Annotated in this window: 49 protein-coding genes, 1 tRNA gene and 8 pseudogenes; 25 read left to right on the top strand and 33 right to left on the bottom strand. The window is 68.1% G+C overall.

The window, feature by feature from the left end; all coding sequences use genetic code 11:
• The 5 genes and pseudogenes from MFF30_RS01865 to MFF30_RS01845 all read left to right on the top strand — a co-directional run.
• Nucleotides 1-134: pseudogene (locus tag MFF30_RS01865) on the top strand (dTDP-glucose 4,6-dehydratase); the annotation flags it as partial.
• Between the two features lie 19 nt (nt 135-153).
• The gene (gene rfbD / locus MFF30_RS01860; protein WP_238275831.1) at nt 154-1062 is read left to right on the top strand and encodes a dTDP-4-dehydrorhamnose reductase; all 909 of its coding nucleotides are present in this window, start codon (nt 154-156) and stop codon (nt 1060-1062) included.
• Nucleotides 1059-1949 (top strand): glucose-1-phosphate thymidylyltransferase RfbA, encoded by an 891-nt coding sequence (gene rfbA / locus MFF30_RS01855; protein WP_238275829.1) that lies wholly within the window; start codon nt 1059-1061, stop codon nt 1947-1949. The genes rfbD and rfbA overlap by 4 nt, the downstream gene beginning before the upstream one ends.
• 125 nt (nt 1950-2074) lie before the next feature.
• A complete protein-coding gene (locus MFF30_RS01850; RefSeq protein ID WP_238275828.1) occupies nt 2075-2392 on the top strand; it encodes a hypothetical protein in 318 nt (105 codons plus the stop codon).
• 172 nt (nt 2393-2564) lie between these two features.
• A tRNA-Gln gene (locus MFF30_RS01845) sits at nt 2565-2638 on the top strand.
• A 726-nt stretch (nt 2639-3364) separates the two neighbouring features.
• On the opposite strand, the gene MFF30_RS01840 is transcribed toward MFF30_RS01845, so the two are convergent.
• The 17 genes from MFF30_RS01840 to MFF30_RS01760 all read right to left on the bottom strand — a co-directional run bounded on the left by MFF30_RS01840 (nt 3365) and on the right by MFF30_RS01760 (nt 19272).
• Nucleotides 3365-4480: a substrate-binding domain-containing protein gene (locus tag MFF30_RS01840; RefSeq protein ID WP_238275826.1), complete on the bottom strand. Its 1116-nt coding sequence runs from the start codon at nt 4478-4480 to the stop codon at nt 3365-3367.
• Nucleotides 4471-5175 carry a 5-bromo-4-chloroindolyl phosphate hydrolysis family protein gene (locus MFF30_RS01835; RefSeq protein WP_238275824.1) on the bottom strand — a complete coding sequence of 235 codons (705 nt, stop codon included), beginning with the start codon at nt 5173-5175 and terminating at the stop codon, nt 4471-4473. The genes MFF30_RS01840 and MFF30_RS01835 overlap by 10 nt, the downstream gene beginning before the upstream one ends.
• Before the next feature lie 2 nt (nt 5176-5177).
• Nucleotides 5178-6743 (bottom strand): vWA domain-containing protein, encoded by a 1566-nt coding sequence (locus tag MFF30_RS01830; RefSeq protein ID WP_238275818.1) that lies wholly within the window; start codon nt 6741-6743, stop codon nt 5178-5180.
• On the bottom strand, nt 6740-7834 hold the full coding sequence (locus tag MFF30_RS01825) for a toxic anion resistance protein (RefSeq protein WP_238275817.1): 1095 nt from the start codon (nt 7832-7834) through the stop codon (nt 6740-6742). Before MFF30_RS01825 ends, MFF30_RS01830 begins: the two co-directional genes overlap by 4 nt.
• Before the next feature lie 878 nt (nt 7835-8712).
• On the bottom strand, nt 8713-9450 hold the full coding sequence (locus MFF30_RS01820; RefSeq protein ID WP_238275815.1) for a hypothetical protein: 738 nt from the start codon (nt 9448-9450) through the stop codon (nt 8713-8715).
• Nucleotides 9451-9674: 224 nt separating this feature from the next.
• The gene (locus MFF30_RS01815) at nt 9675-10199 is read right to left on the bottom strand and encodes an HAD domain-containing protein (protein WP_238275813.1); all 525 of its coding nucleotides are present in this window, start codon (nt 10197-10199) and stop codon (nt 9675-9677) included.
• 326 nt (nt 10200-10525) lie between these two features.
• Nucleotides 10526-11200, bottom strand: coding sequence for a glutathione S-transferase family protein (locus MFF30_RS01810; protein WP_238275811.1), 675 nt, complete (start codon nt 11198-11200; stop codon nt 10526-10528).
• A gap of 64 nt (nt 11201-11264) precedes the next feature.
• Nucleotides 11265-12035 carry a molybdopterin-dependent oxidoreductase gene (locus tag MFF30_RS01805; protein ID WP_238275809.1) on the bottom strand — a complete coding sequence of 257 codons (771 nt, stop codon included), beginning with the start codon at nt 12033-12035 and terminating at the stop codon, nt 11265-11267.
• Nucleotides 12032-12676 carry a cytochrome b/b6 domain-containing protein gene (locus MFF30_RS01800; protein WP_238275808.1) on the bottom strand — a complete coding sequence of 215 codons (645 nt, stop codon included), beginning with the start codon at nt 12674-12676 and terminating at the stop codon, nt 12032-12034. Before MFF30_RS01800 ends, MFF30_RS01805 begins: the two co-directional genes overlap by 4 nt.
• 58 nt (nt 12677-12734) lie before the next feature.
• Nucleotides 12735-13478, bottom strand: a complete 744-nt coding sequence (msrA, locus tag MFF30_RS01795) for a peptide-methionine (S)-S-oxide reductase MsrA (RefSeq protein ID WP_238275806.1) — start codon at nt 13476-13478, stop codon at nt 12735-12737.
• A gap of 37 nt (nt 13479-13515) precedes the next feature.
• Nucleotides 13516-14010 carry a peptide-methionine (R)-S-oxide reductase MsrB gene (msrB, locus tag MFF30_RS01790; protein WP_238275854.1) on the bottom strand — a complete coding sequence of 165 codons (495 nt, stop codon included), beginning with the start codon at nt 14008-14010 and terminating at the stop codon, nt 13516-13518.
• Between the two features lie 58 nt (nt 14011-14068).
• Nucleotides 14069-14782: an NrsF family protein gene (locus tag MFF30_RS01785; RefSeq protein WP_238275805.1), complete on the bottom strand. Its 714-nt coding sequence runs from the start codon at nt 14780-14782 to the stop codon at nt 14069-14071.
• Nucleotides 14775-15365: a sigma-70 family RNA polymerase sigma factor gene (locus tag MFF30_RS01780; protein ID WP_238275794.1), complete on the bottom strand. Its 591-nt coding sequence runs from the start codon at nt 15363-15365 to the stop codon at nt 14775-14777. The genes MFF30_RS01785 and MFF30_RS01780 overlap by 8 nt, the downstream gene beginning before the upstream one ends.
• 103 nt (nt 15366-15468) lie before the next feature.
• The gene (locus MFF30_RS01775) at nt 15469-15726 is read right to left on the bottom strand and encodes a pentapeptide MXKDX repeat protein (protein WP_238275792.1); all 258 of its coding nucleotides are present in this window, start codon (nt 15724-15726) and stop codon (nt 15469-15471) included.
• A gap of 82 nt (nt 15727-15808) precedes the next feature.
• Nucleotides 15809-17785 carry a protein-disulfide reductase DsbD family protein gene (locus tag MFF30_RS01770; RefSeq protein WP_238275790.1) on the bottom strand — a complete coding sequence of 659 codons (1977 nt, stop codon included), beginning with the start codon at nt 17783-17785 and terminating at the stop codon, nt 15809-15811.
• 119 nt (nt 17786-17904) lie between these two features.
• Nucleotides 17905-18510, bottom strand: a complete 606-nt coding sequence (locus MFF30_RS01765; RefSeq protein ID WP_238275788.1) for an NrsF family protein — start codon at nt 18508-18510, stop codon at nt 17905-17907.
• Between the two features lie 66 nt (nt 18511-18576).
• On the bottom strand, nt 18577-19272 hold the full coding sequence (locus tag MFF30_RS01760; RefSeq protein ID WP_238275778.1) for a DUF1223 domain-containing protein: 696 nt from the start codon (nt 19270-19272) through the stop codon (nt 18577-18579).
• 330 nt (nt 19273-19602) lie between these two features.
• Between MFF30_RS01760 and MFF30_RS01755 the strand changes: the two genes are divergently transcribed.
• The 10 genes from MFF30_RS01755 to MFF30_RS01710 all read left to right on the top strand — a co-directional run bounded on the left by MFF30_RS01755 (nt 19603) and on the right by MFF30_RS01710 (nt 29589).
• Nucleotides 19603-20169: a fasciclin domain-containing protein gene (locus MFF30_RS01755; protein WP_373320823.1), complete on the top strand. Its 567-nt coding sequence runs from the start codon at nt 19603-19605 to the stop codon at nt 20167-20169.
• 312 nt (nt 20170-20481) lie between these two features.
• Nucleotides 20482-21699: a DUF3095 domain-containing protein gene (locus MFF30_RS01750; protein ID WP_238275774.1), complete on the top strand. Its 1218-nt coding sequence runs from the start codon at nt 20482-20484 to the stop codon at nt 21697-21699.
• Entirely contained in the window at nt 21696-23441 is a 1746-nt protein-coding gene (locus tag MFF30_RS01745) for a patatin-like phospholipase family protein (protein WP_238275772.1), read from the top strand. Before MFF30_RS01750 ends, MFF30_RS01745 begins: the two co-directional genes overlap by 4 nt.
• Nucleotides 23442-23557: 116 nt before the next feature.
• On the top strand, nt 23558-24847 hold the full coding sequence (locus MFF30_RS01740) for a glycosyltransferase (RefSeq protein ID WP_238275770.1): 1290 nt from the start codon (nt 23558-23560) through the stop codon (nt 24845-24847).
• Complete coding sequence (locus MFF30_RS01735) at nt 24844-25053, top strand: hypothetical protein (protein ID WP_238275768.1); 210 nt, start codon at nt 24844-24846, stop codon at nt 25051-25053. Before MFF30_RS01740 ends, MFF30_RS01735 begins: the two co-directional genes overlap by 4 nt.
• A 19-nt stretch (nt 25054-25072) precedes the next feature.
• Nucleotides 25073-25321 carry a ferredoxin gene (locus MFF30_RS01730; protein ID WP_238275766.1) on the top strand — a complete coding sequence of 83 codons (249 nt, stop codon included), beginning with the start codon at nt 25073-25075 and terminating at the stop codon, nt 25319-25321.
• 2 nt (nt 25322-25323) lie between these two features.
• A complete protein-coding gene (locus MFF30_RS01725) occupies nt 25324-26637 on the top strand; it encodes an NAD(P)/FAD-dependent oxidoreductase (protein WP_238275835.1) in 1314 nt (437 codons plus the stop codon).
• Nucleotides 26630-27883, top strand: coding sequence for a cytochrome P450 (locus MFF30_RS01720; protein WP_238275764.1), 1254 nt, complete (start codon nt 26630-26632; stop codon nt 27881-27883). The genes MFF30_RS01725 and MFF30_RS01720 overlap by 8 nt, the downstream gene beginning before the upstream one ends.
• Before the next feature lie 284 nt (nt 27884-28167).
• Nucleotides 28168-29151 carry a DUF2254 family protein gene (locus tag MFF30_RS01715; protein WP_238275762.1) on the top strand — a complete coding sequence of 328 codons (984 nt, stop codon included), beginning with the start codon at nt 28168-28170 and terminating at the stop codon, nt 29149-29151.
• Between the two features lie 12 nt (nt 29152-29163).
• Nucleotides 29164-29589, top strand: coding sequence for a hypothetical protein (locus MFF30_RS01710; RefSeq protein WP_238275760.1), 426 nt, complete (start codon nt 29164-29166; stop codon nt 29587-29589).
• Between the two features lie 90 nt (nt 29590-29679).
• On the opposite strand, the gene MFF30_RS01705 is transcribed toward MFF30_RS01710, so the two are convergent.
• Together MFF30_RS01705 and MFF30_RS01700 are read right to left on the bottom strand one after the other, a co-directional pair.
• Nucleotides 29680-29985, bottom strand: coding sequence for a DUF3862 domain-containing protein (locus MFF30_RS01705; RefSeq protein WP_238275758.1), 306 nt, complete (start codon nt 29983-29985; stop codon nt 29680-29682).
• Between the two features lie 63 nt (nt 29986-30048).
• Nucleotides 30049-30405 carry an efflux RND transporter periplasmic adaptor subunit gene (locus tag MFF30_RS01700; protein ID WP_306424553.1) on the bottom strand — a complete coding sequence of 119 codons (357 nt, stop codon included), beginning with the start codon at nt 30403-30405 and terminating at the stop codon, nt 30049-30051.
• Nucleotides 30406-30441: 36 nt separating this feature from the next.
• Between MFF30_RS01700 and MFF30_RS01695 the strand changes: the two are divergent.
• Nucleotides 30442-30924, top strand: a pseudogene (locus MFF30_RS01695) (efflux RND transporter permease subunit); the annotation flags it as partial.
• A 438-nt stretch (nt 30925-31362) separates the two neighbouring features.
• On the opposite strand, the pseudogene MFF30_RS26125 reads toward MFF30_RS01695, so the two are convergent.
• From MFF30_RS26125 to MFF30_RS01670, 6 genes and pseudogenes are all read right to left on the bottom strand, one after another.
• A pseudogene (locus tag MFF30_RS26125) lies at nt 31363-31483 on the bottom strand (IS3 family transposase); the annotation flags it as partial.
• Between the two features lie 13 nt (nt 31484-31496).
• A pseudogene (locus tag MFF30_RS01690) lies at nt 31497-31734 on the bottom strand (IS701 family transposase); the annotation flags it as partial.
• A 353-nt stretch (nt 31735-32087) separates the two neighbouring features.
• On the bottom strand, nt 32088-32654 hold the full coding sequence (locus MFF30_RS01685; protein ID WP_238275756.1) for a c-type cytochrome: 567 nt from the start codon (nt 32652-32654) through the stop codon (nt 32088-32090).
• Nucleotides 32647-33921 carry a sulfite dehydrogenase gene (soxC, locus tag MFF30_RS01680; protein ID WP_238275754.1) on the bottom strand — a complete coding sequence of 425 codons (1275 nt, stop codon included), beginning with the start codon at nt 33919-33921 and terminating at the stop codon, nt 32647-32649. The genes MFF30_RS01685 and soxC overlap by 8 nt, the downstream gene beginning before the upstream one ends.
• 315 nt (nt 33922-34236) lie before the next feature.
• Nucleotides 34237-34535: pseudogene (locus MFF30_RS01675) on the bottom strand (transposase); the annotation flags it as partial.
• Nucleotides 34536-34798: 263 nt separating this feature from the next.
• A complete protein-coding gene (locus tag MFF30_RS01670) occupies nt 34799-35146 on the bottom strand; it encodes a winged helix-turn-helix transcriptional regulator (RefSeq protein ID WP_238275752.1) in 348 nt (115 codons plus the stop codon).
• 117 nt (nt 35147-35263) lie between these two features.
• On the opposite strand from MFF30_RS01670, the gene MFF30_RS01665 reads away from it, so the two are divergent.
• On the top strand, nt 35264-36142 hold the full coding sequence (locus MFF30_RS01665; protein WP_238275750.1) for an SDR family oxidoreductase: 879 nt from the start codon (nt 35264-35266) through the stop codon (nt 36140-36142).
• On the opposite strand, the gene MFF30_RS01660 is transcribed toward MFF30_RS01665, so the two are convergent.
• The 3 genes and pseudogenes from MFF30_RS01660 to MFF30_RS25890 all read right to left on the bottom strand — a co-directional run.
• Nucleotides 36052-36537, bottom strand: coding sequence for an amidase family protein (locus MFF30_RS01660; protein WP_238275749.1), 486 nt, complete (start codon nt 36535-36537; stop codon nt 36052-36054). The genes MFF30_RS01665 and MFF30_RS01660 overlap by 91 nt on opposite strands.
• A gap of 58 nt (nt 36538-36595) precedes the next feature.
• Nucleotides 36596-36754: pseudogene (locus MFF30_RS25895) on the bottom strand (amidase family protein); the annotation flags it as partial.
• A 127-nt stretch (nt 36755-36881) separates the two neighbouring features.
• Nucleotides 36882-36983: pseudogene (locus MFF30_RS25890) on the bottom strand (hypothetical protein); the annotation flags it as partial.
• Between the two features lie 317 nt (nt 36984-37300).
• Here MFF30_RS25890 and solA point away from each other — a divergent pair.
• The 6 genes and pseudogenes from solA to MFF30_RS26120 form a co-directional block, all read left to right on the top strand.
• Nucleotides 37301-38470: an N-methyl-L-tryptophan oxidase gene (gene solA, locus MFF30_RS01655; protein WP_238275748.1), complete on the top strand. Its 1170-nt coding sequence runs from the start codon at nt 37301-37303 to the stop codon at nt 38468-38470.
• Between the two features lie 131 nt (nt 38471-38601).
• Complete coding sequence (locus MFF30_RS01650) at nt 38602-39432, top strand: transporter substrate-binding domain-containing protein (RefSeq protein WP_238275746.1); 831 nt, start codon at nt 38602-38604, stop codon at nt 39430-39432.
• Nucleotides 39433-39471: 39 nt separating this feature from the next.
• Nucleotides 39472-40218 carry an amino acid ABC transporter permease gene (locus MFF30_RS01645; RefSeq protein ID WP_238275833.1) on the top strand — a complete coding sequence of 249 codons (747 nt, stop codon included), beginning with the start codon at nt 39472-39474 and terminating at the stop codon, nt 40216-40218.
• Nucleotides 40215-41066, top strand: a complete 852-nt coding sequence (locus MFF30_RS01640) for an amino acid ABC transporter permease (RefSeq protein WP_238275737.1) — start codon at nt 40215-40217, stop codon at nt 41064-41066. The genes MFF30_RS01645 and MFF30_RS01640 overlap by 4 nt, the downstream gene beginning before the upstream one ends.
• Nucleotides 41067-41094: 28 nt before the next feature.
• Nucleotides 41095-41847, top strand: a complete 753-nt coding sequence (locus MFF30_RS01635; protein WP_238275735.1) for an amino acid ABC transporter ATP-binding protein — start codon at nt 41095-41097, stop codon at nt 41845-41847.
• A gap of 42 nt (nt 41848-41889) precedes the next feature.
• Nucleotides 41890-42044 (top strand): annotated as a pseudogene (locus MFF30_RS26120) (IS3 family transposase); the annotation flags it as partial.
• A 200-nt stretch (nt 42045-42244) separates the two neighbouring features.
• On the opposite strand, the gene MFF30_RS01630 reads toward MFF30_RS26120, so the two are convergent.
• The 5 genes from MFF30_RS01630 to MFF30_RS01610 form a co-directional block, all read right to left on the bottom strand.
• On the bottom strand, nt 42245-43621 hold the full coding sequence (locus MFF30_RS01630) for an NTP/NDP exchange transporter (protein WP_238275727.1): 1377 nt from the start codon (nt 43619-43621) through the stop codon (nt 42245-42247).
• Entirely contained in the window at nt 43618-44400 is a 783-nt protein-coding gene (locus tag MFF30_RS01625) for an NADPH-dependent F420 reductase (protein WP_238275725.1), read from the bottom strand. The genes MFF30_RS01630 and MFF30_RS01625 overlap by 4 nt, the downstream gene beginning before the upstream one ends.
• Nucleotides 44390-45319: an aldo/keto reductase gene (locus MFF30_RS01620; RefSeq protein WP_238275723.1), complete on the bottom strand. Its 930-nt coding sequence runs from the start codon at nt 45317-45319 to the stop codon at nt 44390-44392. Before MFF30_RS01620 ends, MFF30_RS01625 begins: the two co-directional genes overlap by 11 nt.
• A gap of 154 nt (nt 45320-45473) precedes the next feature.
• Nucleotides 45474-46454, bottom strand: a complete 981-nt coding sequence (locus MFF30_RS01615) for a quinone oxidoreductase family protein (RefSeq protein WP_238275721.1) — start codon at nt 46452-46454, stop codon at nt 45474-45476.
• Nucleotides 46455-46813: 359 nt separating this feature from the next.
• The gene (locus MFF30_RS01610; RefSeq protein WP_238275719.1) at nt 46814-47521 is read right to left on the bottom strand and encodes a TetR/AcrR family transcriptional regulator; all 708 of its coding nucleotides are present in this window, start codon (nt 47519-47521) and stop codon (nt 46814-46816) included.
• A 116-nt stretch (nt 47522-47637) separates the two neighbouring features.
• On the opposite strand from MFF30_RS01610, the gene MFF30_RS01605 reads away from it, so the two are divergent.
• Together MFF30_RS01605 and MFF30_RS01600 are read left to right on the top strand one after the other, a co-directional pair.
• A complete protein-coding gene (locus tag MFF30_RS01605; RefSeq protein WP_238275709.1) occupies nt 47638-48516 on the top strand; it encodes an FAD binding domain-containing protein in 879 nt (292 codons plus the stop codon).
• Nucleotides 48513-49037 carry a (2Fe-2S)-binding protein gene (locus MFF30_RS01600; protein ID WP_238275707.1) on the top strand — a complete coding sequence of 175 codons (525 nt, stop codon included), beginning with the start codon at nt 48513-48515 and terminating at the stop codon, nt 49035-49037. Before MFF30_RS01605 ends, MFF30_RS01600 begins: the two co-directional genes overlap by 4 nt.
• Nucleotides 49038-49108 lie beyond the last annotated feature (71 nt).

Genomic DNA, 49108 nt, shown 5'->3' with positions numbered 1-49108 from the left:
CCAAGGACTTCGAGCGGGCGCTCGAGGAGACGGTGCGCTGGTACCTCGACAACGAGGCCTGGTGGCGTCCGATCCGCGAGGGTCGCTACACCGGCGAGCGCCTCGGCCTCGGCCTGGCCCCCAAGGAGGCCTGAACCGCGGATGTCGGATCCCATGGACATCCTCATCCTCGGCGGGGCCGGCCAGGTCGGCACCGAGCTGCAGGCCCCCGGCCTCTGGGGGGCGAACGTGCGCCTCCACGCCCCGACCCGCGGCGAGCTCGACATCACGGACGGGGCGGCACTCGCGGCGGCCCTCGGCCAGCGCGCCTACGCGGCGGTGGTCAACACGGCCGCCTACACCGCTGTCGACAAGGCCGAGAGCGACATCGCCGCCGCCTGGAGCCTGAACGCGGTGGCGCCGGCGCTGCTGGCCGCCGCCACGGCCCGGGCCGGCATCCCCCTCGTCCACGTCTCCACCGACTACGTCTTCGACGGGGCGGGCACGGGCGCCTGCACCCCCGAGACGCCGGTGAACCCGAGGAGCGTCTACGGCGCCAGCAAGGCGGCCGGCGAGATGGCGGTGCGCAGTGCCAACCCGCGCCACGCCATCATCCGCACCGCCTGGGTGGTGAGCCCGCACCGGGGCAACTTCGTCAAGACGATGCTGCGGCTCTCGGCCGAGCGCGACCGTCTCAGCGTGGTCGACGACCAGCACGGCAACCCGACCAGCGCGGGCGACCTCGCCGCGGGCCTGGCGGTCATCGCCCAGAGGCTCGCCACCGACCCGGGCGCGCCCACGGGCACGCACCACTTCGTCAATGCGGGCGCCACCACCTGGTGCGGCTTCGCCCGCGGTATCGTCGCGGCCGCCGCCCGGCGCGGGGGGCGGGACATTCCCGTCGACCCGATCCCCACTAGCGCCTTCCCGACCCCGGCCCGGCGCCCGGCCAACTCGCAGCTCTCGACCCAGAGCCTGGCGCAAGCCTACGGCCTGACCCCCCGGCCCTGGACCGAGGCGCTGGAGGACATCCTCGACCGGCTGATCGGACCCGGGCAGCAGCCCAAGGAGACACAGGCATGAAGGGCATCGTACTAGCCGGCGGCACGGGCACGCGCCTGCACCCGGCGACCCTGTCGATCAACAAGCAGCTTCTGCCGGTCTACGACAAGCCGATGATCTACTACCCGGTCTCGGTGCTGATGCTGGCGGGCATCCGCGAGATCCTGATCATTTCCTCGCCCGAGCACCTGGACAACTACAAGCGCCTGTTCGGCACGGGCGAGCAGTTCGGGCTGTCATTCACCTACGCGGTGCAGCCCCGCCCCGAGGGTCTCGCGCAGGCCTTCATCATCGGCGCCGAGTTCGTCGGCGACGACAGCGTCGCTCTTGTGCTCGGCGACAACCTGTTCTTCGGCAACGGCATGAGCGCGTTGCTCAAGCGCGCTCGCGAACGCACGACCGGCGCCACGGTGTTCGCCTACCACGTCGACAATCCGGCGGCCTACGGCGTCGTGACCCTGGACAAGGAGGGCCGTCCCCTGCGGCTCGTCGAGAAGCCGCCGGAGCCCGAGAGCCCCTGGGCGGTGACGGGGCTGTACTTCTACGACAACCAGGTGGTGGACATCGCCGCGGCCGTGAAGCCCTCGGCGCGGGGCGAACTCGAGATCACCAGCATCAACGAGGCCTACCTGGAGCGGGGCCAGCTGCACGTGGAGCGGATGAGCCGCGGCTATGCCTGGCTCGATACGGGCACGCACGACAGCCTGCTGGAGGCCTCCGAGTTCGTGCGCACCCTGCAGCACCGGCAGGGCCTGCAGGTGGCCTGCCTGGAGGAGATCGCCTACCTGCAGGGCTTCATCGGCCAGGAGCAACTCATCGCCCGCGGCAAGCTCTTCGCCAAGACCGCTTACGGCCAGAACCTCCTCAAGCTCGCCAAGGAAGATCCCGAAACCCTCCTGTCGCGCTGACACGACACACCCCGGGCTCGATCGCCTTCGGCACCGGACGGACGGCCCTCACGGGGCACCTTGGTTCCGCACGGCCGCAGGAGGGGGTCTCCCCGACGCGCGGCCGTTCGGCTATAGGAACGACCATGGACAATATCATCCGCCCGACCTTCGGCGCCCCGCGCCGACCGGAACAGCCCGATGCCCGGCGCGTCCAGGTTTTCACGCAGCGCGTCTACGGGGAGGCGAATGGCTGCCGGGTCTGTCTCGTCCACGACGCGGACGCCCCCGAGGGCGATGTCTACAAGGTCGTGGTGGGCTTCCTGTCCGACGACGAGGTCAGCACCGTGGCGATCCTGCCGGCGACGCCGGAAGGGGATACCGATTCCGAGATCGTAGCCTTGGCGATCCTGCGCACCCTTGCCATGCTCGAGACCGGCACGACACCACCCGGTACCGCCTGACTCGCTCCGCGGATCGCCGGTCCCCGCGATTACCCGGCGAACCACACTTGCGTCCTGCGGGAAAGCCATGCTATCGCCCCTCCACCGGAACGGACCGGGGCCGATCCAGGCCGGTGCGACGCACCGATCAGACGGAAACAACCGGATCCATCCTCGAGCCACGCGAGGATTTTGGGGGATAGTTTAACGGTAGAACAGTGGACTCTGACTCCTCTAGTCCAGGTTCGAATCCTGGTCCCCCAGCCACTGATTTAACTACTGCCAGCAACATCTAAGAGTGATTCGTTTCACACTTAAAGCTGGCGCGGCATCACAAAAAATTTGAGACAAGCTTTCCGGAGCCTTGGCTTAGCCATCTACGTAAATATACTTCGTGCAATATCTATTTGCACGCTTTGCTGTCAAATTTTATATTTCACAATTTAGTTCGACGCGGCGGGTGACTGTCCGGTCCCACGTATCGTCGGCCCCGCCGAATTGCAGATGCCGCCCCGACGGCGGTTCAGGTTCGGTCAGGCGGAGACCGCGATCCGACGTTCGATCCCGCGGTGTATCGATAAGATCGCGTGCTATGCTGCGGCACAGGCGCCATCGGCTCGGTTCTTTGATGAGTTCGGCGAACGATGGGGCGGACGCTGGCGAATTGCGCCGAAGGCCAGTTCGCGTCGCGATCTGCACGCAGGCTGCGGTCCGCTTCCGAGGCAGCCCTCGTAAATGTTTGTAAGAGCGGGCTGGGTCGGTGGGAGGCCGTCCGCTCTTCCACCAGGTCTATGTATCGTCGCCAAGGCGATCGACACAGCGAAGCCATGAAACTCGACGTTCGCACGGATTGCCGCGCCCGACCGCTTCGCTCTCGAGACAGTCCGATGCGCGGCAAGCCTTCTTCCTCAGAGGCGGACACCGGTTCGAGATCATGCTTTTGGCAGGAGCCTCTTCGACAACAGACAGACTTGACCACGCTGCCGCACTCAATCAGCTCGGTGCTCGGAGCCGTTGCATCAGCGCCAGCATCGTTGCCGCATCCGGCATCGGTACCAGGCTCGACACGGTTTGGCTCAAGCCCTCGACCGACGGGCCGCCGCGCCCCACGCTGCCGAGCTTGCCCCGGAAGCCGTGCTCGCTCCAGGCGAGTTCCTGCAAGTCCGGATCGGTGAGGGCCGCGACGAGGGGATCCGCCGCCGCGGCGAGGCTGATGATCGGGTGCGAGGAGGTCACGGTCGGCGCGGGGTAGAGCATGACTGGGCGGATCCTGGCACTCTTCAGTGCGCTCCAGCGCTCCGGGTTCGCGAGGATGAACTCGACGAGCTGGCTCTCGTAGGCGGCGATCAGTGGCTTCCCGCCCATTCCCTCCGTCAGGTAGCTGTTCCAGTGCGTGCCGCTGGACGCCTCCTTGTAGCCCATGCGTTCGAAGATCGTCGCGATCTTGTCGCCATCGCGGACTACAGATTCCGGACTGGCGACATCGCCCGAGAAGAGGTTGGCAAGAAGGGCGGCGAAGCTGAAGCCGGAGTTCGACTTCAGCGGATCGGTCGTCGTGACGATCACGCGGCCGTAGAGGTCCGGTACGCCGAGGTCCTTCCAGGACAGGCGCTTGACGATGGCCTCCATCAGCTCAGCCATCTTGACGATGTAGAAAGCGTTCTCGCGCCGCTCGACGTAGCCGGCTTTCTCCAACGCCTCGGCCACGGGGGACCAGCTGTAGATCACCAGCGGCGAGTTGAAGACGACGTCGTCGCGGCGCACCGGCAGGGCGTTGCGCCGGGCAAGCTGTGCCATCACCGAGCTTGCCGGCCAAAGCCATTGCGGCTCCTGCCGGGTGAGGGCAGCGTCGCTCACCATCTCGACCGAGCCGGCCCGGCGCGCGTCGAGGGTCAGGCCGTAGCGGCGCGAGAGCAGATCGCGCACCTTCGGATTCTTGACGAAGTCGAGCTTCTCGCCGCCGATGAAGCCCCACAGGGCGACCTGATCGGGGTTCGTACCGGTGATCAGCCCCTCGATCCTCCTGGGACCGACCAGGGCGACGCCGGTGGTGCCCGCGATGCCGCTGGCAAGCAGGCCGATGCCGAGGTTGCGGCGGTTCAGCGCCATGGCGAGGGCTCCGGCGCAGGACGGGATTTCGTGGACAGGTCCGGAGAACCGCGCTCCTCCGCGCGGATCGCATCGGCGAGCAGCTTCAATTCGACATCGAGGCCTTCGATCTCAGGCGCGCTGAGGCGGTCGGCGTGGCGGGCGAAGACAGTGTCGAGGCGTCCGATCAGCACCCCGGCGGCATCGAGCCGGGCGTGGTCGGGCCGGTTGGCCCCCTCCAGCACCCCGTAGCCCTCGCCGAGCCGCACCGCCGCTGGCAGGTAGTAGGTGAGAAGGCGCCGCACGCTCGACAGGCGCCTCGGCGTCCGCTCGACCTCGCCGATCACCCGCGCGGCGACGGTGTGGAGATGATCGAGGTCGCGGCGGGCGGACGGTTCGCGCACGGCGTGCGCAGCGGCGCGCAGGCGTGCGAGATCGACTTGTGCCGCCGTGAGGACTTCGCGGGCGAGGTCGAGCCCGGCCGTGTCGAGCGCCTTCCCATCGAGCGTCTTGCCATCGAGCGTCTTGCGGTCGAGCCCTTCGAAGAGCCCGCGCGGAGCGAAGGCGAGGCGCGTGCCGACGAAGATCAGGACCGCACCCGGCAGCGAGGCCCAGAGCGGCAGGCCGAACCCGAAGCTCGCCACCGGGGCAAAAATGCCGCCGGCGAGGCCGGCCCAGAGGTCGACCGATGAGCTCGGTGCGGAACGCCGGGGCACGCTCAATTGTAGCCCCGCACGGCACGGAACGCCTCTTGCAGCGAGGTGCGCCCATCGAAGACCCGTGCACGCGTGGCGTCGGCGAGGGTATCGAGCTGCGTCTTGTCGGCGTCGCCGAAGGTCACGCCGAAGACCGGGATGTCGGCTCCGGCATTGCGCCACGCGTCGAGAAAGTCCTGCTGGTAGTTCTCGCTACGCCCGTCCGTCATCAGGACGATCGCCGGGAGATAGCGGCCCGTGTCGGGTGTGTCGCGGATCTCCTGGAGGCCGGCCTTGGCACAGGCATAGATATTGGTTCCGCCGGTCGCATCGTTGCTCTCCACGGCACGGATCAGGGCCGGCGCGTCGGCCGTCGAGCCGCTGCCGCGGGTCACGCCGCGCACCCGGCTGTCGAACGGGATCACCGCGATCCGGTCGGCCGGTCCGTTCTGGACGAGGACGCGCGAGGCCTCCTCATGCGAGAGCACGAAGCGCATGGCCTTCTTCAGTTCGTCCTCGCCCGGGCCTCCCATGCTTCCCGAGAAGTCGAGGCAGTAAACCGTGAGCGAGGGCCGGCGCAGTGCCTCCTGGTAGAGGTCGAGCGCCGCGCGGACCACGGTGGGCTCCGGCATCCGGATCAGCGCGACCAGACGCGACGGGTCGTAGTTCCAGCTCGGATCGGGTACGGCGCCGCGCGCCTCGCCGACGGCGGGGCGCCGGCCGAGAGCGACGAGCCTTGTCTGGATCTCTGCCGAGAGCAGGTGCTTCTGCAGGGCGTCGAAGAAATTGCGCGCCGGCACGCCCTTGCCGCGGTCGACGAAGCCGAGGGGGGAATTCGCTGCCGCGACGCCGTCGCTCGGATAGATCGCGTAGAGCGGCTCCGCCCCGCGCCGCTTGAGCTCGGCATTGGTCTCGGCGAGCACGGCCTCGTAGTTCCACATCCCGTCATAGGCCGTGCCGCCCTCCAGGCTCTTGAAGTAGAGATCGGCGAGCCAGGCGCTCGAACCGGCCGTGCGAGCCGTGCCAGACAGCAACGTCTTGACCGTGTCCTGCATCCCCGGCGTCCTCAGATCCGCCAACGTGATCGCGTCCGGCGACCCGAGCGCCGCCGAGAGCATGGCGAGATAGGCGCCGGCGCCGGAATTCGACTGCGTGGCCGAGCTCGCCAGATAGCTCACATTCTTATCCCTGACTGCCTCGACGATGTCGCTCGTCGCCACCGGCCGGCCGATCCAGCCGAGCGCCTCGGCCTTGCTCCTGCGCAGGCCGAGAATCACCGGTGAACGCGCAATCGGCGTCAGGTCGCGGACGCGCTTGTCGCGGTCGAACAGCTCAATCCAGATCGCGTTGGCCGGCCAGACGGCGTCGAAGGCCGGAGGCTCGTTCGACAACGCGAGGCCGATATCGAGGGAGCCCTGATAGTCGAAGCGGCAGATCACACGCCGGGCCCGGCAGAAATCCTGGACGATCGGCTCCAGCGTTCGGTTCTCGGAGCCGGAAGCGATCACGAAGTCCAGTTGTGGGCCTGCGCAGGCGCCGAACGCCGACAGCAGGACGGCAGCGAAACCCTGGCGGAGGAGGCGCCTCACGCCGGGCGACCCAGCAGCGTGCGTTTCAATTCGCCTTCAATCCGCACGAGTTCGGTCTCGGCCGCCTGCCGCTTGGCGCGGCCGTCCCGCTGGATCGCCAGGACTTCGTCGATGGTGTCGATGAACTGCCGGTTCACGTGGGTCAGCGTCTCGATGTCGACGATGCCGCGCTGGACCTCGCGCTCGATGCCGGCCGTGCCCTGTCGCAGCTTCTCCGCGTTGGCGCGCAGCAGGGCGTTGGTGGTGTCCGAGACCTCGCGCTGCAGCTTCAGCGCCTCGTCCTGGCGGTGGAGCGCCAGCGCGATGGTCATGCCGTTCTTCCAGGTCGGGATCGTCGTGGCGATCGAGGATTGCAGCTTCTCAACCAGGGCAGCGTCCCCGTTCTGCACCAATCGAATCTGCGGCATGGTCTGCATCGCGATCATCCGGCTGAGCTTGAGGTCGTGGACCTTGCGCTCAAGCCGCTCGACGCTCTGGGCGAGGTCGGAGGCCTTCTGGGCGACGAGTTGCCCCTCGATGCCGTCCCCGGCCGCCCTCGCCTCCGCTTCGAGGGCGGGAATCTGGTCCCGGCGCGCCTCCTCCACGATCTCGGTGCCGGCGACGATGTAGGCTTCGAGCTCGCGCATCTGTGCGAGGTTGCGGTCGAACAGCCCGTCGAGCATCGCGATGTCCCGGCGCAGGTCGTCGCTGCGGCGTTCGAGCTCCAGGGAGATCCGGTCGACCTGCGCGGCCAGCGACGAGAATTTTTCCTTGAAGCGCAGCACCTTGGCTTTTGCCCCGCCCCAGAGCCTGTCGAGGAGGCCCGCCTTGCCGAGGGAACCCGGGTCGAGGCTGTTCACCTTCACGATCATGTCGGAGAGGAGCTCGCCGACAGCCCCCGAATCCTTGTTCATGGTGTCGCGCAGGATCGCGTCGGCGAAGGCGGCGACGCCGCGCTGGGCCTGGTCGCCATAGGTCGTCAACGCAGAGCGGTCGTCGAGCTTGATCTCCCGGCGAATCCTCTGGACGAGGGCCGGATCGGTTTCCACCGCGCGGGGCGCGTTCGCCACGCCCTCACGATCGTGGGATCGAAGCTGCACTTGGTCGATCACTCATATCTCCCAGCTTGGCCGCGATGCTCGCAAACGCTGCATCTCGTGCCGGAGGAGCGCGGCGCACAGCCTCTGGCGGTGAACCCGGATTGCGGCGCACGGTCGTGTGTCGAACTCGATCGCCTCTCGATCTGATGAATGTTTGATGACAGCGATATGACACGAAGGATGCGCGCTCGAAATCGAACTCAACCAGACGGATCATCCTCACTGCTGGACACCCGGACAACCACCTCATCAGGCAGCGCGACCGAAGCCGCGCGTTTATGGCGGCGGATGGTCGACGGCGTCCGGTTCCCTGCACGTTCGAGGTGGTCGGTTTCCACCCGTCGACCTCCAAGAGCGGTCCCCGCTACATCCGATCGTCGATCTCGGCTGAGCGCTCCACCACCCGCCCTTGGGGTGTCCTTCATCCCGACGCCGGACGGTGGCAGGTACCGTCCATTCGCATCCGGACTGGGATTGCCCCGGTTTGGTGGACAACCGAGACCGCTTTCGCGTGAGGTGTATGTCCAGTGCCTAAGAGCCGTCCCCCATACCCCGCCGAGTTCCGCCGACCGATGATCGAGTTGGTCCGCACCGGCCGTGATCCGAACGATCTGGCGCGCGAGTTCGAGCCCTCGGCGCAGGCCATCCGCAACTAGGTGGCCGAGGCCGACCGCAGCGAAGGACGGCGTGATGCGAAGCCACCGCCCGCCGACCCCGGCCTGACAACGGTCGAGCGCGATGAGCTCGTCCGGCTGCGTCGGGAGAACCGACAACTGAAGCTGGAGCGCGAACCGAAGGTCAGCGAAGCAAATATCCTCTCGCGCGCGACGCATGGCGGACGCAGCCCTGCTCAAGCGAATCCGCGCCGCCCCCTTGGGTCGCCCCTGCGATCAAGCGTGCGCGGGAGCTCTGCCGATGGCGTCACCGATCAGTCGACGCGGGAGATCCGCGCAGCGAGCCAGGATCCGCGAGAGCGGTGAGCGCCACAGGCCGTATCCGTCGTCGCACAGCGGATCGTTCACCACGGGGCTGCCGTCACCGCCGACGAGAACGTTGCCGATATTCGGGTCGAGCCCCTGCGGCGACACGGCCCGCAAGTCGGCGACATAGGCTTCGTATCCGGGCCACGCCGCCCTGAACGCTTCGCGGATGCCGTCGAAGCTCGGATGATCGACCCGGGGCTCATGCGCCGGCCATTCCACCTTGAACCGGTCGCGCACGCCTTCATCCATCGCAACGCCCGGATGGTCCGCGATGACGGCGTGCGCATAGGCCAGCCACCACGCGTCGCGCGCAGGATCGGTGAGACGCGAGCCGACGGTCATCAGCGCGCCGCAGCGGCTGACATGCATGTCGTGGACACGCGGCGCATGTGGTCCATCGGAGCCCGGAAAACCTTTGCGAAGCAGCGCCGCATAATCGCCGAACCCGTCCGCCTTGCGGGCAAAGCGCACGACGACGTCCGGATGGTTCGGATGCGCATGGACGGTACCATGGTACCCGAAACCGATTTCGGACCAGCCAGTGGCGATGAGTCCGGCATAGGCCTTCGTGGATGACCGTTCGACGATGCCCAGGGCGGAAAGCGAGGGACTGGACGTCGTGTCCTGATTCTTGAACCTGAACATCGCAGCCACTCCTTCCTGCCACGCGACGACCCGACGCGACGCGTCCACAGCAGCCGCACGGATGCGGTGTGGAGGACGGACCGGACGGGCTGGTCCGGCGAAGGTCGAGATGACCCAGTCGATGTCGGGGGGCAGCGTGATGCGTGTGTCACGCCGCTGTCATGGAATGACCCGAGCCTTCGGAAAGTTCAATCCCTACGGAAGCGTAAATCGACCGTCGTGGATCATGAGCCGTTCCGGTCCATGGCCCGGCGGAGGTCGACCATCCCGGCCAGCAGCGTCCGAGCCAGGCCCCGATCCGCTTCGCTCAGGCCGAAATCCGCGCGCGGCCGGACGTGACGACCCCGGTGGACGGGGCCAACCTCGACGTCGTCGAGGACGAGGTAGTCCGTGATGCGATTCCGGGTCGCGTGCTCGGCGATCTCGTCGCCGCGCCCGGCGCGCTCGGCGGAGAGCATACCGCCCGTCGTGGCATCTTTGCTCGTCGGCAGGATGGCTGTGCGCCAGTCGGGGTGAAAGCAGGTCTCGGGAAGGCCGGCCTCGACCAGGGTCGGGCGGCAATCGTCGACGCGCCAGGTCGAAGAGACGACCACCTTGGCGTCGAACTCCCTCACCAAGCCGGCGACGATGGCGACCTGGGCCGGGTTGAGCTTGTCCTTTCCGGCCTGCCGCTGATAGCCGACCGTCGTCACAACGCCGTCCACGTCGAGGTAGACCGTCAGCGGTGCGGTGCCTCGATGCTCATTCAAAAGGCCAACCTCGTTTGGTGCGGCAACCCTGCCTCCGCCGCGGACGCCTACAATGCGTCGCTGCAACCGTCCAGCATGCGGATGAAGGGCCCCCCCGAGCGCGGGCGCTGGAGCGCTCAGCCGAGATCGACGATCGGCCGTGGCAGGGTCAGCTCTCGAAAATCGACGGGCCAAATCCGGCCCAAGAGCGTCGAACAGGCCACTTTGCAGCGTTCCCGGAAGCGGCCATTCGCTGATGAAACGTTCCGAAGCTTCTCACGCAGCGCCGAGACGACAGTGCCGGCGCACCAACCAGCAACGGCGGCGTTCCAGGGCGATGGCGATCGTCAGGACTTGAGGTGCCGGAACATGTTGGCGCGGGCCTCGTCGTCCATTTCTGGCTTGAAGGCGAAGCGGTCCTTGAGACCGACCGCACGCGCGGCAGCCGGACGGGCGGCGATCTCATCGTGATGCCGCTTGAGATGGGGCAAGGCCGCCCAGGCCGTCTCACCGAGGACGAAGGGGATCATGCGGGCCCATCCCCAGGCACTCATATCCGCGATGGAATACGCATCGCTCACCAGATAGCGGCGCTGCGCGAGGTGTGCGTTCAGCACGTCGTAGTGACGGCGCGCCTCGAAGCTGTAGCGCGCCTGAGCATAGGGGACCTGTTCCGGTGCGAAGTGCCGGAAATGGACCGCCTGGCCGGAGAACGGCCCGACGCCCGTCGCGACGAACATCAGCCAGGACAGGAGTTGCGCCCGGTCGCCGCCCGAGGACGGCAGGAATCGTCCGGTCTTCTCGGCGAGGTAGAGCAGGATGGCATTGCTGTCGAAGATCACGTCCGCGTCGTCCACGAGAACCGGCACCTTCCCGTTCGGATTGAGGGCCAGGAAATCCGGCGCGAACTGATCCCCCTTGCGGGTGTCGATCGGGATGGGCTCGTAGGGCAATCCGAGTTCCTCCAGCAGCAGCGCGACCTTCGTTGGATTCGGAGAGCCGTTGAAGAAGAACTTCAGCATTGTACAAACCCTTGATGGATATTCCTTGGATCTGTCGACATCCGGCGATCCAAGCGTGATCTCGTTATAGCCCGGAAAACCAGTTGTAGCCCTGGTCTTCCCAGTAGCCGCCCGGATAATCGTTCGTCACCGTGATGGCCATGATGTGCTTCGGGTTCTTGAACCCGAGCTTCGTCGGAATACGCAACTTGACGGGGAAGCCATACTTCGGTGGCAGAGGCGCGCCGGCGTAATCCAAGGCCAGGATCGTCTGGGGATGAAGGGCGCTCGGCATGTCGATGCTCGTCCAATAGTCGTCGCCGCAGGCGAAGCGGACGTAGCGTGCCGTCGTGTCGGCCCCGATCCGTTCGAGGAAGGTCCGCAACGGGACGCCCGACCATTGCCCGATGGCGCTCCAGCCCTCCACGCAGACGTGGCGGGTGATCTGCGCTTCCTGCGGCAGGGTCCTCAGGCGACGAAGTGTCCACGGCGCCTTGTCGGAGATGAGACCGGCGAGTTCGAGTTTCCAGGTGGCGCCGTCGATCACCCGAATCTTGCTTGCCGGATAATAGGCATTGAAGGGGAAGTCTGGAGTGATGTCCGCGACATCGAAGGTCGGGGCCAGACGCGTGCCCCCGAAGAGGGCGCCCTGGACGCGATCGTTCAGCCGCGAGATTCCACCGAGGACGCTTTCCACCTGCGGATTGTCGGAGATGTCGCAGCCGCCGAGGGCGAGGCTCCCGGCCGCGATGAGGCCGCCGCGCAGGAACAGGCGGCGATCGGCCCGGATCGGCTGCGTCTCGGGCATCGCGAGATCGGGCCGTGGACGGCGGAGAAGGCGATCGAGGGGCTTCATGGCTTCACCACGCGGTTGCGGCCGAAATGGATCTCACGGCCGATGATCATCGTCGGCAGCGTCCTTGGGACCAGGAGCACGAGGGCGAGGTGCACCACGACGAAGCCGGCGATGCCCGCCATGGCGAGGAAATGGACGATCCGCGCCGTATCGTAGCCGCCCATCAGGGCCGTCAGAGGCGCGAACTGGACCGGCTTCCAGATCGCGAGGCCGGAGAGAACGATGACGATCCCGATGAGCAGGACCGCCACGTAGAGTAGGCGCTGCACGGCGTTGTAGACGCCCGGGTCGTGGGGGAGCCGGAACCTCAGGGCCGCGACGAAATCATGTGCGATCTCGCGCGGTCGCAGGGGTGTGAGGCGCCGGCGCAGGTGCCCCGAAACCAGACCGTAGGTCAGGTAGACGAGACCGTTGGCGACGAGGAGCCACATCCCCGCGAAATGCCATTGGAGAGCCCCGCCGAGCCAGCCGCCGAGGGTGATGCCCTTCGGGAAGGCCCAGTCGCCGAAGATCGGCGAGGCGTTGTAGATGCGCCATCCGCTGGTGATCATGATCAGCATGGCCAGGGCGTTCACCCAATGGGTGATCCGCACGACGAGGGGGTGGATCGGGCGCTCGGCCCGCGACGGAGGGGCGTGCATCGGAGCCTTCCTGGGGTTGCTGACGTGACGAACGGCCCGCCCGAGGACCCTGTCGGCCTCAGGCGGGATCGCGCCCGACGAGGACGGGCGCCGGGGCGGTGAATTCGGGGAAGAAGCGTTTGAGGTCGCGCACCTTCGCGGCATCGTTGGCGACGATGTAGGGGTGGGCGGGATGCAGGGCCATGAAGTCCTGGTGGTAGGCTTCGGCCGGGTAGAACGCCGCGCCCGGCTCGATCCGGGTGGCGACCGGGGCGCCGTAGACCTTGGCGGCGTCGAGTTGCGCGATGTAGGCGCCGGCCACGCTGCCCTGCTCGGCATTCGCGGGGAAGAGCGCAGAGCGGTATTGCGGGCCGTGATCCGGTCCCTGCCGATCGACCTGCGTCGGATCGAGGGCGACGGAGAAGAAGACCCGGAGCAAGGTATCGTAGGAGACCACGCGCGGGTCGTAGGTCACCCGAACCGCCTCGGCGTGCCGCGTGCGTCCACTGGACACGGCCTGGTAGTTCGCGCTCGCGTCGTCCCCGCCGGCATAGCCCGACACGGCCTGGGTGACCCCGCGAACGTTCTGGAACACCCCCTGCACGCCCCAGAAGCATCCCCCGGCGAACACCGCGCTCTGAAGCCGGGCGGGTTCACGCGCAGGTGTCGCGGCGGCCGGCAGACGCCGACTCGCTTCCTCGGCACCGGCCCCGACCGTCATGGCGAGGCCGAAGCCGAGCAGGGTCAGGGCTCCGCCGACGAGCGCCGCGTTGAGGCGCGTGCGATGGAGGGGAACGGTCGCGGGCTTGGTAATCGTGGACATGGAGAGGGTCCTTTTCGGGACGGGGAGGCGTGATCGGTCAGGCGGGCTCGAAGCGCAGCGCGACGCCGTTCATGCAGTAGCGAAGCCCCGTGGGGGCGGGTCCGTCGGCGAAGACGTGGCCGAGATGCCCGCCGCAGCGGCGGCAATGCACCTCCGTCCGGCTCATTCCCAGGCTGGAATCCACCGTCGTTCCCACGGCCTCCGCAAGAGGGGCAGTGAAGCTCGGCCAGCCGGTTCCGCTCTCGAACTTCGCGCTGGAGGCGAAGAGCGGCTGATCGCAACCGGCGCAGACGAAGCGACCGGCGCGCTTCTCGGCGTCGAGTGGGCTCGAGCCGGCGCGTTCGGTGCCGTGTCGACGCAGGACCGCGTAGGCGGCGGACCCGAGCTGCGCCCGCCAGGCGGCCTCGCTCTTCACGACGGCGAAGGTCGCGGCCGCGGCACGGTCGCCGGCCAGGGTCCCTCCGGCAGCGCGAAGGAACGTCAGGATGCCGAGCGCCGAGACGCCGGCCGTGAGGATCTGTCTGCGGTCCATGATGCCGAGTTCCTTGCCGAGTTCCTTGAACTGTCGTTCGCCGTCCGGGCCGAGCCGGTTACAGGCCGGGCTTGCGATGCGACCCTTGCGGCCCGGCATTTCTATCGAGAAGGCGCCCACCGAGGAGACCGTTCAGGCCGACGACGATGAGGACGGCCACGAGGTGAACCAGCAGGTCCGTCGCGGTGGCGTCGTGCGGATGAAATGGCACCAGCAAGGCCGCGGCCGCCGCGGCTGCGGCGAGTCCCCCGAGGGCCGCCGTGAGATTGGGGCGGAGCGGACAGGCCCGCCGCAGCATCAGCACCAGCAGGACGGACAGCGGCAGAGAGACCCCCATCAGGAACACGAAGCACCCCCGCATCTCCTCCGGCTCAGCGAGGTTGGCGGCTGGCGCAAGCCAACCGCGAAGGCAGCCGAGCCCACTGGCGCCGAGCCAGAGGACGAGCGGGGGAAGCGGCAGCCAGGACCAAGCCGCGCTTCGGCCGGGCACGCTGCTCTGGAAGGCGGCAAGGGCGGCCGCGATGGCCGTGAGAAATGCGCCCAGGGCCGCCCAGTGCAGGTCCGGCACGGCGAGGCGCGCCCGCAATCCCGAAAGATCGGACATCGGCACGAGGAGCAGTCCCACCGTGAGCACCGCTCCGGACCAGATCAGGGTCCGGCGTCCTGGGCTCGGAAGCCGGCGGACCGGGGTGAGCGATTGGGCCAGATCCTCGACGAGGTCGTGGGTGGACGGGACGTGAGTGGATCGGTCGTGAGTGGCCGGATCAGGCATCCGTACCCTCCTTACGGGATGTGAGAGAGATGCGCAGGGCCTTGAGACCGCGATGGAAATTGACCTTGAGCGCACCCTTGGTCCGCCCGGTGAGCGTCGATGTCTCGTCGAGGGACAATTCGCGCAGGGCGATGTGCTCGATCGCCTCCCGCTGTCCTTCGGGGAGATGCGCGATGGCAGCGGCAAGACTCGTTGCGCGCTCGCGACGCTCCAGGTCGTCACCCGGCATGGGACCGTCGTCGGCACGCGCCTCATAGGCGAGCGGCTCGTGGACTTCCTGCGGACGACGCCCCCTGCGGCGCAGCGCGTCGATGGCCCGCCGCTGTGTGATGGCGCGCAACCAGGGCAGGAACGGCCGGGCCGGATCGTAGGTCGCCCGCGCCCGATGGAGGGTGAGCAGGGTGTCCTGCACCACGTCGTCGAGGGCTGCTCCCTGAACTCCCTTGGCCCGTGCCATCGCGGAGATCACCGGCACGCAATCCCGCAGGAGCGCCCGGTAAGCCGCGGCATCGCCGACCTGCGCCGCCTGCATCGCAGCGGACAGGGACGCCTCGCCGGACAATGCCGCTGATTGAACAGGCATGGGAGCAGGGTTTCCGGACGCAGCGGGGAGAGCCGGCGAGAAACCCGGCCTGAAGAACGGGCGGCCCGGAAGGCCGACCCGCACCGTCCGCATGAGGCCGAACTTACTTCTTCATGGAGTCCTTGGCCATCGAGTCCTTAGCCATGGAATCCTTGGCCATAGAATCCTTGCTCATCCCGTCCTTCTTCATGCTGTCCTTGGCCATGGAGTCCTTCGCCATGCTGTCCTTAGCCATCGAGTCCTTCGCCATGCTATCCTTGGCCATGCTATCCTTGGCCATGGAATCGACGGCATAAGCCGGAGCCCCGGAGACGGCGGTGGCGAGGACGAGCGCAGCGGCGACGCGGAAGAGAGTGCTCATGTGAGGTTATCCTTCTGGGCTGTACCGAACATCTTGGCGGTACTGGACTGTGTTTCGGTAGGACATCGACGACGGTTACAGGTCAGGGCGAAAATTCCGTCGTGATCTTGTTTGCATTCTCGCGCTCCGCCCGCACGATGGCAGCCCGCATCGTTGCCGGCGTCAGCAATTCCGGCAGGGCTTCTCCGCGGGGCAGACCGGGCCCGTAGACGGCCACGAGCGGAATCCCGAAACGTCCGAAGCGGCGCAGGAACGCGAGGATGGCCGGGTCGGCCTGGGTCCAGTCCGCCCGCATCGCGACCGTGTCGGGCGCCGACAGGCGCGCACGGTTTTCCGCGCGATCGAGGGTGGTGACATCGTTGAGCCGGCAGGTCAGGCACCAGGATGCCGTCACGTCCACGACGACGACCTTGCCCTCCGCCACCAGGGCCGGGATCGCCTCGGGGGCGAAGGCGCGCCAGGGTCCGCCCTCCGTCCGAGCAACCGGGGAGGGTCCGAAGCCGGACGGCCACATCGTGACGGGGACGAGCGCGAGGACGAGGGCCGCCGTGACGAGGCCTCGGCGACGATCGGGAACGCGCGTCCGTCGACCCAGGGCGAGCCAGCCGAGGAGCAGGGCCAGGATGCCCGCCAACCCCATCGCCCGAGAGATGCCGGCCACCTCGGCAAAGACCGTCATCAGCCATATGGCCGTTCCGAGGAGCAGAAGGCCGAACCCGACACGAAGCCGAATCATCCAGCGCCCCGGTCGCGGCAGCAGGCGCGTCCATCCCGGCTTCAGCGCGAGGAGCGCGAAGGGGAGCGCCATTCCGAGGCCGAGCGTCGTGACGACCAGCAGGATGTCGGCATGCCCCCGGGTCAACGCGAAGCCCACTGCGCTTCCGACGAACGGGGCCGAGCAGGGCGTGGCCAGCAGGGTGGCGAAGGCGCCGGTGAGGAAGGCCTCCGACAGGCGGCCGGACCCGCGCAGTGATCCGAGTGCGGCGATCGGACGGGGCAGCCCGATGGTAACCCACTCGAACAGGCTCGCGGCCAACAGCGCCGTGAGCAGGGCCATGCCGGCGAGAAACCAAGGCGCCTGGAACTGGATGCCCCAGCCGATACTGGCGCCCGAGGCCTTCAGGACGATCAGAACCAGGGCGATGGCAAGGAAGGACGCGACAATGCCCGCCGCCGTGGCGAGGAGTTCGGCCCGAACGCCGCGACCATCCGCTCCGGCTGCCCGCGTCAACGCGAAGGCCTTCAGGGACAGGACCGGCAGGACGCATGGCATCGCATTGAGGACGAGACCTCCGAGCAGGGCTGTCGCCAGGATGGCGAGCCAGGCACCCCAGCCGATGTCATCCATGGGCGGAATCGTGAATTCGGCGCTGCGCAGGCCGTCGACAAAGGTGACGCGGAGATCGGTATCCGCGATGTCCGACGGCAGCCTCAGGGCGAGCCGGGCCCTGTGGCCGCCGTCGGACAGGACAACCGCCGGAGGGGCGCTGACGGCCCCCTTCGGCCCCTCGACGAACACGTCCGGCGCCATGAAGGCGCGGCGTTCGCTGGTCACCCGCAGGACCAGGCGCCGATCGTCCGGTGGTCCCTCGCGGGCCTGCCCGACGACGGCGAGACCCGCAGCCTCCGGGGAGCCAGGGATGCGTGCGCGCGCGGCATCGATCAGTTCCGCTTCCGCCGAGGGGCGATCCGGTCCCGCCGGCAGCGCGAGGTCGAGGGTCGCGCGGTAGGGCACGCAGACCTCGCCGCAGACCGCGTGCACGAGGCGCAGATGAAGGTGCGCGGCTCCGTCGCCGCGCCGCGCGAACCGCAGGGGCAGGACGGTGCCGGATTCGTACACGAACGTCTGAAGGTCGCCGACGGCGAGGCGTCGCGGCGCGGGCCAGGCGATGGAGTCGAGCACGCCCCCCTCCGACCCGCTCCCGTCGAAGGTCGGGGCGAGGCCGGCATCGCCCGGGCTGCGCCACGCCCCGTGCCAGCCATCACCGAACCGAAACTCGAGGGCTGCCTCGACGAACGATCCCGGGCTCGCGGTGTCCGTGGCCGTCACGAGCCGCACCGCCGCCCTGTCGTCCCCGATCCACGCGGTGGATGCCGCACGCGCCGGAAAAGCTCCGAAAAGGAAAAGGACAAAGCACGCGAGCAGGCTTCGCCGAACGGGATCGGGCAGGACCATCGTCAGGCGCTCGCGCGGAGCAGGCGCCGGCCGGACCCGGCTCCGGCCCCCGACAGCAGCGCCACTGCGAGCGCGTGCAGGGCGAGGTCGTTCAGCGCCATCGCGAAAGGGTGGAAAAGACCCAGGATCGAAGCCGCGGCGGAGGCCGCCGCGAGACCCGCGAGGCCGCCGCTCAGGGATGGATGAAGGGCGTAGCCGCCCTTCAGGATCGCGGCGAGGAGCAGCGCGAACGGAACCCCGAGCCCCAGGATGAACCCGACGCAGGCGCAGGCGTCCGACAGGGAGATCGGCACCTCGTGCTCCGCGCCCGCTCCGGAGACACTCGCCCCGATCCAGAGCGCGAGGCTCGGCGCGGGCAGAAGGGCCCAGCGCGGGTCACGGTCGGGCAGCGTCGCCAGGATCGCGGCGGCCGCCGCCGTAATGGCTGTGGCGATCGATCCGACGGCCGCCAGAACGAGGGCCGGGTCTGCGGCGTGGCGGGAAAGCGCCCCCCGCAGGTCGGCGACCGCCGCGAGGCCGGCGCCGGGGAGGGCGACGACGAGGACCCAGCCGAGCACGCGCCGGAGCGGTGAGCCCAGAGGCCGTACCGGGACGAGCCCTCGGGCCATCCTGTCGATCAATCGCGTATGCGGCGAGCCGGCGGGCATCGGCGCCTTGTCCCGGAAGGCCATCGCTTAAGCGCCCGGCGCAAGGCGTGCGGCACCGAGGATACGGCCGTCCGATTGCTGCACGATCACGGCGGCATCCTGGCCGGCCGGCACTGCCTCGCTGAACTGCATGGGCTCGCCCGACCAAGTGCCGAGGATGCGCAGCGAGCGCACGACATTGGCCTGTGCGAGGGTGCGTCCGCTGTTCTCGCCCCGTGCCACCGGGGAGCGCAGAGACCGGTCGAAGCCGACGAGGATGACCCGGGCGCTGCCCTTGCCGGACCCGACCGTCACGGCGATGCGGCCGTTGCGGCGTGCGACGGCGATCTCGGTTCCGGTCTCCATCTCGGCCCGGGCTGCCGCGATGGCAGAGGCGGCCTCCGCACGGCGCGATCCCACCACACTCCTGCGGCCCTCGATCACGAGCTGCGGTGTGAAACTCCCCTCGCCGAGATGTCCCGCGTAGGTCGCCTGCCTCTCGGTCGCACCCGCGAAGGACGCCGTATCCTTCCAACCGAGATCGTCCCAATAGGTGACGTGGAATCCCAGCGCCAGGAGGTCGTCCCGACCGGCCAGTTCGCCGAGGAGCGCCTCCGCCGGCGGGCAGGACGAACATCCCTGCGACGTGAAGAGCTCGACCACCACGGGCCGGGCCAGCGCGGGGCCGGACACGAGCATGACCGGCGCCAGGGCGAGGAGAAATGACGTGAGGCGGGACGACATGGCGTGCTCCGGAACGATGCGGGATATCCGTCATTCGTCGGAGCCGAGGCCTGGTTACAGGCCTTCTATGATGCGGGAAATCTTGGCGTGCCTCACAAAACTCCTGCCGCGCGGCATGTTCTCGCCCTCGACACGCCTGCGCAACGAGATCTGTGACCGGTTCGCGGCAGGGACCTGACTTCGACGAGTAAGAAATTCTCCCTCTTCACGGAGGCCGGGAAGAAATCATTCGCCCCGGCGATGCCTGACTGAAACTTCTCCGTACCGCGGCCCGTAACGATCGATGACCTCGCATGACGGGGCCGACAATCGGAGTTACGCATGACACGCATGTTCAAGGTCGCAAGCCTCACCGTCGCCATGGCACTCACCGGCGCCGGCGCGTTCGGCACGGCGGCCCAGGCGGCGCAGGAGAAGACGGTGATGGTCGGCGGCGCGCCGATGTACCCGTCGAAGACCATCGTCGAGAACGCGGTCAACTCGAAGGACCACACCACCCTCGTCGCCGCGGTCAAGGCCGCCGGTCTCGTCGAGACGCTCTCGGGCAAGGGTCCGTTCACGGTGTTCGCGCCCACGAACGCCGCCTTCGCCAAGCTGCCGGCCGGCACGGTCGACACGCTGGTGAAGCCCGAGAACAAGGCGACGCTCACCAAGATCCTGACCTACCACGTCGTGGCCGGCACCATGACGGCGGCCGATCTCCAGAAGGCGATCAAGGCCGGCGGTGGTAAGGCCATGCTGAAGACGGTCGAGGGCGGCAGCCTGACCGCCGAGGAAAAAGGCGGCAAGATCGAGCTCGTCGATGGCAAGGGCGGCATGTCGACCGTCACGATCGCCGACGTGATGCAGTCGAACGGCGTCATTCACGTGGTCGATACCGTCCTGATGCCGAAGTAATCCTGATACCAAAGTAGTTCTGATACCGAAGTAAATTTCGCGCTTCGCCGCATATCGAAGCTGTCCGGATCCCGTCCGGGCAGCTTTCTTGTGTCGAGCGCCTGAATGTCAGTGATGCGGAAGAGGGTGCCCCGACCGAAAGATTCATGGTGGGCGCGTAACCGAGTCGGGTAACGTGGCGAAACCCGATGGTGGCCGCGCGCCGAAACTCTTGGTGCCGAAACTCTTGGTGCCGAAATTCTTGGCGCCGAAATTCTTGGCGCCGAAACTCTTGCCCGCGGAAGATCTCGAAGGCGAAAAGGATGCTCGGCGATGCCTGCGCACCACGCCCGAACCGACATCGAAGCCGGCCCGGGCCCGCAGACGGGTCAGGCCGAGGCGAGCGTGTCAGTTCCGTTTCGCTACGCCGACGTGCCACGTCTCACGCGATTTGCCGACGTCCTCGACGAAACCCGCTACGTCCCGGTGCCGGACACGTGGTGGATCGCCCTATGCGACGTGGTGATGTCGACCCGGGCCATCGAGGATGGGCGCTATCGGTCCGTGAATATCGCCGGTGCCGCCCTGATCACGGCCGTCAAGAACGCCCTTCCTGGCGCCGACCTGGCATTCGTCTTCGGCGGCGACGGTGCGACCCTTCTCGTCCCGCCCGAAGATCGCGACACGGTCGCGACGGTGCTGTCCGAGACGGCGACATGGGTGCGCGAGGCGCACGCGCTCAATCTGCGCGTTGCGCTGATCCCGGTTTCGGCGGTGCGTGAGGCCGGCCGGGACCTGCGCATCGCGCGCTACGCGGCCTCTGCCCATGTCGACTACGCGATGTTCTCGGGCGGCGGTGTCGCCTACGCGGACAGCGCGATGAAGCGCGGTCTCCACGCCATCCCGGCGGCTCCGGCCGGTGCGAAACCCGATCTCACCGGCCTGTCCTGTCGGTTCGAGGCCGTATCCGCCCGGGATGGCCTGGTCCTGTCCCTGATCGCCCTGCCCGAAGAGGGGGCGGATCCGGAAGCCGTCCTTGCCACCCTCGGCGCCATCCTGGCCGAGGTGGATGCGAGCCCCGGCATGGGGCGCCCTCTGCCGGAATCGGGACCACCGATGCGGCCGCCCTGGTCGGGCCTCGCCGCAGATGCACGGGCGGAAGGGACGCTGGCGGGCTCGCGGCTCCTGCGCGGGGCGGCGATGTTCGTGACGCGCGGCGCCGCCTTCGCGCTGTTCAGTCTCGGCCTGCCGTTCGGCCGCTTCTCGCCGCGCCGCTATCGACGGCGGCTCGCCGCCAATGCGGATTTCCGGAAGTACGACGACGGGCTCCGCCTCACCGTGGCCTGTCCGGTCGCCACGGCGGATCGGATCGAGGCCCGCCTCGCCCTCGCACAAGAGGCGGGTTTGGTGCGCTACGGCGTCCACCGGCAGGATGCCGCGGTCGTGACCTGTGTGAGTCCCTCGGTCCTGCGCGATGACCACATCCATTTCGTCGACGGTGCCGATGGCGGCTACGCGCGGGCGGCCGCCATGCTCAAGCGACGGTCATGACGGGACCGGAGATTCCGTTCCTCGACGGATTGGACGTCGAGGCCGTTACCGCGGTGCGCGCGCGCATGGTCCCGGTCTCGGTGGCCGGAGGCAGCACGCTGTTCGCGCAGGGCGAAGCCGGGGACGCGCTCTACACCCTGGTCTCCGGTGCCATCGGGATTTCCGCCGATGCCACCATGGACTCGCCCCGTCGGATCGCTCGCCTGCGTCCGCCCGAAAGTTTCGGCGAGATGGCCCTGCTGTCGACGGCCCCTCGGTCGGCTACGGCCACGGCCCTTCGCGATTCGAGTCTGCTGCGATTGACGCGGGCAGATTTCGAAGAGGTGGTCGAACACCATCCACGGATGCTGCTCTACTTCGCGCGGCTGCTCACGGAGCGGATGCGTGCCGCCCAGGCGGGGGAGGGGGTCCGCCACACACCACGCAGCTTCGCCGTGCTCGCCGTGACCGAGGGGCTCGACGCCGCCGCCTTCGGGCAGGCCCTGGCCGGCGCCTTCGACGCCACGAAGACCGGGACCACGGGATGCCTCACCCGCTGGCCGGATGGGGCCGACGAGGCATGGTTCCACGACTACGAAAGCCGTCACGCCCGTACGATCTTCGTGGCGCACGAGGTCGGCTGTCCGTGGTGCCGCCTGTGCCTGCGCCACGCGGACCATGTCCTGCTGCTGGCCGAACCCGGGCGGCCGCCCCGCCCCGGGGCGGCCGCTTGGCTCGGGAGCCTCAGATCGGACTGGATCCGGATGGATCTCGCCGTCCGGCAGGACACGGATGCGGTTCTGCCCCGTAGCCTTCACCCGGACGTCGCCGCGTTGCCGGCCGCCCTACGCATCCCGGTGCGAGCCGGCAACGTCGACGATCTGCGCCGGCTCGCGCGGCTCGCGAGCGGCACGGCGCGCGGCCTCGTCCTCGGTGGCGGCGGTGCGCGCGGGCTCGCCCATCTCGGCGTGCTGCGGGCCCTGGACGAGGCCGGCTGCGCTCCCGACTTCGTCGGCGGCACCAGCATGGGCGCGGTGGTCGCGGCAAGTCTCGCGATGGGATGGAGCCTCGAACGAATCCGCGCGCGGACCCTCGACTTCTTCGTCGGCCACAATCCCCTCAACGACTACACGCTGCCCTATCATGCGCTGACCCGCGGCGCGAAGGTCGATGCGGGCCTGGCCGCATGGTTCGGCGGCGCACGGGTCGAGGATCTCTGGCTTCCCTTCCTCTGCGTCTCCTCGAACCTGACGACGGGCTCGGCGATGATCCATCGCTCCGGGGACCTGCCGGGAGCCTTACGCGCCAGCATCGCGATCCCGGGCCTGCTCCCGCCGGTCTGCACCGCGGAAGGCGTCCTGGTGGATGGAGGCATGATGAACAACCTGCCGGCCGACGTGCTGGCGGGCCTGGAGCGGGGACCGGTGCTCGCCATCGATGTCGGCAGCGACCGCGCCTTCGGCGACATGCCGGCGCGCTCCTGGCGCGGCCGCCTGATCCGGCGCATGCTCGGCGCTCCCGACGCCATGCCGGGCATCGCGCCCCTGCTGCTGCGGGCGGCGACGGTGTCGGGCGATGCGCAATCGATGATGGCGGTGGGCCACGCCGCCGCCCTGCTCAAGCCGCCGCTGGCCGGCATCGACCTGCGGGCCTGGTCGAGCTTCGAGGCGATCGCCGAGATCGGCTACCGCCACACCAGGGAGGCGATCGCCGAAGGCCGGTTGCGGGCTTGGGCGAGGGGCGACGGCCTGCGCCGGACATGAGTGCGGCGGGGAAGACCGGTGCGCAGGCGCACCCAGCCGGAGGCTCGGCATGTAACCCTTGGGTGCGTCGCGGCGATTACCTTGCATCGCAACAGACACATCGAGGACGTTCCGCCATGAAGGTGCTGATCGCCGCCACGGCCCTGACGGGGCACATCAATCCGCTCCTCGCCGTCGGCCGGCTTCTCGCCGCACGCGGGGACACGGTCGTCGTCACCACCGCCGAAGCGTTCCGCGAGAAGATCGAGGCCGCGGGCCTGCGCTTCTCGCCGATCGACGACGGCCATGCCGCGGAATACCGCGAGACCAGCCTGCCTGCAGGGCCCGAGCGCTACCGCCGCGAGTTCGAGCGGCGCTTCATCGACCCGATGCCGGTTCAGGCCGAGGCCCTGCGCTCTCTGATCGCGGTGGAGCGGCCCGACGTGATCGTCGCCGGAAGCTTGTTCCTCGGCGTGCTGCCCCTGCTGCTCGGGTCCGGCCCACGTCCGCCCATCGTCGTCCTGAACGTCAGCTTCCTGTTCCTCGACCGGCCCGACGACGCGCCGGTGGGACTCGGCCTGCCGCCGGCCCGGAGCGCGGACGAGCGGGCGCACTACGCATTGCTGAAGGCCGGCATGGACGCCGCCTTCGTCGACCCCGTGCGCGCCTATGCCGACGCGCAACTGGCGCGCCTCGGCCTGCCGCCCCTGCCGGCCTCGCTGCCGCACTCCATCGCCGTGCTGCCGGACCTGTTTCTCCAGCCGACCGTACCCGACTTCGAGTACGATTTTGGGACGCTGCCGCCCAACCTGCGCTTCATCGGCCTGCTGCCGGCGCTGAGCGCCGAGGTGGCGCTCCCCGACTGGTGGCAGGCGCGCGACCGGGCCAAGCGCGTCGTCCTGGTCACGCAGGGCACCCTCGCGAATGCCGATTTCGGCGAACTGGTCGAGCCGACCCTCGCGGCCCTGGCGGACCGCGACGACCTGCTCGTGGTGGCGACCACGGGCGGGCGCCCCGTCGAGGCCTTGCGCGGACCTCTTCCGGCGAATGCCCGGGTGGCGCCGTTCCTGCCCTTCGACGCGATGCTGCCGGAGGTGTCCCTGCTCGTCACGAATGGCGGATACGGCAGCGTCTCGCAGGCCCTCGCGGCCGGCGTGCCGATCGTCTCGGCCGGGCTGACCGAAGACAAGGCGGAGATCGGCGCCCGCATCGGCTGGTCAGGCGCCGGATTCAATCTGGCGACCAACGCGCCGGCGATCCCGGCGCTGCGCGAGGCGATCGAAACGGTGCTGGCACAACCTCGCTACCGCGCTCGAGCCGCATCCCTGGCGCGCTCTTTCGCGGAGCGCGACGCCGGGTCGGCGGTCCTCGCCGGCATCGACGATGCGGTTCGCACCCGCTCGAGCCTCCGGGGGATTGCCGCATGACCGCCGTCCCGATCCCTGACCGTGACCGCGCCCGGGTCCTGGCCGGACCGATGGCGAGCCGGGACCGCAACGGCGGGCGAACGCCCCGGCCGATCGCATTCGCGGCCACGCTCGTCCTCGCCGCCCTGACCGGCCTGCCGCTGGCATCGGTCGCGAACCTGATCCCGCAACCGGACGATCCGTCCGATCCGTTCCTCGGCCTCTGACCGTCAGCGAGGTATCGCCATGACCGCCCCCACCAGGCCCGTTCCACGCGAGACCGCACCGCTTCGCGTGGTGGTCGACCTCAACCGGTGCCAAGGCTACGCCCAGTGCTGCTACGCGGCGCCCGGTGCCTTCGAGGTCCGGGGCCACGAGATCCTGTTCTACGACCCCGCCCCACCGCACGCGCGTCGAGGTGAGATCGAGCGGGCCGTCCAGGCCTGCCCCGTCCGCGCCATCAGCCTTCAGGTCGAGATCGGAGACGCACCGTGAGCATCGCGGAGACGGCCGGCATCGTCGTCGTCGGCGCGTCGCTCGCCGGCCTTCGGGGCGCGGAGGCCCTGCGGCGCAACGGCTACTCCGGCCGGCTGACGGTCGTGGGTGACGAACCATATCGTCCCTACGACCGGCCGCCGCTGTCGAAGCACGTTCTGTCCGGCGAACTGGCACCGGATGCCACCGGACTGCCTGAGCTCGACACCCTCGATGCGCAATGGCGCCTCGGTCATGCGGCGGTCGCCCTCGATCGCGCGGCGCGCACGATCCGCCTCGCGAACGGGACGGGGCTCGCCTACGAGCGCCTGCTCATCGCCACCGGTGCGCAGGCGCGCCCTTGGCCCGCCGCCTCGGGTGGCGGGCTTGAGGGGATATTCACCCTGCGCGGCCGGGACGATGCCGCCCGCCTGCGAACCGCGTTGGCCGGGGGACCTGCCCGCGTCCTCATCGTCGGCGCCGGCCTGATCGGCTGCGAGGCGGCCTCCTGCTGCCGCGATCTCGGACTGCCCGTCACGCTGGTCGATCCCAACCCGGCGCCGCTCGCCCGGTCTCTGGGCACCTGGATCGGCAGCGTCGTCGCCGATTGCCTACGGGACGCCGGCGTAACTTTTCATGCCGGCGCACAGGTGCTCCGCTTCGCGGGCGACGCCTCGGGCCGTGTCGTTCGCGCCCATCTGGCGGATGGGCGCGCGGTCGAGGCCGACCTCGTGATCGTGGCCCTCGGCGCGACGCGCGCCACGGACTGGCTGAAGGGCGCGGGCCTGATGGCCGATGCCGGCGGCGTGACCTGCGACGGGGCCTGCCGGGTGCTCGGCGCCGATGGGACACCGTGTCCGGATATCTACGCCGCCGGGGATGTCGCGCGCTGGCCGAACCCGCTCTATGGCGGCCGGCTGATGTCGGTAGAGCATTGGGGCAATGCCGTCGCGCAGGCCGCGCATTCCGGGCGCAACATGCTGGCGCCGGCCGACGATCAGCGGACCTACCACCACCTGCCGGCCTTCTGGTCCAGCCAGTTCGGCATCAACATCAAGGCCGTGGGCCTGAGCGAGGGCGCCGACGCGGTCGCGATCGTCCAGGGCTCGCGCGCCTCGCGGCGCTTCCTCGCCGTCTATGGCCGCGCCGGACGCAGCATCGCGGCCGTCTCGTTCGATCAGGCACGCTGGCTCCCCGCCTATGCCGAAGCGATCACGGCCGGCCGGGCATTTCCACCGATCCGCGATGCGAGCGACCAGGGGGACTACCTCGCCCTAGCACCGGGCTTCCCGCCACCCCGAGCCGCATCCACGCTCATCGAGGCCCGTCATGGCTGAGGACACGCTGTTTTCCGAGGTGCTCGACCCCGCCAACCGGGCCAATCCCTATCCGATCTACGCGCGGCTTCGCGAGACCCCGGTCTCGCCCCAGCGCGACGGCAGCATCGTGGTGAGCGGCCATGCGGCGATCCGCAGCCTGATCTTCGATCCGCGCCTCAGCTCGGAGGACCTGCCGCCCTCCCGCCGGCCGCGCACGGGCAACCCGCTCAAGGATTGGCTTCTCAACCCCATCAAGGACCGGATCGCCACCGCGCACCGCCCCCTGATCTTCCGCGATCCGCCCGATCACGACACCCTGCGCCACGCCGTGATGCGCGAATTCTCGGTGGCGCGGGTGCAGGCGCTGCGGCAGCGCGTCGTGCGGGACGTGGACACCCTCATCGACGCCTGCCGGGGGCGCGACGAGGTCTGCCTCGTGGAGGACCTGTCCTACCCGCTCCCGGTGTCGGTGATCTGCGACATGCTCGGCGTGCCGGAGGCGGACGAGCCGCAGTTCCAGGCCTGGGCGACGCAGCTTGCCACCGCCCTGGAGCCCGATGCCCGCCACGACGAGGCCAGCCGGCACCGGACGGTGGCGGCCTTCGACGCGATCTCCGGCTACATGCGCGCCCTGATCCGGGCGAAACGCCGACGCCCCACCGCCGACATGCTGAGCGCGCTGGCCGCGCCGGGTCCCGACGGCAAGGCCGTGATGGGCGATTTCGACCTGATCTCGACGGCGATCCTGCTGCTGGTGGCGGGCCACGAGACCACCGTGAACCTGATCACCAACGGCATGCTGACCCTGCTGCGCCATCCTGGGGAATTGGAACGCCTGCGCGCCGATCCGGAGCGGGCGCCGCGCGTGATCGAGGAGTTGCTCCGCTACGAACCGCCGGTGCATTTTCGGACCCGCAAAGCCCTCGGGGCCATCGAGATCGCGGGCCAGACCATTCCGAAGGGCGCACCGGTCATCCTGCTCTTCGCCGCCGCGAACCGCGACCCGGCCCGCTTCGACGATCCGGATCGTTTCGATCCGGACCGGGAGGACAACCAGCATTTCGGCTTCGGCGGCGGATTGCACTACTGCATGGGGGCGCCGCTCGCGCGGATCGAGGCCGAGATCGCCCTGGTGGCCCTCTGCCGGCGCCTCGTTGCCCCCCGGCTCATGGCCGACCCGCCGCCCTACAGGCCTGGGGCCTCGCTGCGTGGTCCGGAGAGGCTCGGCATCCGGATCTCGGGCATTGCGCCGGGGCAATCCTGACGCTGGCCCCCCCAAAACACCGCTGCGGCTCTGCAATCGCTCGGATTGTGGGATCCTGTCCGTCGGTGCGGGCGCACCTCGACGCCGACCCCCGGGTCGTGACCCAGGCTGCAGATCGTCGAGAGTACCGACCCCACGCTCGCAGCCGGTGCCGCTCGCAGGGCCATCGCCTGATCCCGTCGCGCAGGACGCGCGGCCCTGGCGACGGCGAGGCTATCGATGGCCGGGTGGTGTATCTCGTGCGGTCAGACGCGCGGCCCATCCGATACAGGCAACATCCCGGAATGACGACCATCACGTCGGTCCCGCGCCGTTTCCTCAATGCCGTCAGGCGGTCGTTCAGGCAGTTCCTCGCCCTACCGCTCGCCACCGTCGCGGGGTTCGTAGCCTTGAACGCCCTCGTGTATATCGCCGACCGGTCCTGGTCGGGGGGGCAGGCTCCGGCTGGCTTCAGCTGGCTCGGGGAGCTTCTGGGCGACAGTGCGGCGCTGGGGAGCCTGCTGACCACCGTGGCGTCGAGCATCATCACGGTCACCTCCATCACGTTCTCGCTCCTACTCCTCGCCGTACAGCAAGGAGCGGCGGCGCTGACGGCTCAGGTCACCGACCAGTTCATGGCACGGCGCACGAACCAGTTTTACTTCGGATACTTTGTTGGACTGTCTGTCTTCGTACTGATGACGCTGGTTACGAACACCGGCTTCCACCGACCCGTCTTTGGTACCACGCTGGCCCTTCTGCTCACCACCTCGGCCCTCTGCCTGATCATTGTGATGATCTACAACACCATCGACCAGATGCGGCCGGCGCAGATCATCCAATTCATTCATGGCCGGGTACTCAACGCCCGGAGAGTGGATCTCCGGTTACTCTCCGCGACCAGGAGAACGCCGCGGCAGGAATGGCCCATCGCGGTCTCAATCCGCTCGCGCGAAGCCGGATACGTGGTCGGTCTCGACCTTGCCCGCATTGGGAAGGTGGTCGAGCGGCACGGGCGCGGGACCGTTGAGATCGAGTTCGACACGACGGTCGGGGAGTACCGCGCCGTCCAGGACCCCCTGTTCAAGGTTCGCTGCCAACCCGGCGTTGTGCTCGACGCGGACGCACGGACATCCATCATCGACGAGACGCTGGCCGCGCTCGCTTACGACGACGGACGCGACCTCAACCACGACGCCACATATGGTCTTCACCAACTCTCCACCATCGCATGGACGTCGATATCGACCTCGAAATCCAACCCGAGCCCGGGCATCTTGGTCGTCTAGGCCCTGCGGGACGTGATCTCGCAGTGGGGCGATGGCGAGAACGATGCGGGCGAGAATGCGGCGTCTTGCATCGTCTATCGGGACGCCGCGCCGATCGCGGCGACCGATGCCCTCAAGGCCGTCATCGTGGTCGCTTCGGAATCGATCCAATCCCAGACCTTGACCGAAGCAATCACGACCCTCGCCATCCTGCTTCGCCATGTCGGCCAGCCGATGGCCGAGCGGCTCGCGGACATCGCCAATCGCGCGCCGTCGAGTCTCGGTGAGCACGTCCTCACGCGTCAGCTCGAAGTCGCGCTCTTGGACCTCTCCCGAGCGCTGGAGGAGCGGTGTTTCGCCAGCGTGTCCGACGCCGTTTCGAACTCCACCGCAGAGCTTGCCGCCAGCTTGGGGAAACTCAACGCACGTTCGACGCGGGTCCCCGGGACCACGTCGTAGCGGATCGCAGGGCGTTCGGTACGATAAGGCAGAGGATCGCCGCTGCGCCTGCCCGCGAAGCATGCTTCGATGGAGGCCGATGCGATGCTGTCAGTTCAGTCCAAGCTGCGACTTGCTCGTCAGGTGTCCGTTGCGGAACGATAGGGTGAGATTCGCGCCATAAGTGCCGGTCCCACGCCAGGAATAGGTCGCCCGGTGGGTCTTGCCGATGCGCATGCTGGTCACCGCCCGGCCCTGGCAGCCGAGAATCTCGACGGCGCGGCGGTAGCTCATGCCGTGCTTGAGAGCAGCATACGCTTGGCGTGTGATCCGGCACTCGGAGGCGGTCGCGCTCGTGGGGGCGATCAAAACGGTAAGGAGGGCGGCCAGAACGGCCCTGGACTGGAGGTTCGACATGGGGGACCAGCAACGTCGGGGGAGGGCGGCAGGAACATTCGGCAGTGACGTTGGACCCGACGCTCAGCCGGGCTTGCCCGATGCCGGCGCGGTCGCATCCCCGGGCTTCCGATCCGGTTCGACGTCGCCCGCAGGCCGCACGACGACCTTCAGGTTCTGGCGCATCTCCTGGAGGTGATCGACCACGACGCGGTCTCCGTCCGTGAGACCGTCGAGGATCGCGGTGTTCTCGCCGTGGATGTCGCCGGTGGTGACGGGCTTCTGCTGAACCGTTCCGTCGGCAGTGACCACGTAGACGATCTGCTGGGCGAGCTGGGCATCGAGCGAAACGGTTGGGACCAGCAGCCTGTCCTTCGTGCCGGTTCGGATGCTGGCGCGCACGAACTGGCCGGGTAGGAAGCGCTCGTCGGCATTCGGCATCAGGGCCCGCACGAGGCGGCGGGCGGTTCTCGGATCGAATCGCTGCGTCTGCCGTTCGTGATCCTGCTCGGCACGCCGATCGCGATCTTCGGGGCGGTGGGCTTCCTCGCCATCCGGGGCCTTGCCCTCGACATCTTCGGTCAGGTCGGGCTCCTGCTCTTGGTGGGGCTGGCCGCCAAGAACTCGATCCTGCTGGTTGCCTTCGCGGAGGACCTGCGCCAGCAGGGCGAGGACGTGCTCAAGGCCGCGCAGGACGCCACCCGCCTGCGTATGCGCCCGATCCTGATGACGTCGTTCGCTTTCATCATGGGCTCCGTGCCCCTCGCCATCGCCAGTGGCGCCGGGGCCAACGCCCGCGTCTCGATGGGGACCGTCGTGATCGGCGGCCTGCTGGTGGCCACCTTCATCACCCTGTTCATCACCCCGACCTTCTACGTCGCCTTCGAGCGCCTCCTGGGCAAACCGGCTGCATCGCGTGAGCAGCCTGATGGCGCAAGGATGCCTCAGCCGGCGGAGTGATCGTCTCCATCGGGGTAAGATTTTGGCGCACCAGGTGATCTATCCAAGAAAGGCCTCTCCTCACCCGTCTGCTCAAGCGCCGTATCGCTTCTGTAGCAGCCATTCCGCTCTTCACCTGGAGTCGCAATCCCGATCCCGACCCAACATCGCCGTTCGCGGCGGTTTACTCTTTGCCTTTAGCGGTCCTTCGTCTGGCTGCATTTTCGGAAACCCCACGCGCATCGTCCATGGCATCCACTGAGATGGGCCGCACTGTTCAAAGCCATTTTCTGGGAAAGCCGCTGGCGCGCCTCCGGCTTCGTTCGGAGCGCGGCCGAGCCCAGGCCCGGGATCTTCGCCGAACGGCACAAGGCCGCAGAACAGGGTCTGGTCTAGATGAATCGCACCGGGTTTCCCGGAGGCCATTTGGTTTGGGTCAAGCGGCCAGGGGTCGAACCTCGGTCTGGGCAGCCGACGGTGATCGAACCAATCCACCCATTCGAGAGTCGCGTACGCGACCGCTACGGGCCATGCCGATGCATGATCCGGGTTTAAGCAATCCGATTACGGTCTCAGCGAGAACATACTGGCGCGCGCCTTCGCAGGGCCGTGTCGTTGATCGCCAGACAGGCATCAGAGGGCCACCGACCGACCGACCGATCCGCCTCGACGGGCCAGTTCCGTCCAGAGCGGTCCGTCATCCCGGGTTGGGGAGGCGCGCCGCCATCGGCGACAAGCTCCGTCATCGGCGACAGGCTCTTGCGATCCCCCTGACCGGGAAGGCCACGCAAGATTGAGCGGCGCCCAGGCTCGCCGGGTCTTGCGCCGCATCACCGCCAGGAACGGCGCCAGCCAGATATCAGCAGCCCGTCCGTCCCCTCGCGATCCCAATCCGTTGGTGCCTCCCGCACCATCTGGGAAACAACGCATCGCATCCCGATGATCCTCCCCAGCCAAACAGCCAGAAGCCGTTCCAGCTTGACGGTCGAAGCTTCATCACCCCGACCGTCCCGAGTCGCATGACGCCTGAAGCAACCATGCCATCACGGGATCCTTCCCGATGACCGACGTTTCCCCGTGGTTCCCTCGAAGAAGGCACGTGAGTGTCGACGTCCGGCGCCGAGGTACGAAAGGGATGACGCGCGGCCTATTGACGACCGGCAGCAATCACGGACGCCGAGGCGTCATCGGTAAAGGCTCAATTCCGGTCTCGGATCGGCAATGAAGCCGTCGCGGTTCGGCATCTTCACCTTCGGCAGCGTGGTCGCATCCAGTGTCTCGTCGGCTTTGATGATTTTGCCCTGAGCGAGGATGTACGCGACGACGCTGTAGACCTGATCGTCGGTGAGCGACCCCGGCGCGTTGAACGGCATCGCGCGCTTGACGTAGTCGAAGAGCGTCGTCGCATACGGCCAGTAGCTTTCCGTCGTCTTCACCGGATTGTTCGTGGCAAGGCTTCCGCGACCGCCGATCAGCTTGTCTGCACCGATCCCGGGCGCCATGTTGCCTTGGAGCTGCTCACCGTGGCAGGCGGCACAACTCTCGGTGAAGACCGTTTCGCCCTGTAGAGCCGTCCCCGAACCTGCCGGCAGGCCCTTCCCACTCGGCGGGATCGAGAAGTAGGCGCGCAGATCGGCGTCGGTCACGGAATGTCCCACCCCGAGCCGGGTATCGGCGGTCATTTGTGCCATGCAGACGCCGGGAACGGCGGTCAGCATCAAACCCGTGAGCAGGCAACTCAGCTTACGCATGGACATTGCTGACTCCTCCGGACTGCGACACGCCCCAGCTTTGGATGGCGTTCAGATGATAGACGGAAGCCGCAGGACCATGATCGCCACGGATCGCGATCAGTTCGGCCCGCGTCGGTTGAACGTAGCCGGTCTCGTCGGTGCAGCGGCTCTGCAGCACGACCGGGGAACCGTCCCAGCGCCATGGGAAAGAGAATCGTACCGTGCACATTGGTTCAGGCGTCGAATCGAGGCGCGCCGGGTACCAAGTCCGGCCGGCATCGGTGGACACATCGACGGACTGCACGCGGCCACGGCCGGACCAGGCAAAGCCGGTGATCGTATAGGAACCCGGCCCCGGAAGTCGCATGTCGCCTGACGGAAACGTAATGACCGACTTCGCGTCCATGTCGAGCGTGAACAGACGGGCCCGGCCATCCGCCATCAGGTCGGTGTACTTCGACGTTTCCTCGCGGGTCATGAACGGCTTGTCGCTGACTTCCAGGCGGCGAAGCCATTTGATGTGCGTATTGCCCTCGTAGCCCGGCAGGAGCAGACGGATCGGGTAACCCTGCTCGGGCCGGATCGCCTCGCCATTCTGCCCATATGCGATGATCGCATCCTTGAGCATCTTCTCCATGGGGATGGATCGCGTCATCACCGCCGCATCCGCGCCCTCCGCCAGCACCCAGGCACTGTCGGGTTTGAGCCCAACCTCGCGCGCCAACGTCGAGAACAGCACCCCGGTCCATTCGGAGGTGCTGAGCAGCCCATGTGTCTGCTGCACCGTCTTCAGGGTCGGCTTCTTCCACTCGGTCAAGCCGTTGCCGGAGCATTCGATGAAGTGCTTACGGGTCACCGACGGCAGACGCTTGATGTCGTCCATGCTGAACCGCTTCGGCGTATCGACCATACCGTGCAGGACGAGGCCGTGGCGTGCGGGATCGATGGTCGGGATACCGCCGTGATGCCGCTCGAAATGGAGCCCGGAAGGCGTGATGTTGCCGACGAGATCCGCAAGCGGCGTCAGTGACCATGACGTGTTCTCGTTTGGGGTGGGATAACGGACGCGCACCGCCGTCTCGAATTGCGAGCGGGTGCCGTAGCCACCATCCGCCGCTACCGGTCGTCCCTGCTCCTTGGTCGGGTCATCGGGCACGTCGAACAGCTGAGCGCCCGCTGGAGCCTTGCCCTCGGCCCGCGCCCCGCCGGCCGCAATGGCAGCGGCACCGATCGTCGAGCCCGAGGCGAACAGAAAGCGACGGCGCTCGTTCCTCGTCGCATACATGCCGTCGCGGCATGGGCACTCTTGGCTTGTGCCATCCCGGCCCGAGGATCGGGACCCCGCGGGGAAATCGCGTTCTCCAACCATGGCACAACCACTCCCTGCTTAGTTTATGAATGCAATCTGATGTCGCATTTGCTTCGTATCTACCTACTGGATGGTAGCTTAGCCGGACATACAAAGCAAATCCTTCTCTCCAATGAGGCGGACGTAGACAAGCCATCTATTTCGAGGTGTGATCTGCGATGACGGGTCGTGTCCCCCGGCATGGCGTAACTCGCTGGGAGCCACCACGATTACCGCCTTGGGCCAGGAGGATCAGGCCATCAGGGTGCGCAGGCCGATCCGGGGATCATCGCCGATGGAGCAATGCCTACCAGGGCGATGGAGCGCGAGCGCTGGACGGCCCGCTCGTCGTTCCGTTCCGGCAGGATCGCGCCGACGAGGCGGGTGATGACTGCCGCATCAGGGAAGATGCCGTCGACCTCGGTCCGACGCTCGATCTCATGGTTCAGGTGCTCCAGCGAGTTCGTGCCGTGGAGCTCGATCCGGTGTGCGGCCGGGAAGCCCATGCAGGCCAGCACGTCCGGCTGGGTCTCGTCCATCAGCCCGCGCAGGGCCATCATCTCGTGGTGATCGAGGGGCACTCAGGTTCGAGGTCGGTATTCGCAACCCGACCCTACCCGGCAACCGCCGATGACCACTCCGCGAAAGAGCCCGCCCGCCACTGGTGAGCGACACCAGACGCGGGACGCGACCCGGCACCGCCGCCCTGACCTCGTCGCTCTGCACCGACAACCGACACAGACCCCACGCCGGACACGACGGAAAACCGCCGATCGGCAGAATCGCCGAGGACAACCTCGCTTGGAAATGCCCCCTAGGCGACCGCCGCCGGTCTGGAGCTCGTTTTCGGCGACAACCGCTGGCCCCAGCGGACGAGAGAATCGATGACGGGCTCGAGTTCGAGCCCGACCTCGCTCAGGCGGTATTCGACCTTCGGTGGGACCTGCGGGTAGACCGTCCGAACGACGATGCCATCAGCCTCCATCTCACGAAGCTGCGCGGTCAACATCTGCTGGGTGACACCCGGAATCGCGCGGTGGAGCTCACCGAAGCGTTTGACCCCTCCCATGAGATGATAGGTGATGTGCAGCTTCCACTTGCCTCCAAGTGCCCCAACGGCGCGAACGACAGGACAGTCAGCATCCTCGGGAGAGCAGCTCATAGTGGCATCCATCCGATCTCAACACTATGTTTTTCCATAGTGACTTTGATTTTTATGAGTTCTTACGGGGGTTATACAGATTCTGATATCGGGTTCCACCCAACGAAGGAGAACGCGATGAACAAAATCCTGGTGACCGGGGCGACCGGACCGCAGGGACGTCCCGTGGTCGAGAAGCTCATTGAGGCGGGCTTCAAGGTTCGCGTCCTCGTGCGTGACCCGGCCAAGGCCCGCGATCTCGCGGACATGGGCGCGGAGGTGGTGCCAGGTGACCTGGACGACCTCTCCAGCATCGCAGCCGCGACCGAGGGGCAGGACGGCGTGTTCCTGACGTTGGCATTCTTCACCGGAACTCACGCACAAGGGAAGAACGTGATCGAGGCCGCCGCCAAGCATGGCGTCCGGCGGATCGTGTGGAACGTCGCCGGCCGCATTCAGCAGCAGGACATCGGCAACCCGGCGATCGACAAATGGCGCCCCATCCTCGCGGACCTGAAGGCGAGCGGCGTTCCCTTCACCGTACTCCAGCCGACCGTCTACATGGAAAACTTCCTGAACCCGGCGATCGCCAGAGAGGTGGCCGAGACGGGCGTGCTCGCCTATCCCATTCCTGAAAGCGCCCACACGCAGTGGATCAGCCACCAGGACACCGCCGCCTACACGCTGGCCGTTTTCCGGCGCGGCGGCGACGACAGCATGGTCGTCGACGTCGCCGGACCGGAGGATCTGACAGGCGCGCAGATCGCCGAACGGTTCGGCAACGCGCTGGGTCGGACCATCGTGTTCCGCCCGATGCCGCCCGCCGAGTTCGCCCGGACGTTCCCCGAGGGGAGCGACCCGGAACCCATCGTGAGGCACTACACGAACGTCTTCTCCAACCCGGAGATCATGACGTCCGACGTCGATCACGCGGCATCGCTCCGCATCCTCCCGATCACGCCGCTTTCGTTCGAGGATTGGGTGCGACTGTACCGTGACGCGTTCACCAAGCGCTGATCGTGCGGCGGCCGGGCCCTTGGCCTGGCCGGCCCTGCCTGGGCGCGCACGGCCTCGCCGAGGGGGGCCTCCGGGTCCTCCGCGAGGCGGCCGTTGACGAAATAGGCCTCGGCATTGGTCACCGCGCTGGCCTGGACGCTCATGAGGTCGGCGAAGCGGAACGGCAGGGCGATCTCCACCACCTCGGCACCGAGCCGTTCGAAGTGCTCGAGAGCCACGTCGTAGGCGTTCAACATCTCGAACGAGACGTCCGCCCGTTCCGCCTTCGGCTTGCGCACGAGACGCAGTCCGCGCCCGCCGCGCGTCAGGCCGGGCAGCGAGTCGACCGGCTCGATGCCGCGCGTCGCGGGAACAAGGACATCGTGCCCCGCGATCGCGCGATTGAGAACCGCCAACGTCGGCGACCGAGGGGCCGAGGGGTCCCGGCGTGTCCAGGGTGGCGCTCAACGGGACGTTCCCATGGGTGCTGACGCGCCCGACCGTGACCTTGAGGCCGGTGAGCCCGCAGAAGGTGGCGGGCAGGCGGACGGAACCACCCGTATCGGTGCCGATGCCCCAGGGCGCCATGCGGGCTACCACACGGACGCCGGTGCCGCTGCTCGACCCGCCGGGCGTGCGGGCGACCGCGCGATCCCGGGGATTCCAGGGCGTGCCGAGATGCTCGGTTGGTGCCCCACACGCCGTAGGCGAACTCGACGGTGTGCGTCTTGCCCAGCACGATCATCCCGTGTCCCATCAGCCGCTGGGCGACGGTGGCCGTGGCGCTGGCGCGGCGGGCCCGGTGCGCGTCCGAGCCACCCATGGTGATCCGACCGGCGGGGTCGATCGGGTCCTTGAGCACCACCGGCACCCCGTGCAGGGGGCCGGCGGCGTGACCGGACCGGATCGCCCGGTCGGCGGCAAGGCGTAGCGCTCAATCCCCAAGGTCTTGAAGGCAATTATGATGCGGAATTGAGCATTTTAATGCGATAAATATTGGAAAGCATCGACATCTCGCGCGGCCGATCTCGGCTTGCTTCCGGTAATGCAGCGAGCCGGTCATGAGTGCCGTCGCGTCGGCAGTTTGCGCGTGGCATCCCGGCAGCCGCATTGCTTCACCGGCGATTTTCCCTCAAGCGAACGGCGTTCACCTTGACGCGGACCGGAGCACGTCCTGCGATGGAAGACCGTTTTGACATTGCCGTCGTCGGCCTCGGCGCCATGGGCAGCGCGGCCCTCTATCAACTGGGGCTGCGCGGCGTGAAGGCGGTCGGCCTCGATCGCTTCGCCCCACCGCATACCCTGGGATCGAGCCACGGCGAGAGCCGCATCACCCGGCAGGCCGTCGGCGAGGGCCGCGACTACGTCCCCTTCGTCCTGGCCTCGCACCGGATCTGGCGGAGCTTGGAAGCGGAGACCGGCGAGACGCTGCTGACAGCCTGCGGCGCCCTCGTGATGGGGCCGGGCAGCGGCGTCTCCTCACATCACGGAAAGCCGGATTTCGTCGGACGCTCGATCGATGCCGCGCGGGCATTCGCGATCCCGCACGAGGTTCTCGATGGGCACGAGGTCGCGCGCCGCTTCCCGCAGTTTCGCAATCTCGGCGGCGACGAGAAGGCCTATTACGAGCCGGGCGGCGGCTACGTCCGGCCAGAGCGCTGCATCGCCGCGCAGCTGCGCCGGGCCGGCGCGCTCGGTGCCGAGATCCGCACCGGCACGACGGTGCGTTCGATCCTCCAGGAGCCGGGCGGGGTCCGGATCGAGACCGATCGCGGCGTCGTCCACGCCGATCAGGTGGTGGTCGCGGCCGGCGCCTGGACCGCGCCTCTGCTCGGCGCCCCCTTCACGGACCTGCTCACCGTCAACCGGCAGCTCCTGCACTGGTACGCTCTCGACGACGTCTCGGCCTACGGCCCCGACGCGCCGGTCTTCATCTGGATGCACGGCTCCGGCGACACGGACTATCTCTACGGCTTCCCGCCCCTGCCGGGTGAGTCCCAGGTCAAGGTCGCCACCGAGCAGTACGAAACGGCCACGCGGGCCGAGGCCCTCGATCGCACCGTGACCTCGGATGAATCCGCCGCCATGTACAAGCATCACGTGGCGGGCCGGCTTGCCGGCGCGACGGCGCGGGTGACCCAGGCCGCGGCCTGTCTCTACACCGTGACGCCCGACCGCGGCTTCATCATCGACCGCCACCCGCGGATGGACCGGGTCCTCGTCGTGTCGGCCTGCTCCGGGCACGGTTTCAAGCACTCGGCCGGTATCGGCGAGGCCGTGGCGGACGAGATGGTTCGGGCCGACGGCCGCCTCGATCTCGCACCGTATTCGCTCGCGCGGTTCGGCTGATCCCCGAAGCGATGGCCTATTGATTGCTTGACCCGGTTAGACCGGACAAGGCAGTCTCTCCGAAGAGCGCGCGTCGAGCCCCGGTCTCGTTTCCGGTCGACCCGGATATGCCATGCTAAAGGTATCCTTCCATGCGTAAGCCGACTTTGGCGTTCCTCGGCTCCAGCCTGCTCGCGGCGGCAACCCTGCTTTCCGCTCCCCTGGCGACAGCCGCGGACGGGATCGAGGCGATCAAGCAGCGCGGGACGCTCATCGTCGGCGTGAAGGCGGATTACCGCCCCTTCGGCTTCCGCGATCCGAGCGGGGCGATCATCGGACTGGAGCCGGACCTCGCCGCCGACGTCGCCAAGCGCCTCGGCGTCAAGCTCGAGCTCGTGCCGGTGGTCTCGTCGAACCGGATCGAGTTCCTGCAGCAAGGCAAGGTCGACCTCCTCATCGCCACGCTCTCCGACAAGCCGGAGCGCCGCCGCGTGGTGCAGGCCATCGACCCGCAATACTATTCCGACTTCGTCAACGTGATGCTGCCCAAGAAGGCCGGCATCACCGATTGGGCGCAACTGAAGGGCAAGCCCCTCTGCGCCACCTCCGGCGCCTGGTACAACAAGGACGTGGCCCGGACCTACGGCGCGGAGATCGTCGCCTTCGACGGCTCCGAGAAGCCGCTCTTCGCGTTGAAGCAGGGCAATTGCCTCGGCTACGTCTACGACCAGAGCATGCTGCAGGGGAAACTCCTCGATGCCGACTGGAAGGCGGATTACGGGCTGCCGCTGAAGGGGATCCTCGACGCGCCCTGGATGATGGCGGTGGCGCTCGGCAACAGCGCGCTGCAATCCCTCCTGGAGACGACGACCAAGGACTGGATGAAGTCCGGCTTCATCGTCGAGGAGGAGAAGAAGTGGGGCATCGAGCCGACGGACTACTCGAAGGCGATGCACGAAAAGTACAAGAACGCGACCAACTGAGCCGCCCCAGACCGTTCGACCGGCCATCCGAGGAGCATGATGGACGCCGTTCCGAACTGGTTCCGGGGCCTCTACGAGACCACGGGCTACAACTTCACCGTCTTCTACGACCCCTATGACTGGGACCGCTACGTCAACGGCCTGAAAACGACCCTGCTGCTCGTGGTGACGACGATCCTGGCGAGCCTCGTCATCGGCGCCGTGGGGGCGCTGATCCAGGGTGGCCCTTCGCGGCTCCTGCGCGGCCTCGTCAACGGTTTTGTCGTCGTGTTCCGCAATACGCCGCCGCTGGTGCAGATCTTCTTCTTCTACTTCGGTCTCGGCACCCTGCTGCCGGCCACCCAGACCGCCGACGGCCTGCGCGTGCCGCTCCTCGACAACGTGCAATGGGCCATCGTCTCGCTGGCCCTGTTCGCCGGGGCCTTCAACGTGGAAATCTTCCGCTCCGGCATCGAGGCGGTGCCGCGCACCACCATCGAGGCGGCCGAGTCCCTCGGCTACACCCGGCTCAAGGCCTACCTCTACGTCGTGCTGCCGCTCGCCCTCCGTGTCTGTCTGCCGGCCCTCAACAACAACCTCATCAATCTCCTGAAGACCACCACCCTGGCCTACGCCATCGCGGTGCCGGAGACCCTCTACGCGGTGAAGCAGATCTGGTCGGAATCGCAGAACGTGCTCGAGATGATGATCGTCCTGCTGGCGACCTACGCGGTCCTCGTCGGCGTCCTGGTCTGGCTCATGCACCGCTGGGAGCGGGCTCTGCGGATCCCGGGCTACAGCCGGTGAGGGCGCCACCGCCGACCGCCGGCGACCTGCCGGTGCTGCTGCCGTTCCGGGTCTCGCGCACCCGAGCCCGGTTCGCCCTCGGCCCGGTGCGGGCCTGGCTGCTCGGAGCGTGGCTCGCGGGCCTCCTCCTCGTGCTGCCGGCCTTCGCGCAGGGGCCAGACGCGGTGCTGTCACCGCTTCAGGTGATCCTGCGCTGGGCACCGCTGCTGCTCACGGGCTTTGCCTTCAACGTCGCGATCTCGCTCGTGGCGATGCTCCTCGGGACGGGAGCGGGCGTCGGGCTGGGCCTCGCCCTCGTCAGCGAGGGGCCGATCCTGCGCCGCGTCGCCTGGGGCCTGACGCAGTTCTTCCGCAACGTCCCCTGGCTGGTGCTGCTATTCTTCGTGATGCTCCTCGTGCCGTTCCAAGTCACGGTGTTCGGCCTGCGCGTGCCGCTACCCGACTGGGTCAAGGCGACGGTCGGGTTCGCGCTACCGGTGATGGCCAACGTCGCCGAGATCGTGCGTGGCGCCGTGCGCTCGGTGCCGGCCACCCAGTGGGAGGCGGCCGAGTCGCTGGCCTTCACCCGGCGTCAGACGCTGTTCCGCATCATCCTGCCCCAGTGCCTCAAGCGGATGCTGCCGCCCTGGATGAACGTCTACGCTCTCATCGCCATGGCCACCGTGCAGGCCTCGATCGTCGGCGTCACCGAGATGCTGACGCTGACGGCGCAGGTGCACGCGGCGGAAGGGGGCCGGCCCGAGCTGTTCGCGCCGCTCTACGGCTTCGCCCTGCTGTGCTTCTTCCTCTACTGCTACCCGATCGACCGGCTGACCGCGCGCCTGGAACGGCGCTTCGAGACTGTGTGAGGCCAGCGTTCCCGATGGTGCGTCCCCGATGCTGAAGGTCCCGACCGCCGATGCACCGATCGTGCAACTGCTCGACGTGCACAAGTCCTTCGGCGAGGCCGAGGTTCTCAAGGGCATCAGCTTCGCCGTGCGCCGGGGCGAGGTCATCTGCATCATCGGACCGTCGGGTTCGGGCAAGTCGACGCTGATCCGCTGCATCAACGCCCTCGTGCCGGTCACCTCCGGCACCATCCGGGTCGACGGGATCGAGGTGGTCGACCCGAAGCTCGACAAGCTCGCCCTGCGGCGCAAGGTCGGCATGGTGTTCCAGCAGTACAACCTGTTTCCGCACAAGACGGCGCTGGAGAACGTCATGATGGCGCCGATCCACGTGCTCGGCCAGGACAGGCGCGAGGTCGAGGTCCGCGCGCGTGCCCTCCTCGCCAAGGTCCGGCTCGCCGGCAAGGAGGCGGCCTATCCCGGCGAGATGTCGGGCGGGCAACAGCAGCGCGTCGCCATCGCCCGCTCGCTGGCGATGCGGCCGGACGTGATGCTGTTCGACGAGGTCACGGCCGCGCTCGACCCGGAGACGGTCAAGGAGGTGCTGGTCACCATCCGCGAACTCGCCGAGGAAGGCATGACCTGCCTCCTCGTCACCCACGAGATGAACTTCGCCCGCGAGGTCGCCGACCACGTCTACTTCACCGATCGCGGCGTCATCGTCGAGCACGGGCCGCCCGAGACCCTATTCTCGTCGGCCGTCGATCCGCGCACCCGGCGATTTCTATCCCAGGTTCTTTGAGGACCTCTCCGGGCGCGGCCAGGCAAACTTGGCGCGCGACGTCCTCGAAGCTACGGGTCGCCTCGGGTCCATGCCGACCTGCGGGCAGAAGCCGAACTGCCCGTCTCGGACGCGTGAATCGTCTCCTGCGCCGCCATGGCCTCCGGGCCCTGGCCGGGCGTCGATTTCGACCCTGCACAACCGACAAGCTGGGCGACCCGGGACGAGGCCCGACGCGACCTGTTCGCGGACATCGAGGGCGACGGCAATCGGCAGCGCATCCGTTCGGACCGTCGTTTCATCACACCCGCGCAGGCCGAGCGAGACGCGCGCTTAAACCCCCGTGTCCGCGAAACCGGCGTCTGAGGCCAGTCTCACGCGTGAACATCCGGTTCTGCGTGGGACGCTGACGGGCCACTCACGGCTCGCGTCGTCCGGGCCCATCCGCCGCCGCCGTGACCTCCGCTTGTCGGGCCTGACGCTCGGCCTGCCGGCGCCCGAGCCAGAGGCTGTTCACCAGCCAAGCCGCCGAGAGCGGAACCGCCGTCACGGCGACGGCCGTCGAGCCGAGCCCCAGGGCGGCGATGCCCGCGAAGGACCAGGCCCCGAGTTGGTCGCCGACGCGGTAGACCACCGTGTCGATGAAGTTCTTGGCCTTGTAGCGATCCTCGCGCGGAACGACCGTGAAGAGGACTTCGCGGATCGGCCGGGCGATCGCGAAGTTGCCGGCCCGGCGCAAGACCTGGAACACCACAATGGCGGTGATCGTGGGCGACACCGCGAGCGCCGCGAAGCCCAGAATGCTCGCCGCCGGCAAGAGGGCCAGCGCCGGCCCGACGCCAATGCGCCGGACGATCCGACCCGTGAGGAAGAACTGAACGCCGAGGGTTAGCACGTTCACCAGGAGGTCGACGCTGGCGAAGAACGCCGTCTGCGCGCCCCGATCGGGGAAGCTGCGCTTCGCGATGCCGGCCTGCTCGAAATAGAGGAAGGTCGACGTGATGGAGAACAGCAGCAGGAACAGGCCGATGTTGAGGAGGTAGGGCGAGCGGAACGTGCGGGTAATGCCGGCAAAAGCGCTCCCGCCGATCGCCTCCGCCGGCGCGGCGTCTCCGGCAACCGGCGCCCTGTGCAGCCGGTCGGACAGGCGGGCGAGGCCGCGCATGCTGAACACGGCCGCCTCGAGGAGGACGGCCGCGCCGACGAGGAGGGCCCAGGTCGGCACGTCGCGGGCGAGGATGGCCGTCGTCGCGGAGCCCGCGATGGCCCCGAGAGTCGCGCCGGCCGCGATGAAGCCGAACAGGCGCTTGCCCTGCTCGGTGGAGAAGACGTCGACGATCGTGGCCCAGAACACCGAGACGACGAACAGGTTGAAGATCGACAGCCAGACGAAGAAGGCGCGGCCGATCCAAACGTCGCCCTCCGGACCGGCGACGTAGAGGCCGCCCGCGAACAGCAGGATGTTGGCCGCGAAGAACCGGTAGGTCAGGGGCACGAACCGGGCTCGGGGCAGCGTCTTCACCAGCCAGGCGAACGGCACGTTCAGGACCAGCATGCCGACCAGGGTGCCGGTGAACAGCCAGGGCAGGTTCTCGAGGCCGCCGGCGATGCCCATCTGATCCCGGATCGGGCGCAGCACGTAGTAGGCGGCCAGAATCGAGAAGATGTAGGCCCAGGACCAGGCGAGCGCCGGAGCCTCTCCGGGCCGGACGTCGACGAGGCGCCCGAGCCAGGCGGCTGCGGACCGATCAGGCGTTCCGCCGGGCGGGGCCGCCGGACCGGCGGCGCGATTCACCGGGCGACACCGAGGCGGGAACGCAGTTCCGGCCCGGTGATCTCCAGGCCGAAGCCCGGGGAGCCCATGGCGAAGCTGTCCGCCTTGGCCAGCGGACCGACCACCACGGGATCGAACCCGGCCTCTTCGACGAGCCGGCTTACCGTCGCGAGGGCTTGCGGATCGTCGCCCGCCAGGGGAATGCCCATGCGGCCGCCGTCGCGATGCGCGTTCTTGGCGAACAGCTTGTAGTTCGCGAAGTTGAAGGCGCGCACGATCCGGGCGCCGGCGAGATACTTGGCCGAGACCGCCGCGATGCCCTGCGCCTGCACCTCCCCGTAGACCTCGCCGTCGCGGGCCTGGGTCGCGTTCCCGGCGTCGATGACGACCTTGCCCGCCCAGGCCGCGGCGTAGTCCCGGGCGAGTTGCGGATAGGCCTTGTAGGGCACGGCGACCACCACGACGTCGCCGAAGGCGATCGCCTCGGCGGGCGTGCCGGCCCGTGCCCTGGGCCCCAAGCCCTCCACCAGGGTCTTCAGCTCCTCCGGGTGGCGGGAGGAGAGCATCACCGCGTGCCCGGCCTTGGCCCAGAAGCTCCCCAGGGTGCCGCCGATGTTTCCGGCCCCGATGATTCCGATCCGCGCCGGCACCGCCGCCTTCACCGGTTCGTTCGCCACCGGTTCGTTCGCCACCGGTTCGTTCGCCACCGGTTCCTGGGCGGCGGCCGGAACCGCCGCAGCCAGAACGCCCGCGGCCGCGAGCGTCAGGAGCGTGCGGCGGGAGACAGAGTTAAAGTGCATCGACCAGGGCCTCCATACGGGTGCGCAGGGCTGCGTCGGGCATCCGCCCGCGCGCGGCGCCGAGGTTGTCCTCGACATAGGCGGCCTTGGCCATGCCGGGGATCGGGCAGGTCACGGCCGCATGCCCGAGGACGTATTTCAGGAAGAATTGCGGCCAGCTCGCGCAGTCGAACTCGGCGGTCCAGGGGGGCAACGCGCGGCCCTGCACGGCCTTGAACAGGCGGTCGCGCCCGAAGGGCACGTTGACCATCACGGCCATGCCGCGCTCGGCCGCCAGCGGCAGGATGCGCTCGGCGGCGCGGCGGTCGTCGAGGGCGTAATTGACCTGGATGAAGTCCAGGGTCTCGCGTTTCATCAAGACTTCGAGGTCCGGGAACTGGCTGTCGCGCCAGACCGTGACGCCGAGATAACGGATCTTCCCCCGCGCCTTGAGCTCGCGCAGGGTCGCGAGGTTCGCGTCCGGGTCGATCAGGTTGTGGACCGCGATCAGGTCGATCACCGACGTCTTCAGCCGCGCGAAGGAGCGGGCGATCTCGGCAGCACCTCCCTCGCGGCCGGGGGTCCCGACCTTGCTGCACAGGAACACCTTCTCGCGCAGCCCGTCCTCACCGAGGATGAGCCCGAGCACGTCCTCGGCCGTGCCGTAGCTCGGGGCGGTGTCGATCACGGTTCCGCCGAGGGCCACGAAGCGCTGCACCGCCTCGCGCAACGGGGCCACTTTCTCCGGAATCGGCTCGACCTCGTAGCGCCGCGAAGTGCCGATGCCGACCACCGGCAGGGTCTCGCCGGAGGAGGGAATGGGGCGACGCAACAATCCGACGGTCTCCGCCCGGGCGGGGGCGGGCGTCCGCGCGAGCAGCAGGCCCGACAGGGGCAGCAGGCCGGCCCCTGCCACGAAGGCGCGTCGAGATGGATGCATGGGGCACGGACCTCCGGCAGGCGACGTCCGGTCCATCTAGGGTGTTTTCGCCCGCCGTCAGGGGGGCGGCAGGAAGTCCCGGGCGCGGCGCGCCCCGTCCTCACCCGGCGCCGGCGCGGAGCGCACGCCGGTTACCGAGTCGGGATGCGGCAGCCTAGGGAGCGATCAGCAGGGCGCCGCCGAAGCGACGCTCCTCCGCCGCGACGTGGGCCTCCACGATGTCATCGAGCCTGAAGCGGCCGCCGATATCGACGCTGACATGCCCCTGGGCAATGGCCTCGAACACGTCGGCGGCATTGGCGCGGAAGGTGGCCGGATCGGCATTGTGGGGAAAGACGGAGGGGCGCGTCAGGAAGAGGCATCCCTTCTTGTTGAGGAGTTCCGGGTCGACCGCCGGGGCCTTTCCGGACGAGGCGCCGTAACAGACGACGAGACCGAACGGGGCAGCACAATCGAGCGACTTGATCAGGGTGTCCTTGCCGATCGCGTCGTAGACGACACGCGCTTTTCGGCCGCCGCTCGCTCTCAGGAAGGCGTCGGGCCATTCCGGATCGTTGAGGTCGATGACATCCACGCACCCAGCGGCGAGCGCGGTCTCCCGCTTGCCGGGAGAGCCCGTGGTACCGAAGACCGTGGCGCCCAGCGCCGTCGCCCACCGTGTCAGGATCTGCCCGACGCCGCCGGCGGCCGAATGCACGAGCAGGACCTCGCCGGCCTGCACGGCGTGCGTCTTGCGCAGGAGGTACTGGGCCGTCATCCCCTTGAACAGCAGGGTCGCCGCAGCCTCGTCGCTCACCGTGTCCGGCAACGCGACAAGCTTGTCGGCAGGCACGTTTCGACGGTCTGCATAGGCGCCGACGCCGGCGTTCATGTAGGCGACCCGATCGCCGCTTTGGATATGCGTGACACCCGAACCGACCGCTTCGACGACCCCGGCCGCCTCGAAGCCCAGGCCCGTCGGCAGGGGAAGCGGATAGATGCCCTTGCGTTGGTAGATGTCGATGAAATTGAAGCCGATGGCCGTTTGCCGAACCCGCACCTCACCCGGCATCGGGGAGGCAAGTTCCTCCGTCACGATGGATAGCACCTGGGGCGAGCCGAACTCGGTCAGCTTGACGACGCGTCTCGTAACCATGCGAATGCAACTCCGTGGCAGCCTGATGCGGTAAAGGGGGTATAAGCCTCATCGAAGTCTGTCGCACATCTGGGATCGAGCCACCGCGGCCAAGGTGTCATTCGACGCACCGTCGGGCCGACCAAGGGTGTTCGAGCACTGACCATCGTTCAGCTGGAAGCGATGTCCGATTAACGGTTTCGCGCTGTCAGAAGCAGTTCGTCCGCGCGCCACCCAGCTCGGTCGGAGAAGGGACGGGCGGTTCCGAACATGGCTCTGCCCCGGGGAGCCTCCGATTTCGTTGAATCAAGAACCCCTCATCGAAGACACCCCCATTTTACATCAAGAATTTTCCAATAAAAATTGCCAGGCCGCAGCATTCAGGACGGCGAGGCGTCCCTCACGCTATCGACGAAGATGGGCGCCGCGCCCCTCAAGAACGCTCCGACATCGTCGGCGATGACTTGCGAGAGGTCGTCGGGAATCGGCCAGCCATAGACGAACTTGCGGATGGCCAAGTAGAAGACTTTTCCGTGCAGCGCCCAGGCGGCCTCGGTCTCCCGTTCGGTCAGTGGCACGGTCTCGGGAGGAGGCAGGTTCAGGTCCGCCCGCATCTCCGCGCAGATCGGATGGATCACCCGGTCGCGGATGATGGCGAGGTAGCGCGGGGCGATGTCGTAGCCCTTCAGACCCGAGAATACGAAGATCCGCACCCAGACGTAGTCGAAGATCTTCTCGGCGTATTCCCGATAGAACCGGAGGATCCGCGCCTCGAGCGTCTGCGACCGATCCTGAACGAGGCCGTCCCAGGCCGGGTTCCAGCGCTGGACGTAGACGTGGTCGTAGACGCGATCGAGGAGCGCCTCCTTGGTCGGAAAGTAGCGGAAGATCGCCGAATGCGTGATCCCGATCTCGCGGGCCAATTCACGCGTCTGGCCGGCGAGACCATGCTCCGCGAAGAACTGCGCCGCCGCTTCGACGATCTGCCGCTCGCGCTGCGCGGCGGGCAAGCGCCGCCGGCCGGCGAGCGTGGCCTTCTCCGACCGCGCGACGAACGCGTCCGGGGCGCGGGCATCGGGACAATCCATGCTTCGTGACCGCTTGGTTATTTCGCTTGACGATGCCGTCCGACCCTGGATAGCTTGTAACCAAGCGGTCAACAACGAGTGATCGCACCGATACGCGGCCTGTGGGAGGGACGCTGATGAAGGCGCGGGCCTTCGATTATCGTCGCGTGGCAAGCGTGGCGGAGGCGCTCGACGCCTATGCCGCCTGTGCCGGGGAGGCGCGCTACCTCGCGGGTGGCCAGAGCTTGTTACCGGCCCTGAACCTGCGCCTCGACGCTCCGGATCTCCTCATCGACATCGGACGGATCGAGGCGCTGCGCGGCATCGCCATCGAGGGGGAATCCCTGCGGATCGGCGCCCTCACGCGCCACGCCGAGACCCTGGCATCCCCCCTCATCGCCGCCCACGCGCCGATCCTGACCCAGGCCGCCGCCTACATGGCGCATCCGGCGATCCGCAATCTCGGCACGATGGGTGGCAGCCTTTCGCTGGCCGATCCCGCCTCCGAACTGCCGGCCTGCATGCGCGCCCTCGGTGCCACCCTGGAGATCACCGGGTCGAATGGAATCCGCACCGTGCCGGCGGACGACTTCTTCCAGGACCTCTACGAGACGGCCCTCGTCCCCGGCGAAATGCTGACCGCCGTGCATGTGCCGCTGGCGGCGTCCGGGTCGCGGATGCACTTCACGGAGATCGCCCGCCGCCGCGGCGACTACGCGATGGTCGGGCTCGCGGCGAACCTCGTACTGGCGGAGGGGATCGTGACCTCGGCCCGCCTCGGTTTCTGCTCGGTGGGGCCGACGCCCATGCGGGCGCCCGCGACGGAGGCCGCGCTCACGGGGCGCCCCCTCGACGGGGATGCGATCACGGCGGCTCGCGCAGCCCTCGGGGACGACCTCTCGCCGGACGACGACGACAGCCTTTCGGCGGCGGCCCGCATGCATCTCGCCCGTGTCCTGCTCGGTCGGGTCCTGGCCGCCCTGGGCGAGGGCGGGGCCGAGGCGGTGGCCGCATGAGCTCCCCGCAGCCCCTCTCCCTCACCGTGAACGGCACGCCGGTCCGGCACTTCGTGGAGCCGCGCCTGTCCCTGGCCGATTTCCTGCGGGGCGACCTCGGCCTCACCGGCACGCATCTCGGCTGCGAGACCGGCGCCTGCGGCGCCTGCATCGTCAACCTCGACGGGCAGCCGGTCCATGCCTGCCTGATGCTCGCGGTGCAGGCGGACGGGCTCCGGGTCGACACGATCGAGGGGCTGTCGGAGGCGGGAACCCTTGCCGACCTGCAGGCCGCGTTCCATGCCCGCAACGCGCTGCAATGCGGGTTCTGTACCCCCGGCATCCTGGTGGTCGCGCATGACTGCCTCGGGGCGTGGGCGGCGTCCGGCACCGTCCCGTCCCGGGAGGTGATCCGCGACGCGCTCTCGGGCAATTACTGCCGCTGCACCGGCTACGAGGCCATCGTCGACGCGATCGAGAGCGTCGCCAAGGCCCGCGCGGGCCGCTTCGATCCGCAGCCCGGCGGGGAGGCGGCGATATGAGCGCGGCGGCCGACAGCCCGGGCGCGGGCCGTTATATCGGGCGCGGCCTGCCGCGCCCCGGCGCGCGGCGG

The sequence above is a fragment of the Methylobacterium goesingense genome, from assembly GCF_022179225.1.
Lineage (GTDB): Bacteria > Pseudomonadota > Alphaproteobacteria > Rhizobiales > Beijerinckiaceae > Methylobacterium > Methylobacterium goesingense.
This window is presented reverse-complemented; position numbering and strand designations above follow the sequence as displayed.

Bases quoted from the DNA above. Each gene is read 5' to 3' on its own strand.
- MFF30_RS01620 (WP_238275723.1), bottom strand. From the start codon at position 45,319: ATGCATCCATCTCGACGCGCCTTCGTGGCAGGGGCCGGCCTGCTGCCC.
- MFF30_RS01785 (WP_238275805.1), bottom strand. From the start codon at position 14,782: ATGCCTGATCCGGCCACTCACGACCGATCCACTCACGTCCCGTCCACC.
- MFF30_RS01650 (WP_238275746.1), top strand. From the start codon at position 38,602: ATGCGTAAGCCGACTTTGGCGTTCCTCGGCTCCAGCCTGCTCGCGGCG.
- MFF30_RS01850 (WP_238275828.1), top strand. From the start codon at position 2,075: ATGGACAATATCATCCGCCCGACCTTCGGCGCCCCGCGCCGACCGGAA.
- MFF30_RS01665 (WP_238275750.1), top strand. From the start codon at position 35,264: ATGAACAAAATCCTGGTGACCGGGGCGACCGGACCGCAGGGACGTCCC.
- MFF30_RS01750 (WP_238275774.1), top strand. From the start codon at position 20,482: ATGCCTGCGCACCACGCCCGAACCGACATCGAAGCCGGCCCGGGCCCG.
- MFF30_RS01745 (WP_238275772.1), top strand. From the start codon at position 21,696: ATGACGGGACCGGAGATTCCGTTCCTCGACGGATTGGACGTCGAGGCC.
- MFF30_RS01765 (WP_238275788.1), bottom strand. From the start codon at position 18,510: ATGGCCCGAGGGCTCGTCCCGGTACGGCCTCTGGGCTCACCGCTCCGG.
- soxC (WP_238275754.1), bottom strand. From the start codon at position 33,921: ATGTATGCGACGAGGAACGAGCGCCGTCGCTTTCTGTTCGCCTCGGGC.
- MFF30_RS01755 (WP_373320823.1), top strand. From the start codon at position 19,603: ATGTTCAAGGTCGCAAGCCTCACCGTCGCCATGGCACTCACCGGCGCC.
- MFF30_RS01730 (WP_238275766.1), top strand. From the start codon at position 25,073: ATGACCGCCCCCACCAGGCCCGTTCCACGCGAGACCGCACCGCTTCGC.
- MFF30_RS01800 (WP_238275808.1), bottom strand. From the start codon at position 12,676: ATGCACGCCCCTCCGTCGCGGGCCGAGCGCCCGATCCACCCCCTCGTC.
- MFF30_RS01610 (WP_238275719.1), bottom strand. From the start codon at position 47,521: ATGGATTGTCCCGATGCCCGCGCCCCGGACGCGTTCGTCGCGCGGTCG.
- rfbA (WP_238275829.1), top strand. From the start codon at position 1,059: ATGAAGGGCATCGTACTAGCCGGCGGCACGGGCACGCGCCTGCACCCG.
- MFF30_RS01775 (WP_238275792.1), bottom strand. From the start codon at position 15,726: ATGAGCACTCTCTTCCGCGTCGCCGCTGCGCTCGTCCTCGCCACCGCC.
- MFF30_RS01670 (WP_238275752.1), bottom strand. From the start codon at position 35,146: ATGAGCTGCTCTCCCGAGGATGCTGACTGTCCTGTCGTTCGCGCCGTT.
- msrB (WP_238275854.1), bottom strand. From the start codon at position 14,010: ATGGACCGCAGACAGATCCTCACGGCCGGCGTCTCGGCGCTCGGCATC.
- MFF30_RS01820 (WP_238275815.1), bottom strand. From the start codon at position 9,450: ATGTTCAGGTTCAAGAATCAGGACACGACGTCCAGTCCCTCGCTTTCC.
- MFF30_RS01740 (WP_238275770.1), top strand. From the start codon at position 23,558: ATGAAGGTGCTGATCGCCGCCACGGCCCTGACGGGGCACATCAATCCG.
- MFF30_RS01645 (WP_238275833.1), top strand. From the start codon at position 39,472: ATGGACGCCGTTCCGAACTGGTTCCGGGGCCTCTACGAGACCACGGGC.
- MFF30_RS01760 (WP_238275778.1), bottom strand. From the start codon at position 19,272: ATGTCGTCCCGCCTCACGTCATTTCTCCTCGCCCTGGCGCCGGTCATG.
- MFF30_RS01700 (WP_306424553.1), bottom strand. From the start codon at position 30,405: ATGCCGAATGCCGACGAGCGCTTCCTACCCGGCCAGTTCGTGCGCGCC.
- MFF30_RS01705 (WP_238275758.1), bottom strand. From the start codon at position 29,985: ATGTCGAACCTCCAGTCCAGGGCCGTTCTGGCCGCCCTCCTTACCGTT.
- MFF30_RS01735 (WP_238275768.1), top strand. From the start codon at position 24,844: ATGACCGCCGTCCCGATCCCTGACCGTGACCGCGCCCGGGTCCTGGCC.
- MFF30_RS01600 (WP_238275707.1), top strand. From the start codon at position 48,513: ATGAGCTCCCCGCAGCCCCTCTCCCTCACCGTGAACGGCACGCCGGTC.
- MFF30_RS01780 (WP_238275794.1), bottom strand. From the start codon at position 15,365: ATGCCTGTTCAATCAGCGGCATTGTCCGGCGAGGCGTCCCTGTCCGCT.
- MFF30_RS01720 (WP_238275764.1), top strand. From the start codon at position 26,630: ATGGCTGAGGACACGCTGTTTTCCGAGGTGCTCGACCCCGCCAACCGG.
- MFF30_RS01810 (WP_238275811.1), bottom strand. From the start codon at position 11,200: ATGCTGAAGTTCTTCTTCAACGGCTCTCCGAATCCAACGAAGGTCGCG.
- rfbD (WP_238275831.1), top strand. From the start codon at position 154: ATGGACATCCTCATCCTCGGCGGGGCCGGCCAGGTCGGCACCGAGCTG.
- solA (WP_238275748.1), top strand. From the start codon at position 37,301: ATGGAAGACCGTTTTGACATTGCCGTCGTCGGCCTCGGCGCCATGGGC.
- MFF30_RS01615 (WP_238275721.1), bottom strand. From the start codon at position 46,454: ATGGTTACGAGACGCGTCGTCAAGCTGACCGAGTTCGGCTCGCCCCAG.
- MFF30_RS01805 (WP_238275809.1), bottom strand. From the start codon at position 12,035: ATGAAGCCCCTCGATCGCCTTCTCCGCCGTCCACGGCCCGATCTCGCG.
- MFF30_RS01625 (WP_238275725.1), bottom strand. From the start codon at position 44,400: ATGCACTTTAACTCTGTCTCCCGCCGCACGCTCCTGACGCTCGCGGCC.
- MFF30_RS01685 (WP_238275756.1), bottom strand. From the start codon at position 32,654: ATGCGTAAGCTGAGTTGCCTGCTCACGGGTTTGATGCTGACCGCCGTT.
- MFF30_RS01715 (WP_238275762.1), top strand. From the start codon at position 28,168: ATGACGACCATCACGTCGGTCCCGCGCCGTTTCCTCAATGCCGTCAGG.
- msrA (WP_238275806.1), bottom strand. From the start codon at position 13,478: ATGTCCACGATTACCAAGCCCGCGACCGTTCCCCTCCATCGCACGCGC.
- MFF30_RS01840 (WP_238275826.1), bottom strand. From the start codon at position 4,480: ATGGCGCTGAACCGCCGCAACCTCGGCATCGGCCTGCTTGCCAGCGGC.
- MFF30_RS01635 (WP_238275735.1), top strand. From the start codon at position 41,095: ATGCTGAAGGTCCCGACCGCCGATGCACCGATCGTGCAACTGCTCGAC.
- MFF30_RS01605 (WP_238275709.1), top strand. From the start codon at position 47,638: ATGAAGGCGCGGGCCTTCGATTATCGTCGCGTGGCAAGCGTGGCGGAG.